Source organism: Vibrio sp. Vb1026, from assembly GCF_033338745.1.
Classification (GTDB): domain Bacteria; phylum Pseudomonadota; class Gammaproteobacteria; order Enterobacterales; family Vibrionaceae; genus Vibrio; species Vibrio alginolyticus.
Genome location: NZ_JAWOTH010000005.1, coordinates 1 through 57671, shown reverse-complemented (window position 1 = coordinate 57671; position 57671 = coordinate 1). Strand labels below are relative to the sequence as shown.

Genomic DNA, 57671 nt, shown 5'->3' with positions numbered 1-57671 from the left:
ATTCGTGTATTCCCACTGTCTAACTGGACTGAGCTTGATATCTGGCAATACATCTATTTAGAAAACATCGAGATCGTGCCGCTTTACCTCGCGGACAAACGCCCAGTTGTTGAACGCGATGGCATGCTGATCATGGTTGATGATGATCGTATGGAGCTTCAACCGGGTGAAGTGATTGAAGAGAAGAGTGTGCGCTTCCGTACCCTTGGTTGTTATCCATTGACCGGGGCCATCGAGTCTGAAGCGAACACTTTAACTGGCATTATTGAAGAAATGCTGGTGGCAACGTCGAGTGAGCGCCAAGGCCGAGCGATCGACCACGATCAGTCAGGATCGATGGAGCTTAAGAAACGTCAAGGTTACTTCTAAAGGATCTAAGGAAAGATAATGAACAGTGCAGTTGAAGCTCAATTAGCCGAGCTTGGTATCGAAGGCTATTTAACACAACACCAGTACAAGTCGTTACTTAGATTCTTGACTTGTGGCTCGGTGGATGACGGTAAAAGTACATTAATCGGTCGCTTACTCCATGACTCAAAACAAATTTATGAAGATCAGCTAGCGGCAGTGCACTCAGACAGCCAACGTGTGGGTACCACGGGTGAAAAGCCTGACCTTGCGTTGTTGGTCGATGGCCTACAAGCTGAGCGCGAGCAGGGGATCACGATTGATGTGGCTTACCGCTATTTCTCGACGCAGAAACGTAAATTCATCATTGCAGATACTCCTGGACACGAGCAGTACACACGTAACATGGCTACAGGCGCATCGACATGTGACTTAGCTGTGATTCTGGTTGATGCACGTAAGGGCATTCTCGATCAAACTCGTCGTCACTCTTTCATTTCCAACCTGTTGGGTTTGAAGCACTTTGTTGTGGCGATCAACAAGATGGACTTAGTGGATTACTCCCAAGAGCGCTTTGAAGAGATCCGCGATGAGTATCTGAAGTTCTCTGAGAATCTGACAGGGGATATTGATATTCAAATCATCCCGATCTCAGCGCTTGAAGGGGACAATGTGGTGGATAAAGGCCAAAACCTGACTTGGTTTAAAGGCCCATCACTGCTTGAGCTTCTTGAAACGGTCGATGTGGATCAAGAAAAAGGCGCGGGTGAATTCCGCTTCCCTGTGCAATACGTTAATCGTCCTAACCTCGATTTCCGTGGTTTTGCGGGGACCATTTCTTCTGGTTCGATCAAAGTCGGTGATGCCATTAAAGCATTGCCATCGGGTAAAACGTCAACTGTGGCACGTATTGTGACCTTTGATGGTGATATCGAAGAAGCTCGTGCCGGATTAGCTGTCACTCTGACGCTAAGCGATGAGATCGATATTAGCCGTGGCGATTTGATTGTTCTAGATAATGCTCAAGTGGAAACCACAAACCATTTGCTTGCCGATGTGGTGTGGATGACAGAGCAACCCCTGCAACCGGGTCGTGACTATGACATCAAAATCGCAGGTAAGAAAACCGTAGGTCATGTTGAAGCGATTCGTCATCAATATGACATTAATAATCTCTCGACTCATAGCTCGGCAGAGCTGCCATTGAATGGTATTGGTTTGTGTGAATGGTCTCTTAATGAGTCAGTCGCGCTGGACAATTATCAAGACTGTGCAGATACCGGTGGCTTTATCATTATCGATCGTCTGACAAACGTGACGGTTGGTGCTGGCATGGTTAAAGAGAGCCTCGCCGTGGTTGAGCGCGATTTGACGGACATCTCTGCGTTTGAAGTTGAGCTTAATGCGCTTGTCCGTAAACACTTCCCGCACTGGGAAGCAAAAGACGTCAGCCAGTTTCTGAAAAAGTAACTGGCTCACCCAAGTACGATAATTTCAGGCACTGTTTGCTGTTGTACTTGGGGTGTCGCTACCTAACTGAATTGCGAAATGTCGTTAGGTATTCTCCTAATACCAGAGTGCTTCGGTGGAGCCCAAGAAACCGAGCATTCTGATGTTCTTTTCGCTTGCGCTGATTTTTGTCTGTTTGCTCGTTTGTCGGTGATTCATGGATAAATGAGTCGTTGTTGTGCCCTTTAGGGCTATTTGGTAAGGAAAGGCTATGTGGGAACAAGGGTTTGTGTTAGCGATTTTGCTTGGCATTATCACTTGCTTGCTTGTCACGAAAATTAAGCCTAGTTATGTCTTTGCGGGTGCCGCTTTTATTGCATTCATGGCTGGGATGATGGATTCAGCCACTATCGCATCCAATTTTACCAACTCTTCATTGTTAACCCTGGTTCTATTGATTCTTGCATCCTGTGCTCTAGAAAAAACACTGCTGATCAGTTGGGTGAGCCGAAGTATCTCTGAGGGCCAGTTAGGCAGCGTGATTGCTAAGCTCGGTGTATCGACAGCCTTGCTCTCTTCATTTACGAATAATACCGCTGTGGTTGTCTCATTGATTGGGGCGATTAAGCGTAATCAGCAGCATGCACCTTCGAAATTACTTATTCCCTTGTCTTATGCCGCCATTTTTGGTGGCACGTTAACTTTGATTGGTACGTCGACTAACTTAATCATCAACAGCTTTGTCGAAGACGCAGGCTTACCGAGCCTGAGCTTTTTTACACCTACGATGATAGGTTTGGCTGTGCTGGTGGGAGGGATGCTGATTCTTATCCCACTGAGCTACTTGCTACCGAATTATGATGATCAAAATCAAGAAGATTTACCTTACTTTCTTGAGTCTCGCGTTGAGCCAGGCTCACCGCTAGTTGGGCGTACGATCAGCGAGAATAATTTACGTGCGCTGCGCAAACTGTTTCTTGCAGAAGTGGTGCGCGATGGTGTTACTGTTTCTTCTGTGGGACCGGATTTTGTGCTCAATGCAAAAGACCGCCTGTTATTTTGTGGCGATGTTGAGAGCGTCGCGACCCTGCAAGAAATTCCGGGCCTCAAGTTGTTTGGTCAGCAGCACTTAAATGGGCAAAACTTTATCGAAGTTGTGGTGAGCTCGTCGGCGACATTTTGCTACAAAACCCTCAAAGAGAGCCGATTCCGCGACCGATTCGATGCCGTTGTTGTGGCGATTCGCCGAGGCCACGAACGCCTAGAAGGTGGCTTGGGTAGTATTGCCTTAGCGCCAGGAGACACGTTAGTTCTGGTTCCAGGAAAGCGTTTTGAGTCTGAACGCCGAGCTCATCGTAAAGAGTTTGTTTTAGTGCATGACTTGGACTCTAGCGCTCGGCTTGATACGAATAAGTCTTCTATTGTATTACTGGGCTTTGCAGCCGTAATTGGATGCGCTCTATTAGAGTTAGTACCGATTATTAAAGGTCTAGCTGCGTACCTTATCGCGCTTATTGCGTTTGGTATTGTGCAGATTTCAGAACTGCGCCGCCGTTTTCCGATCGATATCGTCGTGATTGTCGGTTCCGCTTTGTCTATTGCTCAACTGATGATCTCTTCTGGATTGTCAGAAAGAATGGGAGTGATGTTTATTGAAGCGTTTAATGGCTGGGGAGTATTTGGTGCCTTGGTGGCGACTTATATCATGACATTGGTACTCACTGAATTGGTGACAAACAATGCCGCGGCTGCGCTTTCTTTTCCTATCGGCTATAGCATGGCGGTGGGTTATGGCGTGGATCCGATGCCATTCATCATGGCGGTTTTGTTCGGCGCGAGTGCGAGCTTTATCTCTCCCTACGGTTACCAAACTAACCTGTTGGTGTACAGCGTAGGAAATTACAAATTGACCGACTACGTGAGAATTGGAGTGCCAATTTCGATTGTGTACTCTGTATTAGTACTTACTTTGATCCCGGTCTTTTTCCCGTTTTAATTCCGATATTTACAAGGATACGTTATGACTGCCGAAACGACGGTAAAAGATGAAAACATTGTTTGGCACCAGCATTCGGTTGATAAACAGTTTCGTGCTGAATTAAAGAAGCAAAAACCTGCCGTATTGTGGTTCACTGGTTTATCTGGAGCGGGTAAATCAACCGTAGCAGGGGCGTTGGAAAATCGCCTTGCAGCATTGGGTTACCACACCTATTTATTGGATGGTGACAATGTACGACATGGTTTGTGTAGCGATTTAGGTTTTTCTGAACAGGACCGTCGCGAGAACATTCGTCGCATTGGTGAACTGGCGAAGTTGATGGCAGATGCGGGTTTAATTGTTCTGTCGGCGTTTATTTCACCGCATCGTGCAGAGCGGAAGTTAGTGCGCGATTTATTGCCAGAAGGCGAGTTTATCGAAGTGTATGTCAATGCATCTCTAGAGGTTTGCGAAGGTCGAGATCCTAAGGGTTTATACCGTAAAGCCCGTGCGGGAGAGATTCCTAATTTCACTGGTATTGATTCGGAATATCAAGCGCCAGAGAACCCTGAAATCGATTTGCCCGCGGGAGAAAAGAGTGTCGATGAGCTGGTGGATTTGTGCTTAATCGATCTTAAACAACGCGGTGTGATTCGATAAAAAAGCATTTAGATCATAGGTGACCTAAAGCTCTTTGAGCAGCTTGAGAAGTATTTGGATCATAGGTGAACAAATGCTTCTCAAGCTGGCTAGACGGTATGATGAACCGTACTTTTAGCTTCACTATGGACACTAAACCTATGATTTAACAGTGCAAGCATTTGATCGTAGTATTCGGCATGTGGTTTGTTTCCGAGTAAGGTACAGAGCTCATTACCTGTCGGTGTGAAGCGGTAATATAAAAGGCGGACACCTTTGCTGTTTACGTTCAGTGATAAGTTTTTACCTTGGTAGGTGAGGACCAACGGTGTCTCGATACTAATTTCGCCAGATTCAAGTTCGGCACTGTGCAGCAGCCCTAATTCAATTAAGAGCAACAAGCTTGAATACGGCAGTTGAAAACTTCCCATATTTAGGCTGTTAGCGACGTCTCGCTTGCCGAAGCTAAATATGCCTCCTTGCGCTTTGTAACCAATCAGCAGTTTTCTGCTGTGATCCCCTCCAAAACTGCACGCTAAAGAGGCGGCTCTTTGCAGAGTTTGTGCTTCCTTTGGTGACATATCCTTGAGGGTTTTCAACGCTTTCATGGACGTTGAACCCGGATTGGTCACTTCACGCTTCATCACTTGAGCCCATAGCTTTTGCATCGCGCTGTTATGGATGTCTTGAGCCATCTCAAAAAATCGATGCAACCAATCTTGGTCTGGCTCTCCCGCTGTCTCATCTCGGCATGAACTGTGCGCTAATTTTAAAATCTGTTCTAAGTTTTTTTGTCGCTGTTCTTGGCGTCTTTGCTCTCGCAATTGGGCTCTTTCAAACGCAGATTTGGCTGGCGGTTCGGTTTGCAGTAAGGCGTCAAGACCGTGTATTTGGGCTATGGTTTTTACCTTACTAGCACTGTCTTTTATGTAGCCTTGTTTCTTTTCTTGTTGCGTATTTTTTTTTGTGTCTGACTGATGTTCGATGACAACAGGTTGCTTTGTCGGGTCTGCCATTCGTTTTCCTACCAAGAACTGCGCGGTTCGCACGTTTAAATTTACACCTTATCTGACCAAGCGACCAGACAGGAGTTCTCAGTTTTTGAACGAATAGGGCTATTCAAAATGATAATGAGTTGTTAAAATTGTTATCGTTATTTTGGAGGGGCTATGAAGTTCTCAGAAGCAGGTAAACTCAAAAAGCACCTGTCGATAGCGTTTCTTTTGGTTATTTATGTGGGCGTATTAGCGTATTTATCTCGTTATATCGTGTAGCACAAAGCTAAAAAAGGCGCCAGTGTGACGCCTTAGGTGTAGCGAGGCTTATCGACGACTTAAATTACATATCGTCGTAGGCTTCTATTTCTGATCCCTCAATAACGTAAGCCGTTTCTGCCAGTTCGTGGTTTATCGTCTCGGTTTTCAACGTTCCAACCACATATATAACATCCCACAACTCTTGAACAGGCGCGCCTTTCGGAAACTTCACGTAAATGATCTGGTTTGGAGGCGGTGGTGGCACGTGAATACAAGCTCCAAAATATGGCACCAATAAAAATTCGGTGACGGTATCGGCATCACCTTCAAGTGGGATAACAAACCCTGGAATTTTAACTTGGCTTCCGTTCAGTTCTGGTCGAACGTTACCAATCTTGGACTGCTGGGCTGCGCCACCACTGTGATCAGATGCGGGCATGCCTATACTGTCGAACAATTTACGCTCTTTTTCTGGAACAAGGTCAATCCAGTCAAGCTTTAATGGTTCTTCGCTGGCCATAACAGGCGCTGTGAATGCGACGACCAGCAAGCAACTTGCGAGTATTTTTTTCCACATTTTATTAAATCCTTATTGTCATTCCGTCACTCAGTGACTGTCGGTAGGCGCGGAGTGCGGGAATGAAACCAATCACAATACCAGCGCATTGTACGAAACCTAATAGCATCCACTCATAAGTAGATAAGATGCTTAAGGTGAGATGTATTCCATAGTGCTGTTGGATGATCGGCTGCGCGATAGCCAGAATGGCATACAGCCCAGTAACGCCAGTAATAATACCAGCAGCAGTGAGCAAGCTGGCTTCACTAATTAATAGTGAGAAAACATGACGAGGCCTTGCTCCCATGGCTCGCAAAATCGCCATTTCACGGCGGCGTTCCTGTAGGCTAGTTAATAGACTGCTTAACATACCTAACAACCCTGCGATCACGACAAAACCAGATACTGCCATTAGGGCTTGCTCTGCAACCGACATCATTCCCCATAACTCATGCAACGCAACGCCGGGCATAATGGCGCTGAGCGGCTCTTTGGGGTAGGTGTTAATTTGTCTTTGCAGGGCGAAAGTTTGAATACGAGATTTCAAACCAACGAGCATAGCGGTAATTTGTTTGGGCTGAAAGTCTCTGTTTTTGAGATCTTGTGCCTTGGGTGTCGGGCCCAAACGCGCACCACTTTCCCATCCGACGTGAATGGCTTCGATGGCTTCCAATGATACATGGACAGTTTTGTCGACTGGTGTTCCTGTAGGTGCAAGGATACCGACAACTTTAAATGGCAGATTGTCATGACGGCTAAAGCCAACGTCGCTAATGCCGTGGGCAATGATGATTTCGCTACCGATATCATAACCAAGTTGTTTAGCGACATCAGAACCTAGCACGGTTTCAAATAAACCATTGAATTCTCTGCCCTTGCTAAATGTTAGTGGTTGCTTACTTCCAAACTTGTAATGCTCAAAGTAACTGTGATTGGTTCCCATAACTCGGAAGCCTTTATGCGAGTCGCCAAGCGAGATTGGAATAGCCCAATCGACTGAACGATGATTGACAAACTCTTGGTAGCTTTTCCAATCGATGTTGTTGGTCGCATTACCAATACGAAACACAGAATAGAGCAATAGGTTCACTTGCCCAGAGCGTCCACCAATAATGAGGTCAGTGCCTGAAATTGTATTGGAGAAGCTATCCTTGGCTTGAGTTCGGATACGCTCGACGCCCAAGAGGAGTACCACTGAAATCGCAACGGTCATGATGGTTAGAATTGCCGTCGCTTTGCGGTTCATCAAGCTTTTCCAGGCGAGCTTTACAACAGCACTCATGATATGGCTCCTAGGCTAGATACTTGATTAATGTCGGGTAGATTGAGCGTGCGATCGAATAAGGGTTCGAGTGTTGGGTCGTGGCTAACGAATACCAGTGTGGCATTGGCTTGATTCGCTTGCTCCATAAGGAGCTCAATAAATGCTTTACGATTGTCATAGTCTAAAGCTGAGGTTGGTTCGTCAGCGATCACTAACTCTGGATGTCCTATCAGAGCTCGAGCCGCAGCCACACGTTGTTGTTGACCAATACTCAATTCAGAGACAGGGCGTGTATGAAGCTCGTTTGGCAAGTGCAGTCGTTCTAGTAGGGCCTGAGCCTGTTCATTTAATGTTTGAGATGAGGCACCTAAATGGGCACGGTCACGTCGTATTTTACTGAACTGACATGGCAATAATACGTTTTCAAGTACGTTAAGGTACGGCAATAAATTGAACTGTTGAAAGATGTAGCCAATATGATTGGCGCGAAAGCGGTCTCTCTGACTGGCACTTAAACTAGCAAGGTCAGTATCGAGTACAGATAGAGAGCCTGAAGTTAATGTGTTAATCCCCGTCAACAAAGCGAGCAAGGTCGATTTACCGCAGCCACTTGGACCTTTGATAAACACATGCTCGCCTTGTGTAATGTGTAATTTGGGGATGTGGATGGTTGGGTTGGTTGAACCGGGCCAGAAAAATTGGGCATCCTCTAGCTCGACAACATTTGGTGTGGTTTCAGTCATATTAAATCACCAAAGCTGTGGCGTGTAAGTGGGTACTCACACGCCACTCGTGTTATTTGATTACGATTTGGGTGTTATCTTTGCTTAATTTAATTGCTGATTGCATGGTATCAGTGAATATATTGACGCTGATGGACTCTGTAGTTGGGAATTGGTTAAACCAATCGGTTTGGATTTGGCTAAGCTGATTAACTTGTTCGCAATTGAAGCGATATTGCACCGAAAATTCACCGTGACCGCCATGATCGTGCGCCTCATCATGATCGTCATGGTGGTCATGTTTATCATGATGTTCATTATGATCATGGTGTTCGTGTCCTTCATGATCGTGATGTGCATGGTCATCATGGTCGTGCTCACTATGATCATGTTCCTCATGAGTTTCGCTTAGGTTGTGGCTCACGTAAGCTTCTTCAACATTACAATCAGCTTGTGAGTTAATAGCGAACAATGCGTTGCTGTCTTCGAGTGTAGCGACGGCTTGTTTAAGCGCTTGCTCTTGTTGTGCGTTTTCTGGAGCATGTTCGAAACCCACAACATCAGCTCCAGGAGCTGTGATCTCTACTAACAGATCTTTGCCATCTTGGGCGATATTAAACTCGACGTGACCATGCACATGAGCACCATGCTGGCGGTATTCGTTTGCATTCGCTGCTGTCGATAAAGTGAGGCCAATAGCAAGGGCTAAAACGTGTTTTGATGACATTGTATTTTTCCTAATTTTACTGGCATTAACCAAAGGCGGTATTGCTCAGATTCGAGTTTCACTAAGTTATTGTTCCTGACACACTAGGTGCGGAAATGAACTCAATAATTTTGAGTGTGGAATAGTTTGGAAATTAAGCAAAATAAGGAGGGGCACGAGCAGCGCCAAGAACTTCTTCGCCGTACACGAGATGCAAAAAAACATGATGATGCTGGGCGCGCGTAAAAGTCGGTGTAGAGAGGGTAGGCTGTACCTTTGCTATACCGTGCTGAACACCAGAAAATAATTGGCAATGATGATGGGTATGATGGTCGGGCGTCAGATCGACTTGATGGAGTACAACCGCAAAGTTCCAAGCGATCAGCAACGCAACACTGAAAAATAAAGCAGTGCGATACCAATATCTTAGTGTTTTTTGCTGGTGGTGGTACATCTGAGCTCCTCTTACCGACTGTTATAATATAACACCCATAATGAATAAAAGTTCACTCTTTTGTTGGCTAGCAGAAAAATTTAACTCCACACATACGTGCCGAAAAATATTGGTAATACTCTCTGTGGAAGTGTCGCACTTATAAAGAGCAGAGTTGTCACTGCCCATGCTTCTAATCAAATTCATATAGCTCCTTACAACAAGAACAAGGAGCCATTCAATGAAGCTAGATGTTCTGTCTAATAAGCTCAATGACTTTTGTTATCTCATCTTGCTCAAGTGCGCCCTCTTTGACAAACAGAACTTTGCCCGTTTTGTCTTGAACAATAATGGCCGAACTTTCTTCTTTCAGGTCCCAAGTATTAGCAACTACGCCATTTTCATCAAGAACCATGGATGACCATGGGAACTCTTTTTTGCTGTCTTGAGCTGAAGACTTCACGAAAGAGCCTGTCCCCCAAATTGCATCATCTTGGTTGATGATAGTTGTGGTCTGGTAGCTTTCTTGTGGAAAATTTGCCGCTGTTATTGCCGACATTAAAGGGGCATTCATCTCTTTTGAACTGCTACGGCCTGCAATGGCTTGAATGACACGAACTTTGCCTTGCATATGTTGAGTTGCCCAGGGCTGGTATGCAACGCCTTCGCCTTGTAAAACAATCTCGCCGTAAGCGGCAACATTGACAGGAGGAACGCTTTTTCCCACTGACAAGTTGTGTGCAAAGGTCAAGCTTGGCGTTAAGGCCAGTAATAGAGGTAGGAGAGTCTTAGTTTTCATATTGTTATATTCCGTACGAGGTTTGGAAGCTTCCAGTATATATCCAGAACCTAGAAATTTGTAGGACCGTTGGTAACATTTATTTAACGTATGGAGTGGTGTAATCTTGCGTTATATTTAGAATTTGCTAAAATGAGTTCCGTCGCAAATTGCGCATTAAGATTGCAGAGGAAAAATAAGCAATCCGTGTTTTCTCAAAGGAATTGAGGTGAGTTATGCTACGTGAGTTTGCTGTATATCGACCATTACAAGTGGCCCGTTTTGTTAAAACGTTGTTCAAAGGTCAGTTTTTTATTGTTGGGGTTGGCTGTTTTCAGTTCGACAATGGCAAAGTGTTACTACCTGACGTCAACGATCATAAAAGGCTCACCATCTTTAAAGAAGTCAACCAAGTGATAGCATCATTATCGGCTTAGTTAGCTTGGTACCCACTTAGATTTAGAAAAGAGCGACCATATCGGTCGCTCTTTTTGTTGCTGGTTAGGTTTATCCTTGGAGGCTTGGTGGGAAGCAAACTCCCGTTCCTCCGATGCCACAGTAACCATCAGGGTTTTTCGCCAAATATTGCTGGTGGTAGGTTTCCGCAAAGTAATACGGACCTGCTGGTTGTATTTCGGTGGTGATGTTCGCGCGCTGCTCTTCTTGCAGTGCTTGCTGATACAAGAGTTTCGATTTCTCTGCGCTCTCGAGCTGCTCCGTCGAATAAGTGTAAATTGCAGAACGATATTGAGTACCTAAGTCGTTACCTTGACGCATTCCCTGAGTTGGGTCGTGTTTTTCCCAAAAAACAGCCAGTAGATTTTCTAATGAGATGACGCGTTCATCGAAAACGACTCGTACGACTTCTGTATGACCCGTTTTACCCGTACAGACTTCTTCATAGGTGGGATTGGGTGTGTACCCCCCAGCGTAACCGACCGAAGTAGATACAACGCCGTCGAGTTGCCAAAATACGCGCTCAGCGCCCCAAAAACAGCCCATTCCGAGCAAAATCTGCTGTTGGTGTGACGTCAGAGGCGCCTTTAGGTTAGATTTATTTACAAAATGATGATCGTCAATCTGCATTGGTTGATCTCTACCTGGCAAGGCATCTTCTATACTGATCAATGTTTGTTTGTTGAGCATGGTATTTGTCCTTCAATACGTGTCTTAAATTTGCGAACTTTTTCATTTCGTCTGTATCTGATGCTGTGATGACATAGACCGCGTTAAACCTATTAATATTACAGACTTAGAATCTAATTGGCGTTATCATTATTTACGTTTATTTAACCTCATTCAGCCATAAAAGCATGATAAAAAAAGCTCTCCCCACCATTGTTGGCCTGTTTGCCTTTTCTCATGGTGCCTATGCCGATGTTTCTTTGACTTTGAAAGGCATTGATGGCGCTTTAGAAGAGAATGTCAGTGCGTATCTATCATCTATTCCAGAGAAGGATTACTCCACTTCTCTGCGTTTTCAAGCGAGATTAGATCAAAGTATCACTGAAGCGCTTAACGCGCTTGGGTATTATCATGCAAAAATTTCATACTCTATTCCTGAAGCGAATGATGAGTTAATTGTGCTCATCAAGCCGGGCTTGCCAGTGAAAGTGAAAGTCATGGATGTGGTCATCACTGGAGAGGCCAAGGACGATGAAGAGTTTGCAAAACTTATTGAGCGCTCTCCGCTCAAAGTTGGTCAAGTTTTGAATCAAGGCCAATACGACAGCCTTAAGTCAGGCATTCGTAACTTGGCGCTTCAGCGTGGTTACTTCAATGGTGAGTTTACGCTAAGTCGATTAGAGGTTATCCCTGATCTGAACGAAGCTAATGTCCGTTTGCACTACAGCAGTGGAATACGTTTCAATTTTGGCGACGTTTCTTTTATTGGCAACCACATCTGGGAAGACCGTGTCGCATCACTACAACCTTTTAAAGAAGGGGACCCATACAACGTTTCGAAGCTGGGCGAGTTTAACCAGAAGCTATCAAATACGGAGTGGTTTTCCTCAGTTTTTGTTGAGCCTGAATTGGATAGGCTTGATGATGGCCGAGACTTGCCAATTAAAGTGTCTTTATCTCCTGCTTCGAAGAATCAGATCGAGACGGGTATTGGTTACTCAACGGATGTTGGCGTTCGAGGAACGTTGAAGTGGAAGAAACCTTGGGTGAGCTCCCGAGGACACAGTTTCAACACTGCTTTATCCCTATCTAAGCCAGAGCAAACCGTGACTGCTTCTTACAAAATTCCTTTAGAAGATGTCGCTAACGATTATTATCAAGTTCAATATGGGCTTAAAAACCTAGACAACCGTGACACGCAGAGTATCGAGTCTAACCTTGCAGTGGAGCGTCATTGGTTAGCAGACGGTGGTTGGCATAATACCGTTTATGTTCGTCATTTGTACGAGAGCTTTACGCAAGGTTTACAAGATGATGAATTCAACTTCGTACTTCCAGGTGCGACATTTTCTCGGACTAGGGTTCGAGGGGGCAATATGCCAATGTGGGGAGACAAGCAAAGCATCACTATTGAGTATGGTGATACCGCTATGCTTTCTGAAACTAGAGTGCTCCGCTTAATTGGCTCGACTTCTTGGATTCGTGGTATTGGAGAGAATCATCGTGGTTTGTTCCGCTTAGAAGGTGGTGCGAATATTACCGATGAACTTGAAAAACTATCACCGTCGCTGCGTTTCTTCGCTGGTGGTGACAATAATATTCGTGGTTACGGCTATGAATCTATTTCACCTGTGGATGAGAGTGGTGCTTTGACGGGTGGTAAATACATTGTTAGCAGTACATTAGAATACCAATATCGTGTTTATGGAAACTGGTGGGCTGCAACGTTTTACGATATTGGTGATGCGTTTAATGAAACACCAGATTGGAAATCAGGTGCTGGTGTTGGTATCCGCTGGGCGTCTCCGGTGGGCCCTGTTAGTTTTGATTTTGCATGGGGGTTGGATGCAAAACCAGAACGAGAGTTTCGTATCCACTTCTCATTGGGGCCTGAGCTATGATCAAAATGATGTTTAAGTGGACCAAATGGCTGTCGCTCAGTTTGATTGGTCTATTGCTGTTGCTCATCATTATTGTCGCGACAGTTTTGTTTACCCACCCAGGCCTCAAGTTTGCCTTGTGGGGAGCTGAAAAAGCATTACCACAATTGCAGATTGAAAAAGTGCAGGGTTCATTGTTTCCTCGCTTCGAACTGCATAACGTCAGTTTTGTCGATGAGTCTTTGAATATCGACGCCAAAGTCGAGCGTTTAGCTTTGGCAGTGAACTTCCGCTGTTTCTTTGACCCTAAGGTCTGTGTCGATGAGTTAAGACTGCAGGGGCTTGACTTTAAGATGCCTGAGCTACCGCCAGCAAGCGAGGAGCAAGAGGAAACACCACCACTGCGTTCTATCAGTACGCCAGTGCCAATTTTTGTTAATAAAGTCAGCTTTAATGATATCAATGTCAATGTGCTGGGCAATCAAATTGATTGGCAAACATTCTCGACCGCTTTGTCGATGCAAGGCGATCGTTTGGTGATCGCACCTACCGCGTTGAAAGACATTAATGTGGCTTTAGCACCAAGTGAAGCTGAACCTGAAGCGGTTGTTGAAGAGCCGAAAGAAGCCGATGCTACGCCGCAAGATATTGTGTTACCCGAAGTATGGATTCCGCTGACGGTGGAAGCGCGTCGTCTTGATATTCACAATTTCAAACTGGCGGGTGAAACGCCAGTGATCGTCAATCATCTTGGTTTGGTTGCAAGAGCAGGCGGTGAACGTGTTGATGTCAAAACATTAGAGCTCGACATGCCAGAAGTGGAAGGCAAGTTGAGCACACAAGTGACGCTTTCTTCTGATTACCCTATCAAAGCGCAACTGGACGCGTTAGTGAAGCACGCGGATGCTAAGGGACAAAAACTGTCGCTTTCGGTCTCGGGTTCGGTTGGTGATTTGTCACTAAATGCTACGCTTTCTGAGCTTGTACAAGCGGAGATCAAAGGAGATATTCAACCGCTTAAAACGCAGTTACCGTTTGATGTCGCGATTAAAAATGTACAGGCGCAATGGCCGCTATTTGGACAAAGCGATTACCAGGTTTCTGTACCAAGCTTGGCGGCAAAAGGCTCACTTGATGGCTACGAAGTCGCATTAGAAACCAAAGCTTCGGGCAAAGATATTCCCGCCGTTGATGTCGCACTAAACGGCAAAGGTACGTTAGAGCAAATTGACCTCGAAAGCCTTGTAGTGAAAACCTTAGGGGGCGAACTCTCTGGGAAAGTCATGGCCAATTGGGCCGCGCCAATCAACTGGCAAGCTGACTTAAACCTGAAGAACATTCAACCAGGATTGCAGTGGAAAGAAGCCGAAGGGGATATCAGCGGTAATCTTTCGACTTCGGGGTCGTTAACAGAACAAGGCGGTTGGCAAGTCAGTTTGCCTAAGTTAGACATTGACGGCATTTTGCGAGGTTATCCGCTGAATGTTGAAGGGCAACTTGAAGCGTCTGATAAGAACGGCAAAGGCGAAGACATCCAACTTACCACTCAGGGTTTAGCGCTTTCTCATGGCCCGAACCAACTGAGTGCAAAGGGTAAGATCGATAAGCAAATTCTGATGGATGTTGAGGTTAACTTCCCTGATTTTGCGAAAAGTGTTCCGGATCTTGCAGGTAAAATGCAAGGTAAAGTCGCACTACGTGGTAGCTTGAAAGAACCAGACATCAATCTTGATCTCGCTTTAAATCAGATAAACTGGCAGCAACAGGCGAACGTAGAAACGATCACCTTAAAGGGTGATGTGAAGCCTCTGCCAGCACCAAAAGCGAACATAAGCCTAATTGCGAACAACATTACCTATGACGACATAAAAGTTGATAGTGCTGACCTTGAAGTCTCTGGGGATGAAAAACTGCATCAACTTACGCTCGATGTAGTGTCTGACCTGGTGTCGACCAGTTTAGAAATTGAAGGGACATTCCAGCAGAAACCAGAAATGATTTGGGATGGGGCGCTGCGCCGCTTGACGCTGAGCTCGCAACAAGGCCCGTGGGCGTTGCAAAAATCGACCGCGGTGAAGGTCAATATCGACAAACAGATCGCGAACGTTCAAGCGCATTGTTGGTTGCAAGCGGAGTCGAGCGTATGTCTAACCGAAGACATTAGTGTCGGTAAGAGTGGCCAGGCGAAGTTAGCCATCAATGATTTTGATTTTGACCAAATCAAACAATTCCTGCCGCCAGAAACCAAGCTGCAAGGCTCGGTTAATGCACAGGCTTTTGCTAAATGGGCACCAGAGAAAAAGCCTGAAGTAACCTTAAGTGTCAATATGCCAAAAGGCCAAGTTGAACAAGCGCTTGAACAGCCAATTAAAGTCGGTTGGGAAAGCTTCAACTTTAAAGTAGCATTAGCGAAAGACAAGCTTGATGCCGAGTGGCTATTTGATGTGAAAGATAACGGTGACTTGTCTGGTAAGGTTTCTTTACTGAATGTCTCGTCTGAAAAGCCCACTATTGATGGTAAGGTTTCACTCTCTACGTTCCACTTGGACTTCTTGGCACCGTTGATTGGTGAGTACAGCTTGTTTAAAGCAAACATGAATACTGACCTAGCGATATCAGGTGACGTTATGCATCCGAAGGTGAACGGTCAGTTCTTGATTGACCAAATGAAGCTACAGGGTGAAGTCACACCGATAGATATAAACTCAGGACAGGTCGTCATCAACTTTAAAGGTCATCAAGCGGACTTGGATGCTGGAATTTTAACCCCGGATGGTGAGTTGAACGTTACCGGTGATGCCGACTGGCAGGACTTACAGAACTGGCGCACTAAAGCGCGTGTATTTGCTAAAGAGCTCAATGTTGATTTGCCCCCAATGGTAAAAATCAAAGTTGAGCCTGACATGACAATAGATGTGACTCCTCAGCTTGCGAAAATTGAGGGTGATATTAATTTGCCATGGGGCAGAATTGTCGTCGAAGAGCTTCCACCAAGTGCGGTAGGCGTATCGAGTGATACCGTTATTCTCGATAAAAACTTGCAGCCAGTGGACGATGTGGCTGCGATGCCGTTTGATGTGGAAACGAACATCAACATTAAAATTGGTGATGACTTCCAACTTGCCGCTTTTGGTTTAAAAGGTGGGTTGAAAGGGAACCTAAACGTGACACAAAAAGACAAAGGTCCTTTCATCGTTGGTGAAGTGAATGTTGTCGACGGTTCTTATCGTTCGTTTGGTCAGGACTTATTGATTAAAGAAGGTAAGATTCTGATGAATGGTCCACCAGATCAACCTTACTTGTCTATCAAAGCGATTCGTAATCCAGACAATACCCAAGATGATGTCATTGCGGGGGTACAAGTGTCAGGCCCAGCATCTGATCCGAGTATAGAAATTTTCTCAGAGCCCGCGATGAACCAAGCCAATGCACTTTCTTATCTACTTCGTGGTCAAGATATTGATGGTGAAGCCGGTGGTAATGCAATGACGACTACCTTAATTGGTTTAAGCTTGGCGAAGAGTGGTCGTGTGGTTGGTGAAATCGGTGAAGCCTTTGGCGTACAGGATTTACAGTTGGACACTGCTGGGTCGGGCGATGATTCGCAAGTGACGGTGAGTGGTTATATTCTGCCAGGTTTGCAGGTGAAATATGGTGTCGGCATCTTTAACTCCCTAGGTGAGTTCACTGTGCGTTACCGATTGATGCAAGACTTGTATTTAGAAGCGGTATCTGGTGTAGATAGCGCCGTTGACCTACTCTATCAGTTTGAGTTCGATTAAAGTGCTTTAACCTAAGCATACACAGTCATGACTAAGGAGTGGTTATGCAGCATTTGATTTTTGTCTACGGCACGTTACGCAAGGGAGAGTACAACCATCAGTATTTGCGCTCGGCGCAGTTTCTTGGTTTACATGAAACGGATGCTCAATTTGCAATGTATGACTTAGGCCCTTATCCAGCGTTGTCTGATGGGCAACGCTCGATTCAAGGTGAAGTGTACCTGATTGACAGTGAAACCTTATCTGAGCTAGATAGGTTAGAAGATGTGCCAGTGGAATATCGCCGAGAGAGCATCGTTACGCCTTTTGGCCAAGCTTGGATCTACTTATATCAAGATACTGAGCAGCTAACCGAAGAAATCGCTTCCGGAGATTGGTGTCAAAAGGTGTGAGCTATACTGACATTATCAATAGCAACGAGCTAAACACTAAGGAGTCACGATGAAAGCATTCGTAATTGGAGTAATGGCGTTGCTTCTTGCTGCATGCGCACAAACAACACTACCGACTTCGAATAATGTGACCGATTGGCAAGTGTTTGGTAAGCAGTCAGCTTTAGATGGATTACGGGAGTTATCTGAGGAGCGAATTGCGAAGCTGGATGATGTTAACCATGCGACGCCAGAACTGATAATGGCTTATCAAGCGGGTTACCAGCAAGGCAAACAAGAGTATTGTGAGCAAAGTGCTTATATGCTCGGTGTTATCGGGCGGCCGTATTTTGGCATTTGTGATGATGTTGACCCCTTCTTTCAACATGACTACGACGCTGGACGAATGTCTTCAGCAGGCGCACCTATCTAGTTGACACAGGTAAGATGAAAGCAAAAGAGCTGCCCTAGAGCAGCTCTTTTTAATTTTGTATCAGCAGTGATGCTTATTTTTTCTGAGCTCGTTCGTAAGATTCTAGGATTTCAGCTTTGGCGGCAGCAACATCTGCCCAACCATCCACTTTCACCCATTTGCCTGCTTCAAGCTCTTTGTAACGCTCAAAGAATTGCGTGATCTGCGCTTTCAGTAGTTCTGGGATATCGTCCACATCTTGGATGTGCTCGTACTCTTTCGAGATTTTTGAGTGGGGAACCGCAAACACTTTTGCATCTTCACCCGATTCATCTGTCATCTTCAAAACGCCAACAGGACGGCAGCGAATGACTGAACCTGGCATGAGTGGGTATGGTGTTGGTACCAATACGTCGACTGGGTCGCCATCAAGAGACAGGGTATTGTTCACGTAGCCATAGTTGCATGGGTAGAACATTGGTGCAGACATGAAACGGTCGACAAATACAGCACCAGAGTCTTTATCTACTTCGTACTTGATTGGATCTGCATTTGCAGGAATTTCGATAACGACATAGATATCTTCAGGCAGCGACTTGCCTGCTGGTACATGGTTTAAGCTCATTAGAATATTCCTTTTCATTAACGATGAGTCACACAAAAGCGGCTTCATCTGATGATAAATTCGCGTTTCACTTTAGCGACAAAAACGCGACAGGTAAACACCTGCCGCGTTGGACAAAGGTCTGAAATTATTCTTCGTCGCGGTGCAGTTCAAGGAACTCTTCAACTTTGCGAACCATGTTCTTCGAACCCACAAAGAAAGGTACACGCTGGTGCAACTCAGTAGGCTTGATGTCCATAATGCGATTCACGCCGTCCGATGCAATGCCCCCAGCTTGCTCAATGAGGAATGCCATAGGGTTACATTCGTAAAGCAGGCGTAGCTTGCCTTGTGGGTGGCTTTGTGTGCTTGGGTAAAGGTAGATACCACCTTTCAGTAGGTTGCGGTGGAAATCAGCAACCAGCGAGCCAATGTAGCGAGAAGTGTATGGGCGACCGTCTTCTGGCACGTTTTCTTGGCAGTACTTGATGTACTTCTTCACCCCTTGAGGGAAACGAATGTAATTACCTTCGTTGATGGAGTAGATCTTACCATCATCAGGAATCATCATGTTTTCATGAGAAAGACAGAAGCTGCCGATAGATGGGTCGTAAGTAAAGCCGTTTACGCCGTTACCAGTTGTGTATACCAACATGGTGGAGGAGCCGTAAATCACGTAGCCCGCAGCCACTTGCTTGTGACCAGGTTGTAGGAAGTCTTCTTCAGTTGGTGGAGTACCGATTGGAGAAACACGACGGTAAATCGAGAAGATAGTACCAACAGAGACGTTCACATCGATGTTAGAAGAACCATCAAGTGGGTCCATCAGTACTACATATTTGGCGTTTTGGTTGAGTTCTTTATTGAACGCAACTGCTTCGTCTTCTTCTTCACTGGCAACGCCACACACTTGATCACGAGCTTCAAGCGCGGCTTTGAACTTATCGTTCGCGTAAACATCGAGCTTTTGCTGATCTTCACCTTGGACATTTTCCGTGCCTACAGCACCAGTGATATCACCGAGACCCGCTGCGTTGATTTCGCGGTTAACGATTTTTGCAGCTAAACGAATGGAGGCTAAAAGGGATGATAGATCACCGCTAGCGTGGGGGAAATCCGCTTGTTTTTCGACAATGAACTCGCCTAGGGTGCGCAGTCCTGACATGGTTAATCCTTACATTTTCATTTCATTGGGGGTAGTGCGCAAGTGAGCATCTCTTTATGGATGTTAAACGATTGCGCTGGATGTAAGTTTAAGTCGCAGATCTTTTTAATGGTAATGAAGTAACTGTTTGAGATCTCAATTTATTTGTAGACTTGTTTGAGGGATTCATCAGTAAGCAAGAGGTTGTACAGTCTGTGTTCAACCTTGTCATATTTGTGAAAGGGACTGCAAGAAGAAGGCTAAAGTCACTCGCTTTTCAGGCGGTAATCGCGATAATGAAAGCATTAAAAAACGCATTACAAGGTTTAGTTTATGCACATTCATATCTTGGGTATCTGTGGCACATTTATGGGCGGCGCAGCGATTCTAGCGCGCCAATTAGGACATAAAGTCACTGGTTCTGATGCCAACGTTTATCCGCCAATGAGCACACTGCTTGAGTCTCAAGGTATTGAAATTATTGAAGGCTTTGACCCGTCTCAACTCGACCCTCAACCAGATCTTGTGGTGATTGGTAATGCGATGAGCCGTGGCAACCCTTGTGTCGAGCATGTGCTCAACACTAACATGCGTTACACCTCTGGCCCGCAGTGGCTCAACGAGTTTTTGCTGCATGATCGTTGGGTATTGGCGGTATCGGGTACACATGGGAAAACGACCACGTCGAGCATGCTTGCTTGGATACTTGAAGATTGTGGTTATCAACCGGGTTTCTTAGTCGGTGGGGTACTCGGTAACTTCGGAGTGTCTGCTCGTTTGGGTGAAAGTATGTTTTTTGTCGTTGAAGCGGACGAATATGACAGTGCTTTTTTCGATAAGCGTTCTAAGTTTGTGCATTACCATCCTCGCACTTTAATCATGAACAATCTTGAGTTTGATCATGCCGACATCTTCGATGATCTAGAAGCGATCAAACGCCAATTCCATCATTTAGTGCGAACTGTACCGGGCAATGGATTGATCTTAGCGCCGAGGCAGGATCAAGCGTTAGCGGATGTATTAGAGCGTGGTTGCTGGACAGAAAAGCAGTTTTCAGGTGTTGATGGCGACTGGCAAGCGCACAAATTAGTGCTTGATGGCTCAAAATTTGACGTTGCGTTGCAAGGTGAGAAGGTTGGTACCGTCGAATGGAATTTGGTGGGTGACCACAATGTGGATAATGCGCTGATGGCAATCGCTGCTGCACGACATGTTGGAGTCACTCCGGATCTTGCTTGCCAGGCATTAGGGCGTTTCATCAATACCAAGCGCCGTTTAGAGCTGAAAGGTGAAGAACAAGGTGTGACGGTTTACGATGATTTTGCGCATCACCCAACGGCAATTGAACTTACTGTCGGTGGTTTGCGTAACAAGGTAGGTGAAAAACGCATCCTTGCTGTGTTAGAGCCGCGTTCTGCCACCATGAAGCGTGGTGTACACAAAAATACACTTGCAGAGTCACTACACAGTGCAGATGAAGTCTTCTTGTTCCAGCCAGATAATATCGAGTGGTCTGTGCAAGACATTGCTGATCAATGCAAGCAGCCAGCGTTTGTCGATGCCGATATAGATAACTTTGTAGCCAAGATCGTCGAACGTGCGCGACCAGGTGACCAAATTCTAGTCATGAGCAACGGTGGCTTTGGTGGTATTCACGGAAAACTTCTTGAGCAGTTAAAACAAAAAGCCTGATTGATATGCAAAACAAAACACAACCCTCTCATAAAAAAGCCATCACGTTGGCATTAACGGGTGCTTCTGGTGCTCCCTACGGCCTTCGTCTTTTAGAATGCTTGGTTGCGGCGGATTATCATGTCTACGTTCTGATTTCTTCGGCGGCTCGTGTTGTGATGGCAACCGAGCATAATCTTAAGCTACCAAGTGGCCCAGAAGCGGCGCAGCAAGCATTGGTAGAGCACCTGAACTGCAATCGAAATAACATCACCGTTTGCGGTAAAGATGACTGGTTCTCACCGGTTGCGTCTGGTTCTGCTGCACCAAAGCAAATGGTGGTTTGCCCATGTTCTGCGGGAAGCGTTGCAGCGATTGCGCATGGTATGTCAGATAACTTGATCGAGCGGGCCGCTGATGTGGTAATGAAAGAGCGCGGGCAGCTGTTGCTCGTGGTTCGCGAAACACCATTTTCAACGCTACATCTGGAGAACATGCACAAACTGTCGCAAATGGGCGTCACCATCATGCCAGCAGCTCCAGGCTTCTATCATCAGCCAAAGAGTATTGAAGACTTAGTGGATTTTATGGTGGCGAGAATTCTTGACCACTTAGGTATTGAGCAAGGTTTGGTGCCTCGTTGGGGTTATGACCAGCGCTCGTGAGCTGATTGTGTAACCACTCAAATACCTTTACAATCCATCCAACTCATCGGGGAGCAAACCCATTTAGCATTGAGTCAATCAATGCATTGGGGCGCTGAGACCTAAGTGTTTAACTAGGGACCCGTATTACCTGAACCAGATAATGCTGGCGTAGGAATTGAGTCTGGATATTGGAAGTCCTTAATAGCCGCCTCAAACCCTGTGCCGCTCAACTTATTTCTCTGAAATACTCATGGAGAGCGAGCAGTGAAACCCACTCTAAATCTGATTGCCCTAGCTGCAATCACCTCTACTTCAGCGTTTGCCGCTGAAAACACATTAACCATCTATACCTACGACTCTTTTGCCGCAGACTGGGGGCCGGGTCCTAAAATCGAGCAAGCTTTTGAAGCAAAATGTGGCTGTGACGTTAACTTCGTAGCGTTGGACGATGGTGTGTCGATTCTGAATCGTCTTCGTCTTGAAGGCGGTAATAGCAAAGCGGACATCGTATTAGGTTTGGATAACAATCTGATGGCAGAAGCGAAGAAAACCGATCTGCTTGCCGAGCACAATGTGGATACGGCTAACACAGTGTTACCAAACGGTTGGAGTGACACGACGTTTGTACCGTACGATTACGGCTACTTCGCGTTTGTGTACAACAAAGAGAAACTGGCTAATCCGCCGAAAAGTATGAAAGAGCTGGTGGAAACGCGCGACGATCTGAAAGTGATTTACCAAGATCCGCGGACTTCAACGCCGGGCCAAGGCTTAATGCTATGGATGAAATCTATTTATGGCGACGATGTGACGCAAGCGTGGCAGAAGCTAGCGAGCAAAACCGTAACGGTCACGAAAGGTTGGTCTGAGGCGTATTCTATGTTCCTCAATGGTGAGTCCGATTTAGTGCTTTCTTACACCACTTCACCTGCGTACCACTTAATTGCGGAAAACGATTCGAAGTTTGCTACGGCGAATTTTGCTGAAGGCCACTACATGCAAGTTGAAGTAGCCGCCAAAGTGAAAGGGGCAAAAAATTCAGAACTTGCTGATCAATTTATGAGTTTCATTTTAAGTGATGAGTTCCAATCGGCGATGCCAACGGGTAACTGGATGTACCCAGTCACTGACGTTGAGTTACCTAAAGGTTTTGAAACTTTGAGTGTTCCAAGCAAGTCGTTGAGCTTTAGTGCTGATGAAGTGGCAAAAATGCGTAAGTCTTGGATTCGCGAATGGCAAAGCGCATTGACGTTTTAGCTGACGTTTCCATCCTCATCTGAATGAGATAGGTTTTACCTTTGAATTCTGTTCCAAAAATAGGTTTAGGGGTCGCGATGATCATCGCGACCTTTGTTATTTCTGCCCTAGGTGCTTTGATTGTTCAAGCCCCTTCACTTGATGTGTCTGTGGTATGGGGCGACCCGTACTATCAACATGTCACCAAGTTCAGTTTCTACCAAGCGTTTCTTTCCACATTGCTCAGTGTTGGCTTTGCCATTCCAGTAGCGCACGCACTTTCACGTCGCCAATTTATTGGTAAATCATTACTGCTTAAGCTGTTTGCATCGACACTGGTTTTGCCGGTTTTGGTTGGTGTTTTTGGGCTGTTAGCGATTTATGGCAACAGTGGTTTGTTGGCGCAGTGGTTGCAAAGTTTCGACACTAAACTGCCATTTTCTATTTACGGTTTGAACGGCATTTTACTCGCCCATGTGTTCTTTAATTTACCTTACGCGGCACGATTGCTTCTGCAAGCCTTGGAGTCTATTCCTGCCGAGCAGCATAAGCTTTGCGCGCATCTTGGGATGAGCCATTGGGATAAGTTTCGTTGGGTAGAATGGCCGCGTTTAAGGCAGCAGCTTCCCCACGTTTGTGGGTTGGTGTTTATGTTGTGCTTTACCAGTTTTGCCACTGTAATGGCGTTGGGGGGCGGGCCAAAATCCACCACCATTGAATTGGCCATTTACCAAGCGATTAAGTTTGATTTTGATTTACAAGCTGGGGCGTTATTGGCGCTGTGGCAGATGCTGTTATGTGGACTGCTTGCTATTGGTGTGCAGAAGTTAACAAGGCCTGTTTCTATCAGTGCTGGAAGCACATCGGTACAGCAATATTTAACGAAGGATCATGGGTGGTCAAAAGCTTGGGATAGCTTTTGGATCATAGGTGCCTTTTTACTGGTAATACCGCCGTTATTGATGGTGTTACTGAGTGGCATCAACCAACAAGTTTGGACAGTATTAACCGATGAGCGTTTTTGGTTTGCGCTATTGAACTCCCTCAAAGTCGCCTGTGTCGCTAGCGCGCTTGCGGTCGCTGCAGGGGTGTCCATACTATTGACCAGTCGCCGTTGGCGGTTGCAGTACAAAAACACGCGAGCCGATCAGATAGAGTTAATCGGCACCATTATTTTGGTGACTCCAGGTCTGGTGATTAGCACCGGTTTATTCTTACTACTGCGCGCATTTACCGATGTTTTTAGCTTGGCATTTTTTGTCGTGATTTTGGTGAACGGTTTGATGGCTTTGCCTTACGTGATCAAAACGCTAGCGCAGCCAATGCTGCACATTGAACAACAGTATCAGTATGTATGTGCCAGCTTAGGCATGCGTGGCTGGCAACGGTTTAAAGTGGTGGAGTGGCAGGCGCTACGCAAGCCGTTTGCACATGCGTTTGCGATCAGCTTTATGTTTGCAATAGGGGATTTAAGTGCTATTGCGTTGTTTGGCGGACAAGAGTTCCGCACTTTACCTCTGTATTTGTTCCAGTTGCTTGGCAGTTATCAGATGGACGCAGCTGCGGTGGTATCGGTAACCCTATTGTTGTTGAGTGTGGGCTGTTTTGCCTTGATTGAGAAAGTATTGAAAACGAAGGAGAGAGCGTAATGTTAGTGTTGGATGATGTGCAGTACACCTACCAACGTGAACTGTTTCGTTTTGACTTAACGATTGAGCAAGGACAGATTGTATCGCTGATGGGACCAAGTGGGGCAGGGAAGTCAACCTTGCTGGCGTTGGTGGCAGGATTCATCTATCCTGACCGTGGTGATATTTGTGTTGATGGTGAGTCCATTGTGCGTAAAGAGCCTTATCTGCGTCCGTTCTCTATGTTGTTCCAAGAGCACAATTTGTTTGCTCACTTATCGGTGCGTGACAACATCGGTTTGGGCTTACACCCAGGGCTAAAGCTTACGGTGGACCAAAATCGTCAGATTGAACAAGCCGCGCAGCAAGTTGGTGTTGCAGAGTACCTCGACCGTTTGCCAGAGCATCTTTCTGGTGGCCAACGTCAACGTGTTGCCTTAGCGCGTTGTTTTGTTCAGCCTCATCCCATGTGGCTGTTGGATGAGCCGTTCTCGGCGCTTGATCCGGTGTTGCGTGAAGAGATGCTAGGCTTGGTAAAAAAACTGGCAGCAGAGCGGGGAATAACCGTATTGATGGTCACGCACTATTTAAGCGATGCCAAAGCGATTGCCAGCCACTTTGTGTTTGTGGCGGATGGTAAAGTGGAAGCCGCGGGTGATATGTCTGCATTGAGTGAACAGCATGCTAGTGAGAAGCTTGCGGCATTTATCCGAGCCGCATGCTAGTGCCTGATAGTTGCTAGGTTATGCTTCTCCGCAACACAAACCATGCCTAGGGCCAAATTCAAATTGAGATCTTAAGCTCATGATATGGTCAATCATTGCTTGTACGCGCCGTGGGCGGTTTGCTCCAGGACGATAGACTAGATAAATAGGCATTGGTACCGTGTGCCATTGCGGCAACACTCTGACTAAGGTGCCACTTTCTAGCTCTTGCGTCATGTTTTGCACAGGTAAGTTAGCGATGCCTAGTCCTTTAAGTGCGCCTTTCAATATTGCTTCTACAGTTGTACTTGAGAAGTTACTGGTTATTGAAACATTGACGGTATTATCGTGTGAGATCAGCGTCCAAGGTCCTATTTCTGAAACATATTGATACCTCAAACAGTTATGTTTTGTCAGGTCTTCTGGCGTTTCAGGTACGCCGAACTCAGCTAAATACTCAGGGCTAGCAGCCAGGACTCGAGTGGTATAGCCTAATTTTTTTGCGATCAATCGATCATCAACTATCTGACCGACTCGAATTGCCATATCAAAGCCGTGTGAAAACAGATCAACAAAATCGTTCGATGCTTCTAACGCAATTTGTACTTTTGGCCATTGTTTTAAAAATGGCAAAAAGATGTGTTCCGCCATATACGCATCCAACGCTGGTGGCGCGGAAATACGCAGCCGGCCTTGGATCTGTTGTTCCATCTCCTGTACGTCATGGCCAATTGAGTGGAATTCCTCAACTAAGCTTGCAGCACGCTCTAAAACCATTTGGCCAGCTTCGGTGATCACTAACTTTCGGGTTGTGCGCTCTAGGAGTTTGGCTTCAAAGTGTTGTTCGAGTTTGATTATGGCTTTACTAACAGTAGATTTTGGTAGGTTTAACTCCAGCGCGCACTTGGTTAAGCTCAGTAGTCGACAGCTTGTGACAAAGATAGAAAGCGTTCTAAAGTCAATTGTTTCTAAATTGCGAACAATCACTTTCAATTATCCATATTGTTTCAATATTAATCTGATTATAGTCTGGCACCTCATCCTTAGCCATCAAGTTATTGTCATTTGAGGTAAACAACATGTCCAACTCTGTAGACTTATTTTCTCCTATCGAACTCGGTCAATTAGCATTAGATAACCGTGCCATTATGGCGCCTTTAACGCGAGCTCGTGCTGGCGCAGACCATATTCCTAATGACCTTATGGTTGAATACTACGCTCAACGTGCGAGTGCCGGACTTATCATTGCTGAATGCACCATGGTGATGGAAGGTACGTCTGCTTTCATGGCAGAGCCGGGTATTTACAACGAAGAGCAAATCGCAGCTTGGAAAAAGGTAACGGATGCGGTTCATGAGAGAGGCGGTAAGATTGTACTGCAAATTTGGCATGCGGGACGAGCTTGTCATCCTGATCTGAATGAAGGAAAAACACCTGTAGCGGCGAGCGCATTGGCCATTCGTGATGAATTAGTCCATACCCCTTCGGGTAAGCAAGCATATACGGTACCACGAGCACTCGAAGTGGATGAGATAGCTTCCATTGTTGCGGCGTTTAAACAAGGTGCAGAAAACGCCAAGAAAGCCGGCTTTGATGGGGTCGAGATACATGGCGCCAATGGTTATCTTATTGATAACTTCCTTCGTGACGGTTCAAATTTACGTACCGATGAATACGGTGGTTCGGTTGAAAATCGTGCTCGATTTTTACTTGAGATAGTGAAAGAAGTCGTTGAGGTGTGGGGACCTGGAAGAGTCGGTCTGCGCACATCTCCGCTAAATGGATTTAATGACATGAAAGACAGTGATCCAGTTGGCTTGGTGCGTTACTTAGCAGAGCAACTTAATTCTTTCGATCTTGCTTATTGGCACGTGATGCGTGCGGATCTGAAAGGCGTACAAAAAGCAGATGTTCTCAAGCCAGCACGCGAAAACTATAAAGGTCACTTAATGGCGAACGTGGGCTACAGTGCACAAGAAGCGGCAACAGCAATTGCAGAAAACAAAGTTGATGTGGTCGCATTTGGCGTTCCCTTTATCGCAAACCCAGATTTAGTCGAGCGATTTAAGAAAAATGCACCTCTTAATGAGGCGAAACCAGAACACTTTTATTTGGGTGGAGCAGAAGGTTATACCGATTACCCAGTGATGGCATAACCCTTACTTGTTTAATATAAAAAGGACGCTAATGTTAGCGTCCTTTTTCGTTTTTGTATTTACTTAGCCTTGCGGTTTTACGACCATCACATTGATTGGAGAATATTCCACAACCTTACTCGCGACGGAGCCAAGCATTACTTTATTGATTTTAGAGCGCTTGTGACTTGGCATAATGATGAGATCAGCGCCTAAGCGTTCTGCATAATCTAGAATGGTCGCGTAGGCCTTGCCTTCAGCAACATGCACTTGGTAAACCACATCTTCAGCAATATGCTCATTAGCGAAAGTTTTTAGTTGCTGCTTCACGTCTTGCTTCATTTTGGCCGCAGCATCTTTCGGAAAGTATGTGGCAACCATCGACATGTGAATACCAGGTAGTACCGTCAGAAGATGGATTTGAGCATTTGCTTGCTTTGCCTGCCAAACCGCTAGTTCAACCGCTCGGTCTGAAAAGCCTTGGTCATTTAGATCAACCGGAACAAGAATTTGTTTGTACATTCAATGTCTCTCATTAAGGCCCCTTTATCCTCGGGGCCAAATCGGTTATGCGCTCAATTGTTCCTTACGAGCACGACGTTTTTGGTTCATTGCAAGCACCAGCAAAATCATTAAGCATGGTACAAACACCCACTCTTTCATCGGACGGTCTGCATCCTGGATAACCCACTTGATTTCCCAATCAAAGTCGATACCTGCAGATTCTGCTGGACTACCAAATTCAACCATATCGACAATCATTTTGTTGTCACTTTCGGTCAGCATTAGACCCATAGATGAAATACGTGCGTCTGCTGTTGTCGCACTGTCTTCGAATGGAAGACGAACCGTTTTCTCAATGTAGTCGCCCTCAAGGTTTTCACCGGCAACACGTAACTCCAATGATTCTCCTACATTTAGTGTTTCCGTGATTTGAGCTACCTCAACGCCAGGAGAAAGAACTTTCGCTGGGTACAGCATGTCCCACCAAAAACCTGGACGGAAAAACGAAAACGTCAGTACTAATAATAGGACTGTTTCCCACCACTTGTTACGCGTGAACCACCACCCTTGAGTTGCCGCAGAGAATATCAGCATTGCAATGATCGATGAGATGACCGTGAGTGCCAAATGCCACCAAGAGTCGATCCCCATTAACAATAACTGGGTATTGAACACAAACATGAACGGCAAAATAGCGGTTCGAATATCGTAAGTAAAACCTTGGATACCGGTACGAATTGGATCTGATTTCGCAATTGCGGCTGCTGCAAAAGCCGCAAGACCTACAGGTGGGGTATCGTCGGCCAAAATACCAAAGTAGAAAACGAACAAGTGCACCGCTATCAACGGAATAATCAAGCCATGCGCCGCGCCGAGCGTAACAATAACCGGCGCCATTAGCGTAGAGACCACGATGTAGTTCGCCGTTGTTGGCAGACCCATCCCCAGAACCAAGCTAATGATGGCGGTAAACAGCAGCATAAGAATGATGCTGCCACCAGAGATAAACTCGACGAAGTCGGTCATCACTAGGCCGATACCCGTTAGTGTAACAACACCAACAACGGTGCCCGCTGCCGCGGTTGCAACGCCGATACCAATCATATTGCGCGCACCAGAAACTAAGCTCTCGGCAAGATCGACAAAGCCATCTTTGGTTTGCTGAAGCATGTCACCTTGCTTTGACAGCAGTGCAATCAACGGACGTTGAGTCAGCAAAATGAAAATCATGAACACCGTTGCCCAGAATGCCGAAAGGCCAGGTGAGAAACGTTCGACAGTCAAACACCAAACCAATACGACGATAGGGAGTAGGTAGTGCAAGCCTGACTTAACGGTTGGGCCAGGATCAGGTACTTCTGTTAATTCTGCATCAATCTCAATTGCGCCATCTTGCACGTGATTTGCTGAGACTTTCACCAACCCAACGTACGCGATTAATAGTGCGACGGTAACAATTGGTGTCGCGGCATCACCAAAGACGTCCTTTGTCCAACCCACTCCGTAGTAAACCAATGCGCTGATCACACACAATCCTAAGATTGTGCCAGTAAAGGACAGCAGACTTTGTACTAGTGTTGGGTTGTGGCGACGAGGAAGGCCTGTCATGCCTGCTTTACATGCTTCAAGGTGAACAATGTAAATTAAAGCAATATAAGAGATTAGCGCTGGAAGTAGGGCAGCTTTAATCACCTCAACGTAGGAGATACCGACGTATTCCACCATCAAAAATGCTGCTGCACCCATGATTGGCGGTGTTAACTGACCATTGGTTGAAGCCGCTACCTCTACCGCACCCGCTTTTGTGCCGGGAAAGCCAACACGCTTCATCAGTGGAATGGTAAAGGTGCCAGTTGTTACTACGTTTGCGATTGAAGAACCAGAAACCAGACCAGATAAACCTGATGCAACAACGGCCGCTTTAGCTGGACCACCTTTCATATGGCCAAGCAACGAGAAGGCAACTTTAATGAAGTAAGCACCAGCACCAGCGCGTTCCAGCATTGCTCCAAACAATACAAACAAGAAGACAAAAGAGGTAGAAACACCTAGCGCAACTCCAAATACGCCTTCAGTTGTTAGCCACAAGTGAGACATGGCCTTGTTCAAGCTTGCCCCTTTGTGCGCGATAACGTCAGGCATGTAAGGGCCTGCAAAGGTGTAAGTAAGGAAAACAGCAGCCACGACCATTAATGGTGGACCAAGTGCTCGGCGTGTTGCTTCTAAAAGGAGGAGCATACCGATAACAGCAACAACGATATCAACTGTTGTCGGTGCGCCTGAGCGTCCTGCTAGCTCAGTATAAAAAAGGTATATATAGGCTGCTGAAAAGCTGCCAGCCAACGCGAGTATCCAATCAACAAGAGGGATATGATCGCGAGGAGAATTCTTCATCGCTGGATAAGCAGTGAAAGCCAAAAAGATCGCGAAAGTAAGGTGGATAGATCGCGCTTCCGTGTCGTTCAGTACGCCAAAATTGAAAATAAATGGTAACGGGGATGCGTACCATAATTGAAATAGTGACCAACACAGAGGAACAAACCAAAGGATTCGTCCTTGCATTCCCGAAGGGCTACGTGCACCTGTGTCTGCCTGAGCCACCATTTCTTGCACATCTTGTGACGGAGCTTGATTCGTCGCCATGTACTTTTTCCTTATTATTGATGGTCCTGTCTGATTTTTATCGAGAACCACACTTCGCCTCTATCAGTGTAGTGAATGGAGCGAAGTTTGCTTTCGAGTATTTTGCTGCCTGAACTCAAAGTGTTGATTGTTGGATACTCTGTTAGGCGGCGTTTAAGTTTTCTTGGGTATGAGCTCGCAGTTTTCAGAAGAAAACTGGCGAATGAAGCATACAGTTAGAACGTGCTACAACCTGTATGCTCAAACAGGCAGAAAATATTCTTTCCTGCCTGCCTGTATGTAGAGTCTGAGGAAATTACTTAATTAGACCCATTTCTTTGTAATATTTTTCTGCACCTGGGTGAAGAGGAATAGAAAGACCAGCTTTCACCATGTCTTCTTTCTTCAAGTTTGCGAATGCAGGGTGTAGACGTTTGAAGGTATCAAAGTTTTCAAACACAGCTTTTGCCACGTTGTAAGCGACATCGTCTGAAACATCAGAGGTCGTTACCATTGTTGCTGCAACACCAAAGCTGTTTACGTCTTTGTCTGTACCGCGGTACATACCAGCCGGTACTGAGCTAAAGGCGTAGTATGGGTTGTCGGCAACAATTTTATCGATTTTAGGGCCTGTTGCTGAAACTAGCTTCGCATCACATGATGTGGTTGCTTCTTTGATTGAACCGTTCGGGTGGCCGACCATGTAAATGAAGGCGTCAATTTTGTTATCACAAAGTGCCTGAGAGCGTTCAGAGCCTTTTAGCTCAGACGCCAATTTGAAGCTGTCGTTTGTCCAACCCATCGCTTCCATGACAACGCCCATCGTTGCACGGTCACCAGAGCCTGGGTTACCGATGTTTACTCGCTTACCTTTCAGGTCTTCAACGTTTTCAATACCTGAATCTGCACGCGCAATGATGTTGAAAGGTTCTGTATGAAGAGAGAACATTGCGCGTAGCTTCTTGTACGGGCCTTGTTCTTCAAACTTGCTCGTACCGTTGTAGCCGTGGTACTGCCAATCCGATTGCACGATACCAAAATCTAATTCGCCTGCACGGATAGTGTTAACGTTGTAAATTGAGCCACCAGTCGATTCTACTGAACAACGGATGTTGTGGTCTTTACGACCTTTATTTACCAACTTACAGATAGCACCACCAGTTGGGTAGTAAACACCTGTCACAGAGCCAGTACCGATGGTAATAAACTCTTGAGCGTTAACTGCGCCTGCGCCCATTACGGCTGCAGCGATAGCGCCTACTTTGAGAAGTTTGTTAAATGCCATGAATTTCCCTTCCTTATATTCATTATTTACCCGGAAATAACCATAAATCACTTCTGGAGTTTCCTATTTGGAAACGGCACCTTTTTCAATCCAATCGTTTGAAAAAGCGAGCGAATCATAACAAAAAATTGGCAGAAAATTATCCAATTGTTAAATGTTATAGTTGATAAGTCTGAATTTTGTATCAGGGGATAGGATTCAATTTGTGATTTAATTCTTTTTATAACAATTACTTAATTAACGTTTAGTGACTGAAATGAAAAAGATCAATTGCGTGATGTTAATCACAAAATGGGTGGTTAAATAATGATCGGAGTAAGCAAAAAATTTACATAAATTATGGGCTACAAAATGAGACTTCTTTTATAACCCACAATGAGTTAGCTGATTGAAGCTTTATAGAACTTAACCAGTATATTCGAACAGCTCGCACACTGATTTGAAGAGTTGCTCAGTCGTAATTGCCATGGTTGGCGTAATGAAAATGGTATCGTCACCTGCGACAACACCAAGAATACCTTCGGATTTACCGAGTGAATCAAGCAAGCGAGCAATCAACTGTGCTGCACCTGGGCCGGTGTGAATTACCACTAACGCTGCGTTACGATCGATGTCTAGTACCAGTTCACGCAGAGAGCTGCTGACTGTTGGGACACCTAGCTCAGCAGGAAGACAATAAACCATTTCCATTTTTGCATTGCGCGTACGGACGGCGCCAAATTTAGTCAGCATACGTGAGACTTTAGATTGGTTGATACTCTCAAACCCTTGCTGTTTGAGTGCGTCAACAATCTCGCCCTGTGAGCCAAAGCTTTCTTCTTTTAACAGGGCTTTAAAGGCGCGAACTAAGTTGTCTTGTTTTTCTGAATTGCGCATAGTCATTACAAATCTCTTATTACGGGTCAGCAATTTTGCATATTCTCGCATATATATTCAGGCGGTGCCAAAGAGTCCCAGGATTATGTTAGATGCGTCACTGTAAACTATATACCACATAGAATTCTTTAGCGCGCTGAAGTAGGGCTGTATCTGTTTTCTTGAATTCCTTGTCATTTCAACAGAATAAAAGAATAATCCAAGCCCCATTTGTAGCACGGTAACAGCGAGTTGCGCGAGGTCGCAAAGCTAGCGTTAATTGATTGTAATCAAGTTGTGATTCCGATAGCTTTATTTAAGTTGGTTACAAACTACCCTACGAATACGTTTATAAGAGAAATACTCTCAAGGAGAACTACATGAAAGTAGCCGTTATTGGTGCCGCTGGTGGCATCGGTCAAGCCCTGGCCCTTCTACTTAAGAACCGTCTTCCTGCTGGTTCTGATCTAGCCCTATATGATATTGCTCCAGTAACTCCTGGTGTGGCCGCTGATCTTAGCCACATCCCTACGCCAGTTTCTATCAAAGGTTACGCTGGTGAAGATCCTACTCCAGCACTAGAAGGCGCGGATGTTGTGCTAATTTCTGCTGGTGTTGCGCGTAAGCCAGGTATGGATCGTGCGGATCTATTTAATGTAAACGCTGGTATCGTTAAATCGCTAGCGGAGAAGATTGCGGTTGTTTGTCCGAAAGCTTGTGTTGGTATCATCACAAACCCTGTAAATACAACAGTGCCAATTGCTGCTGAAGTTCTTAAAAAAGCGGGTGTTTATGATAAGCGTCGTCTATTTGGTGTAACAACGTTGGATGTTATCCGTTCAGAAACGTTTGTTGCTGAGCTAAAAGACAAAGATCCAGGTGACGTTCGCGTGCCAGTAATTGGTGGTCACTCTGGCGTAACGATCTTACCTCTACTGTCTCAAGTAGAAGGTGTTGAGTTTACAGCTGAAGAAGTAGAAGCATTAACGAAACGTATTCAAAATGCAGGTACTGAAGTTGTAGAAGCTAAAGCGGGTGGTGGTAGTGCAACACTATCAATGGGCCAAGCTGCATGTCGCTTTGGTCTGTCTCTGGTTCGTGCTCTTCAAGGTGAAGAAGGCGTAGTTGAGTGCGCTTACGTTGAAGGCGACGGCGAACACGCGACTTACTTCGCGCAACCTGTGAAACTGGGTAAAGAAGGCGTTGAAGAAGTACTAAGCTACGGCAAACTCAGCGATTACGAAAAGTCTGCATTAGACGGTATGCTAGAAACACTAAATGGCGACATCAACATTGGTGTTGAATTCGCAAAGTAATCTAGAAAGCCTATATAAGAAGAAAGCCGATCATTTTGATCGGCTTTTTTGATCCTTGATTTATCAACTTCGTAAAAATGGTCGAATAAAACCACGTAGTGAAGGAGAAGATGATGGAAGCGAGTCGAATCCGTAAAGGCATGGTTGTTGAGTGCCAACAAGGCGTCGGTACGATATTAGTGGTCGACCATGAAGCAGAGACGGTATTGTTGTCCAAACAAGGGACTGAACAGCAGCTCGCCGTTAGCTTTGATGAAATAGAAGATGATCCACAACTGCATGGCGGTAGTGACAGATATTACTAGCGCCTCCGGCGTCGTCATTAGGTATCAAACGTAAAAAAGGAAGAGCATGCTCTTCCTTTTTGCTATAAGTCTTGCGTTATGGGTAGCTATTGATTACTTCGTGCGTTGTACTGCGACATGAGCCAGAGTAACAAGCGCTTGTTTGTATTCAGACTCTGGCAACACTGATAGTTCTGCGATTGCTTTGTCTGCTTCTTCTAGAGCTTTTTGCGTTGTGTATTCCAGAGAGCCCGCTTCTTTCATGACCGCAAGAATTTCTTCTAAGCGATCCATGCCATTCGCTTTCTCAATTGCTTCACGAATCATGATGGCGTTTTCTGGTGTGGTATTACGCATAGCATGGAGTAGAGGCAAAGTTGGCTTGCCTTCGGCCAAGTCATCACCCACATTTTTACCCATGTCTTCGCCATCAGAAGTGTAATCCATGACGTCATCAATGAGCTGAAACGCAGTGCCTAGATACTTACCGTAATTTTGCATTGCGATTTCCACATGCTCAGGAGCATCATTTAAGATTGCACCGATTTGAGTTGCGGATTCAAATAAGCGCGCAGTCTTAGAGTAGATGACTTGCATGTAGCTTTCTTCTGTCGTGTCAGGGTCGTTACAGTTCATCAACTGCTGTACTTCACCTTCGGCGATCACGTTTACGGCATTGCTCATTAGTTTAAGGATCTTCATGGATCCTAGTTCCGTCATCATCTGAAATGAGCGTGTATAGATAAAGTCCCCAACTAATACGCTAGCCGCATTGCCAAATGCTGCATTCGCAGTGGCTTTACCACGGCGCATGTCTGATTCATCTACCACGTCATCATGCAGCAAAGTCGCTGTATGGATGAACTCAATAAACGCAGCTGCCATTGTATGACCATTGCCTTGGTAACCAAGTGCACGGGCTGACAGTATCGCTAAAAGCGGTCTTAGACGTTTGCCTCCACCACTCACGATATAAAAACCGAGCTGGTTGATTAAAGAGACATCAGAATTAAGTTGGGCTTGAATTGTTTCATTCACTTTTGCCATGTCATCGGCAGTAAGCGCTTGGATAGTTTTAAAATCCATCGTATATCCGGCTGAAGTTAGACCCTGCAAGGCTTATTCGATTTATATAATTGTCGAATAATACACTAAAAAACGTTGATTAATACATTACTAAAGGGCATGATTGCCGCACTTTTCTTTGGCGATTAGCTTTTCGCCAATTTTTTCAAAATATGGCTTGTCATAGGAGCATCTATTCTGTAGAATCTGCGCCCTATTGATGATTAGTTTAGCGCACACCCTCAAGAAAGGCTGTGCGGAAAAAGCGGAGTAAAATATGTACGCTGTTTTCCAATCTGGTGGTAAACAACACCGTGTAAGCGAAGGTCAAACTCTTCGTTTAGAGAAATTAGACGTTGAAACTGGTGCAACTGTAGAATTTGATAAAGTTCTTCTTGTTGCTAACGGCGAAGACATCAAAGTTGGTGCTCCTCTTGTAGAGGGCGGCAAAATTGTTGCTGAAGTTGTACAACACGGTCGTGGCGATAAAGTTAAAATCGTTAAGTTCCGTCGTCGTAAGCACTCTCGTAAGCAACAGGGTCACCGTCAGTGGTTCACTGAAGTGAAGATCACTGGTATCAACGCTTAATCTATTAGGAGAGTTTAACAATGGCACACAAAAAAGCTGGTGGTTCTACTCGTAACGGCCGCGATTCAGAAAGCAAACGTCTAGGTGTTAAGCGTTTCGGTGGTGAATCTGTACTTGCAGGTAACATCATCGTTCGTCAACGTGGTACTAAGTTCCACGCTGGTAACAACGTAGGTATCGGTAAAGACCACACTCTATTCGCTCTTACTGAAGGTAAAGTGAAGTTCGAAGTGAAAGGTCCTAAGAACCGTAAGTTTGTAAGCATCGAAGCTGAGTAATTAGGTTTTTAACCAAATTATTTAATAGCTTTAAGCTGAATTCAAAAGCCCTGCCGAATCGGCGGGGTTTTTTATTTGTGGCAGTCGACATATCGAAGTTTCTCGCTAAGATCCTAAACGATTTGAATCTGGGAGCTTAGATCTGTCATCTGCTAAAATTGTCGGATGACATAGTAAGATTTAATCCACGCACGAAGTAGTCGGAGTAAAAGATGAAGTTCGTAGATGAAGCGGTAGTAAAAGTTCAGGCTGGTGATGGCGGTAGTGGCGTTGTCAGTTTCTGGCGTGAAAAATTCATCACTAAAGGTGGCCCTGATGGCGGTGATGGCGGTGACGGTGGTGATGTTTATATCCAAGCCGATGAAAACCTAAATACCCTGATTGATTACCGTTTCCAGCGCTTCTACGAAGCTGAGCGTGGTGAAAACGGTCGCGGTGGTAACTGTACAGGTAAGCGTGGTAAAGACATCGTTCTTCGTGTACCTGTGGGTACGCGCGCTGTGGATATCCACACAAATGAAATCGTGGCGGAAGTTGCTGAACACGGTAAGAAAGTGATGATCGCAAAAGGCGGTTGGCACGGTCTAGGTAACACGCGTTTCAAATCTTCAGTAAACCGCGCGCCTCGTCAGAGAACATTGGGTACAAAAGGTGAAGTACGCGAAATTCGCCTTGAGCTCTTGCTTCTTGCTGATGTGGGTATGCTTGGTCTACCTAATGCTGGTAAATCAACCTTTATCCGCGCAGTATCAGCAGCAAAACCGAAAGTCGCTGATTACCCATTCACGACTTTGATCCCAAGCTTGGGTGTCGTAAGTGTCGTACCAGAGAAAAGTTTTGTTGTTGCAGACATCCCTGGTTTGATCGAGGGTGCAGCAGATGGCGCTGGCCTTGGTATTCGATTCTTGAAGCACTTAGAGCGTTGTCGAGTGTTGCTGCACATGATCGATATTATGCCAATTGATCAGTCCGATCCGGTGCAAAATGCATTGACGATCATTGATGAATTAGAACAATACAGCGAAAAACTGGCAAGTAAGCCGCGCTGGTTAGTGTTCAACAAAGTTGATCTAATGCCTGAAGAAGAAGCGAATGAGAAGATCCAAGAAATCTTAGACGCACTAGGCTGGGAAGACGAGTACTTTAAGATCTCGGCGATCAATCGTAACGGTACTAAAGAGCTTTGTTACAAACTGGCTGACTTTATGGATAACCTACCTAGCGAAGAGGAAGAAGTGGCTGAAGAAGATAAAGTTAACTTCATGTGGGATGATTACCATAAAGATGCGATGGCGGGTAAAGACGTTATCACTGAAGATGACGACGACGATTGGGATGACTGGGACGATGAAGAAGATGACGGTCACGTTGTCTACGTTCGTGACTAATCAGAACGGTCAAACAATGCCTGTTTGCCTATAATTCATTAAGCCGCAATTATTTATTGCGGCTTTTTTTGTATCTAAATCATATTTAGGTGATGTGATTTACGGCACAATAACTGATACGTCGTGTTTTTTTGAGGGTTAGTTTGGCCCTCGCGCGTATGAATGAGTAACACCCTAAAAGGAATTAGACTTATTTATGACTCTAGAAACCATACCGCCTAGAGAGTTGGCGGTATCTACTCAACGATCGATTTCTCGTCTTGTCGCCCAAGCCGGACAAATGCTACTTGCTCATGGTGCTGAAAGTACTCTTGTGAGCGATATTATGCGTCGTATTGGCCTTGCTTGTGGGGTGAATGAAGTTGCGGTAGCACTATCAGCTAATGCATTGGTTGTGACGACGGTAATGGATGGGCATTGCATCACCACCACCCGAAGCTGCGCTGATCGTGGCATCAATATGCGCGTTATTACGCAAATTCAACGAATCTGTATCATGATGGAACGTGGTTTGCTCGATGCAACCATGGCGCAGAAAAAGCTGAACGCTATCAGTCCAGAGCGTTATAACCGCTGGTTGGTGGTGTTTATGATTGGCTTGTCTTGTGCGGCATTCAGTCATCTAGCTGGTGGTGATTGGGGAGTCTTCATCATGACCTTTTTAGCTTCAGCTGGTGGCATGATCGTTCGCCAAGAAATTGGTCATCGTCATTTCAACCCTCTATTGAACTTTGCTGCGACCGCTTTTGTGACTACCTTAATTTCAGCACAGGCGGAAATTTACCAAGTCGGTAATCTACCTACCGTAGCAATGGCATCGTCAGTATTAATGCTTGTACCTGGTTTCCCACTCATTAACTCTGTCGCAGATATGTTGAAAGGCCACATTAATATGGGGATTGCTCGATTTGTGATGGCTAGTTTACTAACGTTGGCGACATGTTTGGGGATCGTTGCTGCGATGAGTGTAACTGGAATTTGGGGGTGGGCTATCTAATGAGTTTATTTGATTTGATGTTTGGCCTGTTGAATGACATGTTTTTTGCGGCGATTCCCGCCGTAGGATTTGCATTGGTTTTTAACGTGCCACAAAGAGCTTTAGTGTATTGCGCTGTTGGTGGTGCGATTGGTCATGGTAGCCGCTACTTGATGATGCAGTTTGGCATTCCTATTGAGTGGGCAACCTTTTTTGCCGCGACGTTAGTTGGGATGATTGGTGTGTACTGGTCTCACCGTTTTCTCGCGCATCCAAAAGTGTTTACTGTGGCTGCTTTGATCCCGATGGTGCCGGGTATGTTTGCGTACAAAGCAATGATCGCTATGGTAGAAATCAATCATGTTGGCTACTCACCCGAGCTTGTCGCAACCTGTATGGAAAACTTTCTTAAGGCCATGTTTATTATTGCAGGTTTAGCAGTTGGTCTTGCGGTTCCGGGGCTGTTATTCTATCGCCGCAGACCAATTGTATAAGGACCTAACATGATCATTAGTATGATTGCCGCGATGGCCGACAATCGCATCATTGGCAAAGACAATCAAATGCCTTGGCATCTTCCCGCCGATTTCGCTTGGTTTAAGCGTTGTACCATGGGAAAACCGGTTGTGATGGGACGCAAAACCTATGAGTCTATTGGTCGCCCTTTACCTGGTCGCTTGAATATTGTTATTAGCCGTGATGAGACACTAAAGATCGAAGGTGTCACTACCGTAACATCGATTGAGCAGGCTCTGGAAGTCGCAGGTGATGTGGAAGAAGTGATGATCATTGGTGGTGGTGCGATTTACACCACTTGTCTGCCTATGGCCAATAAACTGTATGTAACACACATTGAAGCGGCCATTGATGGTGATACTCAGTTCCCAGATTGGGGAGACGAGTTTAAGGAAACTTACTCAGAAATGTATCAAGCCGATGAGAAGAACGCCTACAACATGCGCTTTACTGTGTTAGAAAAGTAATTCGAGATTAACACCGCGTAGTTAATACGGTAATGCCGTTCGTATAACAGCGAGCGGCCATCCCAACCTACCGTCATCCTGAAAAGCGACGAAAGAGCGAGATTCAGGAGCCTCTATACGAGTACTTTGTTGTCAAAGGTATTTCTATCTATTCGCAGCGCGAGGATATTAGATTTCTAGTCTCGTTAAGGCTCGTTGGAATGACCCTACAGGAGGTGTTAAGTGACAGGTATTCCTCCTACTATGGATTATCGACTGTTATTCAGTGTTTAACTTAACGCATCCTGAGTAAAAATTTTCTTATCTTCCCAACGGATCATGGTTAGGCTTCCGCCCCAAACACAGCCAGTATCTAGCCCGATGACTTCGCTGTTCATATAACCTTGCAGTGCAGCCCAGTGCCCAAAGAGCACCGCTTTGTTTAAGTGGATACGTTTAGGCACATCAAACCATGGAATAAGTTCGTTACCGGAAACTTGTTGCGGTGGCAATTTACAATCCATATCCAAACGACCATCAGGGAAACAAAAGCGCATCCGCGTAAAAGCATTGATAATATAACGGTATCGCTCCAAACCCTGTAGAGAGTCATCCCAAGAATCAGGTTGATTGCTGTACATGTTTTTTAATAGCCAAGGGAGCTTTCCACTTTGGATGATGCGCTCAACTTCACGGGCACACTTTCTCGCTGTTTTTAGATTCCACTGCGGTGATATGCCAGCATGACACATCACGAACTCGTGATGCTCGGCCAATAGAGGTTGCTGAGCTAGCCATGTCAGTAATTCCTCTTTGTCAGGGGCCGTGAAAATAGGTGCGGTTCTATCTTTGTCTTTGACCTTTTTTATCCCGTGAGCCACTGCGAGAAGGTGAAGGTCGTGATTACCAAGCACCACGATTGCGCTTGCGCCAAGTGACTTCACAAAGCGTAACGTTTCTAGTGATTTAGGCCCTCTGGCGACCAAATCACCAGCAAGCCAAAGTTGGTCTTTTTTCGCAGAGAAAGATACTTTTTCTAGTAGTCGCTGCAATTCATCAAAACAGCCTTGGATGTCACCAACAATATAAGTAGCCACTGAATCTCCAATTTACTAATTTAAAACATTTGGAACAGCCAAGCGAAATGGTTCGATTTCGGTGATGAACTCTTGCCCTTTCTCATCCAGCATTTTGTAGTGTCCTTGCATAACGCCGACAGGGGTTTCTAACGCGGTTCCGCTACTGTACGTGTATTCATCATTGCTTGGAATAAAGGGCTGCTGGCCTACCACTCCGTCACCTTCAACCGTCATTTGCTTGCCATTCGAGTCTGTGATTAGCCAGCGGCGGCTCACTAACTGTACGGTTTGCTGGCTAAGGTTTTTGATGGTGATGATATAAGCGAAAACGTAGCGTTGTAGCTCTGGGTTGGACTGTTCTTCGATGTATTTGGTGTGAACTTGAATTTTGATGCAAGGTTGAATGACGTCCATGTGCACTCCTCAGAAACGTAATATCCCAATAATAATAAGCCAAACCTACAAGGGTTTGGCTCATTGTTTGAGTTCTTAGTGCTGCGGGTTATCCGCAAGCCAGTTCGCCATTGCGACGAATTGTTCTAGCGTCAGGTTCTCTGGACGCATGCTTGGATTAACACCTAGCTCTTCTAGTACTTCTGTGCTTAACAACGATTTGTAGCAGTTACGAACTGTTTTACGACGTTGGTTAAAGCCTTCACGACAAACGCGATCGAGCAAACGCAGATCTTTCGCCGGGCATGGCAGCTCTTCGTAAGGCACTAAACGAACAACGGCAGAATCCACTTTCGGTGGTGGAACGAATGCCGTTGGCGGTACTTCCAGTACCGGTACCACTTTACAGTAGTACTGAGCCATTACCGTTAAACGGCCGTAAGCTTTGCTGCCAGGGCCGGCGGCTAAGCGGTTTACCACTTCTTTTTGCAACATAAAGTGCATGTCTTGAATGTCTTTATGGAACTCGAAAAGGTGGAACATCAATGGTGTAGAGATGTTGTACGGCAAGTTACCAAAAATGCGCAGCTTGTTGTTTGGCTTCACTAGTTGAGTGAAGTCAAAACGCATAGCGTCACCCTCATGGATGGTCAACTTATCTGCCAGTTCAGGGTGAGTACGTAGGCGTTCCGCCAGATCGCGGTCTAATTCGATAACTGTGAACTTATCTACTTCACGACCTACTGGCTCAGTGATTGCACCAAGACCAGGACCGATTTCAACCAGGTTTTGACCTGGTTTTGGGTTAATCGCTGATACGATTCCATCAATAATGTATGGATCGTTCAGGAAGTTTTGACCAAAACGTTTACGCGCTTTGTGTCCTAAATGGACATCATTTCTCATTGTTTCTTCTCTACCAAATCTATCGCATGCGTGAGCGCTGTTCGGAAACTCCCTGTATCCGCTTGACCTGTCCCTGCCAGATCTAATGCAGTACCGTGGTCCACCGATGTTCTAATAAAAGGTAGACCAAGAGTAATATTTACTGAACGACCAAAGCCTTTGTATTTTAATACTGGCAATACTTGATCATGGTACATGCCTAAAACAGCATCAGCATCATTTAAATATTTTTCATTGAAAATGGTATCAGCGGGCAGAGGGCCGATCAGGTTGATACCTTTTTCTTGTCGAATTTTTTCCAGTGTCGGAGTGATGGTCTCGATCTCTTCACGACCTAAGCAGCCATCTTCGCCAGCATGAGGGTTAAGCCCGCAAACGTAGATGTTTGGTTGTGCGATAGCAAACTTTTCTACAAGGTCTTTATGAAGAATATCGATGATTTTTTCTAATCGCTCTTCGGTGACAGCTTTGGACACATAAGCTAAAGGAATATGTGTTGTAACCAGCGCCACGCGTAGTCCTTCCGTTGCTAGCATCATTACGACTAGCGGCGTTTGTGACTTCTCGGCGAAAAATTCAGTATGACCACTGAATGCAACACCTGCGCGATTAATCACCCCCTTATGAACAGGGCCGGTGACAATAGCATCAAATTCATCATTCATACAGCCTAAAGCCGCTCTTTCTAGCGTTTTTAGTACATAGTGGCCATTCGCTTCATTGAGCTCGCCTGCGACCGCAGGTTCCGATATTTGGATATGGTCAACGATAAGCGTGCCCGCTTTTTGTGCTTTAGGTGCTTCTTCTGGACTATAATCAGACAGTTGGACTTCGATGCCAAGCTGCTTGGCTCGCTCCGTCAGCATATTCTTATCGGCACAGACGACAATTTGGTGCGCCCAATCTTCTTTCGATAGGGCAAGCACTAAGTCTGGGCCGATACCCGCAGGTTCCCCTGCGGTTACGACAATTCTACGAATTGTATTAGTTGTCATTGTTGTCATCCACGATTTCAACAAACGCACTTGCGCGTAGCTCTTGCATCCATGCGCCCGCTTCTTCATTAAATTTACGGTTAAATAGAATACGGTAAGCTTTGTTCTTCATCGCTGAGTCAGTACGGTCCACTTGGCGACGATCCAACACTTCAACGATATGCCAGCCGTGAACGGTTTTGAACGGTTCGCTGATTGAGCCAACTGGCAGAGTTTCTACTTGGTGCTTGAATTCTGGCACGTAAAGATCTGGCGTTTGATAACCTAGTTCACCGTCTTGTGCTGCCGAGCCAGGATCTTGACTGTATTGTGTTGCCAATTGAGCGAACGTTGCCTCACCGGCTTTGATGCGGCGTACAAATTCATTCAGTTGCTTCTTCGCCCCTTCGTCGCTCAGAATCACGGTTGGTTTAATCAAAATATGACGCGCATTTACTTCCGTTACCGCAACCGTTTCTAGGCCTTTTACATCCTCTATTTTTAGGATGTGGAAACCAACGCCACTACGGAATGGACCAATAATGCTGCCTTTGTTTTGCATCTTGATCTGATCAGCAAAGATGGTTGGCATCTCTTCTTTACGCATCCAGCCCCAATCACCACCTTGTAAAGCTTTAGGACCTTTAGAGTAGGTGTAGGCCATCTCCGTAAAATCTGCACCTTCGTTTAGCTTTTTCGCGAGCGCTTTAGCTTCTGCTTCTACAGCAGATTTTTCTTTATCGTCAGAGAAGCGCAGTTGAATGTGTCCAATTTTGTATTGAACAGTCGCATTGGTTTCTTGTGATAGTTGTTCCGTAAGGCTATCGACCTCTGCTGGAAGGATATTAATACGGCGACGAACCAGTGCATTGCGGGCTTCTGATGCGGCGATTTCCTTACGAATTTGTTCGCGGAATTCTGGGTAACTTAAACCTTCACTTTCTACAGAAGCAGCGAGTTGTTCTACCGATTGCTCATTATTACGTGCGATCTCTGCAATCGCTTGGTTTAAACGGTTGTCGTCAATACGCACACCAATACGGTCTGCTTCTTGGCCTTGCAACGTATCAATGATAAGTTTTTCAACGACTTGTTCTTTTAACACGCTGGTAGAAGGTAAGCTCTTTCCACTTTGACGTGCGTTGGCTTGCAGCGTTTTCATCGCTGTTTCGATGTCGCTTTGTAGAACTACACCGTCGTTCACGATGACCGCAACCTTATCGATCTCTACTGGTGCTGCAACCGCTCCGCAAGAGAGTAGGGTCGTGAATAAGATTGATTTCCAAATTTTCATTTAAAATTCCGTCAGTATTTTTGAATAGGCGTCTTATTCATTTAAGACGCCTATTTTGATTAATTGTTCAGATAGAATGGGCGGCCGTACTTAATCGCGTTGTCAGAACCATCCAGTTCTTTGACTGCAGTGTCTTCACGCTGATTGGTCGCAAAGCCTTGAATACCGAAGTTAACGCTAAAGTTATTTTCGTATTCAGGTGATGCCCCAGTGCTGCCGATAGTTTGGTTTTTCCAACCAAGCAATTGGTTGGCGTAAGTCACACCAATGTACCAACAGTCAGACTGGTAACGCAGGCTCGCTAGCCATTCTAGGTCCGCATTTTCATTGAGGTCGTAGTAGTATTGACCACTTGCAGACCAGTTCGGGTTGAACTCGTAGGCCGCTACAATACCTGCTTGTGAAATGCCTTTACGAGTAATTGTGTCTAGGTTTTCGAGAATGATCGTATCTTCGATGTATTCACGCGTGACGTAACGATAGTTACCCTGAATAAAGCCACCGTTAAATTGGTACTCTAAGGTACTGTTCGCCAACTGCATGGAGCTCAAATCGATATCGTATTGAATTCCACCGTGATAGAACAAGTAATCGTTGTAGTTGAAATCGGCTTCAATCGCCCATGATGAATAGTTGGTGGTCTCATCCGGAAGATTTGGGCTGTTGCTCAGTTTGGTCTTTTTATCGAAGTAGTAAATCTGACCAAATGAAACGTTAAGACGCTCTTTATAGTCATCATCAAAGAAGCGAGTACTCGCACCGTAGCTTAACTGGTTCGCAGAGGCGATTTTATCAATGCCACTGTACTTACGACTGCGGAATAGCCCGTAGTAGTCGGTTTGTAGCAAGGTGGTATCGTAATTGTAGATGTTGGTTTGATCTTCTTCAGGTACGTACAAGTACTGCAGCTGAGGCTCCAGTGTTTGGGTGTAGCCCTTGATCCAGCTTGTATCTCGTTCTAAGTAAAGTTGCGCATGCGTACGGAACTCAGGAATAACACGAGAAACTTCATCATCCAACTGGTTTTGCAAGTTTACATCTGTCAAACCCGTTAAGTCTTGAGAGTAATACGTAGAGAGCACGCGCGCTTCTGTTGTCCACGTTGCCCATGAGTTTGAGAGCGGTAATGTAAGCCCTGGTTCAATGTGAACACGGGTCGCATTTGGTCGCGCAGCATCGCTCGTATCGAAGCGGCTGACTTGGCTCTTCACGTCAAAGTTAAGGTAATCTCCCCACAACGGCGTGTAGTAGTTCAAGTCTAACTGAGGAAGCAGGCGATAAGGGCGGTTCTCTTCTTTCAATAAGATTTGGAAGTCACGAACGGTTAACGAGGCATCCCAGAAGTCAGAACGATATTGTACTTGTCCTTCTTGAACCAGTTGACCATCTTCACGGTTACCAATGTTGGAGTCGAGATCGAGGAAGTAATCAATATCACTCACTTTTGAGTAATCGACTTTGACTATCCACTGTTTATTGATGATACCGTCGTGTTTAACTTGGTAGCCCCAACGAGACTCGTCCTGATATTTGCGATCACTATTGAGGTATTCGCCTTTGATTTCCCCATTTCCCCAACCATCTGTTAGGTAGCGGAAATCAGTATCGAGTTTTGTACCACGTTGCTGCATATAGAGCGTGGTGAGTGTCATGTCATATTGAGGCGCGATGTTCCAATAGAATGGCACCTCGACTTCCATACCATCACTAGAACCATACGATAAAGAAGGGAAGAGGAAACCCGTTTTACGCGTATCTCCAATTGGCATGGTTAGATACGGCACATAGAAAACAGGCACATCTAACACTTCAAATCGAGGGTGGTGCAGCGTCGCTGTCTCTTCATCTTGGTCAACATCGATGCCTGACGCAACCAATCGCCATGAATTATCGCCTTGAGGGCACGATGTGATAGAGCCGTCTTCGAGTTCATAAACCGACTGACCTGTGCGAGCGATATAGGCTGCAGTGCCTCGACCTTGTTGGCAAAGGAACTGATAATCAGTGTTCTCAAGTGAAAACGTATCTTGATTAATGTCGTTAGTAACACGATCAGATCGAGCTTTGACTTGGCCGTCATTGAAAGTCACGTTGCCTTCGGCAACCACGACGTTGTCTTGTTGGTGCAGCGTTACGCTATCTGCGGTAATTTTCTTCTGGCCTTGGGTGACTTGTACATTACCTGAGTACTGAGCTTTGTCACCATTGATGGCTTGCAGGGTGTCAGCTTCTACCACTACTGGGGTATTAAGAGCGTCCTCCTCGCCACTTGTATCGACCAAACATTGATCTGTGGCGGGCATTTCCTGCACACTATCATGGATATTCGCTTCAGCTTGAGTGGTGGGTACAAACAAGGCGGTGCTGATAGAGGCCGCTAAAAATGTGCGGGAGAAATGTTGCATTGAATTGAACTTTCCTGTGTCACTACTACTCGATGGCTATAGGGCTTGTTGTACCCTAGCGTAATAGCCAAATGAATCAACTATAGTCGCATTTATCCCAGCGTATTGATTCACTGTGGCATAATGACGACAAAATAGCTGCAAAGATAAGCAGGCGAAATGGCCTAGCCGAAATAAAACTAATTCCATTATCATAAAGGAAATCGTTGCATCCGGCACTATAAGACCGCCGTCGTCGATAAAAATTCATTGATAGAGAACACATAATGCATATTTTTGGCAAAATTCTGGGTGCCTTTTTTGGCTTGTTACTTGGCGGGCCGCTAGGTTTACTCTTTGGCTTATTTATTGGCCATCAATTCGATAAAGCACGTCGCTTGAGTCAAGCCGGGTTCTCTACTGGCTGCTTTGGAAAAGGGCCAAGTCAAGCTCAGCGCCAAGAAGAGTTTTTTAAAGCGGCGTTTGCGGTAATGGGACATGTGGCAAAAGCGAAAGGCCAAGTCACCAAAGAGGAAATCCAACTGGCTTCAGCCATGATGGACCGCATGAATTTGCATGGCGAACAGCGTCGCGCAGCGCAAGACGCGTTTCGTGAAGGTAAAGACAGCGACTTTCCGTTAGAAGATGTTCTTGTTCGTGTGAAAATTTCGACAGCTGGTCGCTTTGACTTGTTGCAATTTTTCTTAGAGCTGCAAATCTCGGCGGCCTTTGCAGATGGCTCGATCCACCCGAGTGAACGAAATGTACTACACAAGATTGCACGTGGTTTGGGTTTCTCTTCTGAGCAATTAGAGCGTCGTTTGCAAATGCAAGAAGCCGCATTTCGTTTCCAAAGCCAGGGCGGTTTTCATGGTCAGCATCAAGGCCAATCTTCAGGTGGTAGCTGGCAACAAGCTTCACAAGCGGATCAGTTGGCCGACGCGTACAAAATTCTGGATGTGTGTTCAGATGCAGACAGTAAAACCGTTAAGCGTGCTTATCGTAAACTGATGAACGAGCATCACCCGGACAAATTGATGGCTAAAGGTTTACCACCAGAGATGATGAACGTCGCGAAAGAGAAATCTCAAGAGATTCAAAACGCTTACGATCTTATTAAGAAGGTTAAAGGCTTTAAGTAGTCGGACGTTTTCTATCAAACATTTGGATGTAAAAAAGGGCACTCAGTGCCCTTTTTTTTTTCATGTCTTAGTCTTTGAGTTGCCGGTGTCTTTAGCTTTTGGCCTATTATGTCCCTAATGCTAATTGACCTCACATCCCCCAGTTTAGTTGGCTTGATTCAAGTCCCAATCGTATTCGTATTTCACTTTGCCAGAGAAGTTTTTGTATTGCGGTGCGTACTTTGCGATGTGTTTGAAGATTTGTTTTTCTCCACCAAAGTCCGTTGCAAACCAATCATAAATAGAAGACAGCTGTGCCGTGTTACCTTGGATAGATACGCCTTTGCTGCTGTTGATAAATGTTTTGGCGGCACTATCCAGTAGAGCTTGCGTGTTGTCAGCAGTGAATGCTTGAGATTGCAGATTAGGGCATCCTAGGCTGGCACAGTTAACCGCGTAATGCGTTCTTGGGTCATTCCAAATTGGACGCAAAATTCGATGTTCAATATCGTTTAAAGTTAGATCCTTCCCATTGACCACGACCACATCGTCTCCCCAAGGACCAAAGCTAAATAAACCACCTAGCTTGGTGATTGATTCGACTGGATAGTTATCCAAAATAAGATCTACCGTGATGGCGTTGTAAAGGTTTACCCAATAGGCATATTGCTCTGCTTGGTTGTATTGTAGAGGGTCTAGTTTTGCCAAACGCTGGATGTATTGTTTCAGCTTAGTTTTATCGACAGAGGAGACTTGGCTATAACGAAACAAGGTATTCTCGCCTTGTTCAACTAAATAAGTATCGAGCAGTTGTTGCCATTCTTGATGAGAAATTTGGGTTTGGTTGGCTTGATTCGATTGTTTCCAATATGGCCATAAGTCGGATTTAGGCGCGGACAATGTCGAGAAAGAAACCAGAGCACACAACAGCAATAACAGACGCTTCATAGAGATACCTTTGAATGAGATATTGTTGATAGTGTAGACCAGTTTAGTGCTTGTTTTCTTTCAGTAATCAGTGGCCTTTATTCGCTGTCATTCCGAGGAGCATAAGCGATATCAGGAATCTAATACCCACAAACTCTTGAGTAAAGACAGTATGAATCTGCACAGTGCGCTCTGGCAGTAGATCCTGAATTACACTCCTTCGTCGCTGTTCAGGATGACGAATTTCAACAGAGGCGTTCGGTATTCTGTAAGCAAAGCGATATGAGAACAGTTACCCAAAACATTAAAAGGGCCGACAATTGCCAGCCCTTGATTTGTGTATTTACTAACGCGTCTTAACACAAGAAGCTTGGAATATTCGCTTCGTACTCGGCAATCTTATCTTCGTGCTGAAGGGTTAGACCAATGTTGTCCAAACCGTTTAGCAAGCAATGACGACGGAACGAATCGATTTCAAAGCTGTACTCTTTGCCGTTGGCACGAACCACATTCGCTTCTAGGTCGACCTCGACTTCTGCACCTTCATTCGCCTCAACAAAATGGAAGATTTCATCCACTTCTTGCTCAGTCAAGCGAACTGGTACCATTTGGTTGTTGATTGAGTTGCCGTAAAAAATATCGGCAAAGCTTGGAGCGATCATCGCTTTGATGCCGTAATCCGCTAGTGCCCACGGTGCGTGCTCACGAGATGAGCCACAGCCGAAGTTCTCACGAGCCAGCAAGATAGACGCGCCTTGGTAGCGAGGTGCGTTCATCACGAACTCTGGATTTGGCTGTTCGCCAGCATCGTCTAGGAAGCGCCAGTCATGGAATAGGTGCTTACCAAACCCTAGGCGGGAGACCTTTTGTAGGAACTGCTTTGGAATGATGGCATCAGTATCAACGTTCGCTGCATCTAGAGGAACAACTAAGCCTGTGTGTTGTTTAAAGCCTGACATTGGTTTGCTCCTTAGTCTAGTTCACGAATATCTACAAAGTGACCAGCAATTGCTGCCGCCGCTGCCATCGCAGGGCTCACTAGGTGGGTACGGCCATCACGACCTTGGCGGCCTTCAAAGTTACGGTTTGAAGTAGACGCACAACGTTCATGTGGGCCCAAACGGTCATTGTTCATTGCTAGACACATCGAGCAACCTGGTAGGCGCCACTCAAAGCCCGCTTCTTTAAAGATAACGTCCAAGCCTTCCGCTTCTGCTTGCGCTTTTACTTGCTCAGAGCCAGGAACGATTAGCGCTTGAACGTGAGGCGCGACTTTGCGACCTTTCGCTACTTCAGCGGCTGCGCGCATGTCTTCGATACGTGAGTTAGTACAAGAACCAACGAAGACTTTATCAACGTTGTAATCAGACAATGACTTGCCTGCCTCTAGGCCCATGTAAGCCAATGCTTTTTCTGCCGATGCTTTTTCTACTGGGTCGGCAAAGCTTTCTGGTGCTGGGATCGGTTGATCTACTGCGATCACTTGGCCTGGGTTAGTACCCCAAGTGACTTGTGGTCTGATATCCGCTGCGTTTAGTGTCACGACTGCATCAAACTGAGCATCATCGTCCGTTTTTAATGTTTTCCAGTATTCTACTGCTGCATCAAAGTCGGCACCTTGAGGTGAGAATTTACGGCCTTTGATGTATTCGAACGTGGTTTCATCTGGCGCAATCAAACCGGCTTTCGCACCTAGCTCAATTGCCATGTTACATACGGTCATTCGGCCTTCCATTGAAAGGTCTGTGATCGCTTCACCACAGAATTCAACCACGTAGCCTGTACCGCCAGCTGCTGTCGTTTCTCCGATGATTGCTAGCACAATGTCTTTCGCAGTAATGCCCGGAGCCACTTTGCCTTTCACTTCGATCTTCATCGTTTTAGCGCGCGCTTGTTTTAGCGTTTGAGTCGCTAATACGTGCTCAACTTCAGATGTACCAATACCAAAAGCTAGCGAGCCGAATGCACCGTGTGTAGCAGTGTGCGAGTCACCACAAACAATGGTCATGCCTGGTAGGGTAATACCAAGCTCTGGGCCCATAACGTGCACAATACCTTGGTATTTATGGTTGATGTCGTAAAGCGTAACGCCAAATTCTTCACAGTTTTTCGATAGCGTTTCCATCTGGATACGTGCCATCTCACCGGATGCGTTGATGTCTTTGGTGGTTGTTGAAACGTTGTGGTCCATGGTGGCAAAAGTTTTGCTGACCTGACGCACTTTGCGACCTTTTTCACGCAAGCCGTCAAATGCTTGCGGAGACGTCACTTCATGTACCAAGTGACGGTCGATGTACAAGATTGGGTTTTCCCCTTCTGCTGCGACGGCAACGTGTGCGTCGTAGACTTTTTCGTATAATGTTTTGCCCATTGTTTGCTTCCTTTCCTCGTCGCCTTTGCCGCAATAACTGCGTTAGCGACACCCATTTATCCAGTTATTTAGCGAACTAAACGCCTTAATATAAATGGGCTTGCTGCCTTGCTATTGCACCAATGACTTAGAGGAAAGCCATTGGTTGACCGAGGATTTAGTATTTATTATGAATCTGTTTTGTATTAAGAGTTTAAGATGTACTCAGCGATCTTATCGCCCATCTCAGACGTCGAAAGTGCTGGGTTGTCACCAGCAAGGTCACCCGTAAGCTCACCCGCTGATAGTGCTTTTGAAACTGCCGCTTCAATGTCTTGTGCCGCCGTTTCCTCACCTAGGCTATAACGTAGCATCAGTGCCGCAGACAGGATTTGTGCCACAGGGTTAGCGATGTTCTTACCTGCGATATCTGGTGCACTGCCACCTGCTGGCTCGTACAGACCGAATTTGCTTTCGTTTAGACTTGCTGATGGCAACATACCCATAGAGCCTGTGATCATCGCGCATTCATCAGAAATGATGTCGCCGAAGATGTTTGAACACAGCATTACGTCGAACTGAGCAGGGTCTTTGATAAGCTGCATAGTCGCGTTATCAATGTACATATGTGACAACTCGACATCTGGGTAGTCTTTTGCGATTTCTTCGACTACTTCACGCCATAAGATAGAGCTTTGTAGAACGTTCGCTTTGTCGATAGAGCACACTTTCTTGCGACGTAGACGAGCAGATTCAAAAGCGATTTTTGCAATACGTTCGATCTCAAAGCGGTGGTACACCTCAGTATCAAATGCTTTTTCTGTTGCGCCTTCACCTTCACGACCTTTCGGTTGGCCGAAGTAGATACCACCCGTCAGTTCACGGACTACCACGATGTCAAAGCCGCGACCCGAGATGTCTGCACGTAGCGGTGAGAAAGCTTCAAGACCTGAGTGAATTTGCGCTGGACGTAAGTTACAGAACAGTTGGAAGTGTTTGCGTAGTGGCAGTAGGGCACCGCGTTCAGGTTGGTCATTTGGTGGTAAGTGCTCCCACTTAGGGCCGCCAACCGAGCCGAATAGGACTGCATCAGACTCTTCACATGCTTTTATTGTGCTCTCTGGAAGTGGGCAACCGTGATTGTCGATCGCGATACCACCTACATCATGCTCGTCACGCTCAAACGCAATACCATGTTTCTTTTCGATTGCATCCAATACTTTATGTGCCTGCGCCATTACTTCCGGGCCAATGCCGTCACCGGGTAGGACGGCAATTTTGTACGATTTGTCTGTCATGTTAATCCTTTAAGTTTTCTAATTTTGAGCTTAATTATTTCAACGAGCGTGTTCTTTCCTGAGCCGTGTAGCCCGGTTGTTATTACACAGTCGCAATCTTTTTCTGCTTCATTTCTTCGATTTTATCTGCACGATGAATGCTGTTAATAACGTGCAATAATGCTTGGCCGGAAGCCTCAACGATGTCGGTGGAAACACCCGTACCGTGGTATTTGCGACCTTTGTAGTTGGCAATGATGTCTGCTTGACCCAAACCATCTTCACCTTCACCTTTCGCGGTTAGGTCGAATTTATCCAGAACGATGTCGTAGCCTGTCACGCGGTAGATACATTGGTATAGCGCATCAACTGGGCCATTACCGACCGCTGCTTCACACATTTCTTCATCACCGCATTGCATTTTGATGCTGGTGGTAGCCATTACGCTGCCAGACTGCACGCTTAGGTAGCTCAATTTGTAGAAGTCATCTTCTTCACGCAAGTTCGAGAAGTGCATTAGGGCTTCTAGGTCGTAATCGAACACTTGGCCTTTGCGATCAGCAAGTTTCAAGAAATCCGCATACAGCGCGTCTAGGTTGTACTCGTCTTCGTTGTAACCCATGGTATCCATATGGCTCTTCACGGCAGCGCGACCGCTGCGGCTGGTTAGGTTCAGAGCTTGGTTTTTTAGGCCAATAGACTCAGGGGTCATGATTTCGTAGGTATTCTTATTCTTCAACATGCCATCTTGGTGGATGCCTGAAGAGTGGCTAAACGCATTTGCACCCACAATTGCTTTGTTGCTTTGAATAGGCATATTGCATAGCTGGCTAACCAACTTACTGGTGCGGTGAATTTCATCATGCTTAATGCCAGTGTGAACGCCCAAAAACTCTTGACGAGTCTTGATGATCATTGCGATCTCTTCAAGTGAACAGTTACCCGCTCGCTCTCCAATGCCATTGATCGTGCCTTCTATCTGACGTGCGCCAGCTTGAACGGCGGCAATAGAGTTGGCAACTGACATCCCCAAATCGTCGTGACAGTGAACGGAGATGATCGCTTTATCAATGTTCGGAACGCGGTTAAATAGGGTTTCAATAATCCCACCAAACTCACTTGGTACGGTGTAGCCAACGGTATCTGGAATGTTGATTGTACTCGCACCTGCATTGATGGCGGCTTCTACCATGCGACATAGGTTGTCGATTGGAGTACGACCAGCATCTTCACAAGAAAACTCGACATCATCAGTGTAGTTACGTGCATGTTTAACGGCGTTGACTGCCATTTCTAGTACATCGTCGTAGCTGCGGCGTAGTTTGTCTTCTACGTGAATGGTGGAAGTGGCTAAAAACGTGTGAATACGGAATTGGTCAGCCACTTTTAATGCTTCAGCGGCAGCATCAATGTCTTTCGCAACGGCACGCGAAAGGGCACAAACTCGACTGTTTTTTATGTTTTTTGCGATGGTTTGTACAGACTCGAAATCACCTGGTGAAGAGATTGGGAAGCCAGCTTCGATAACATCAACGCCGAGTCTTTCCAGCGCATAGGCAATCTGCAGTTTTTCTTTAACCGTCAAGCTTGCTGACAACGCTTGCTCGCCATCACGCAATGTGGTGTCGAATATAATGACCTGATCGTTCATGTTTGCTTCCTTCCTGATTTCTGCACTTTTGCGCAAGTGAATCGTTTACTTCCAGTATTTAGATATAAAAAAACCCGCATTCTCATGCGGGTTCTTAGAAATTGGTGTGGTTATTTTTCTTCCACAGCCTACCCGCGCGAACTGGTCACGATCAGGAGGAGGCTAAGCAGGATAGAAAAATGCGCTGACATAGTTGTTAAGCTTTCCACATAATTAAGTTAACAAATTAGTACCGCACTCCATGAAGCGCGTCAACCCTAAAGTCGATTTTTTATTCATATCGGATGAGTCTTTTCGTTTGCTTGAAAAAAATGATGCACTAAGTGAAACGACATGATGCGATAGAAACGTGCTAGAAGAAGTAAGTTCTCATCAAGTTTGCGACGTTTCATTACCAAAACAAGCATCGGGATTGCGACTTGTCACACAAAGGTCCGAATTGTTTGGCAAAAGTTTTGAATGACCATTTATAGTAGTGCAGTTGCACTAGGTAAAAGAAATAAGGGTTAGGGAAAGAATGAGGTTAACAAAACAATTTGGACGTTCAGCCATAGTATTTACTCTGGTCAGCTTGTCGGGTTGTCAGCTGTTTCAATCGCAGACCTATGTGGAAGTGGCTTCCCCCGTTGTTATGAATGATCACTCGCAGAGCGTCATGGTTATCAATGATCAAATGGATCGATTTTTGAGTTATGAGGGACGCGAATCGTTCTTGAATCAGATGCTTGTTGCCCTTGAGTCTGACAGCCGAAATAAGTTTAAAGGTAAAGATCCGGAAACGTATTCTTGGTGGAAGATCCGCGTTCAACCTAGTGAGAAACAGCAAGCGGAAGTTTTCCGACCAACCACTGAAGGTGTCGATACTTCAAACCCAGTAGAGTTTATGGATGTTTCTTACCGCTCTAAGACCACATTAAACCTACGCTCTAAACCGAGTCTTGAAGGGGCAAAGCTTGGCGTATTATCGAAAGGGGAAGTCTTTAATGTGCTAGCAAAAGTGGTTGATCAACCTTGGTTTCTCGTTGAACAGAAAGGAGTGATAAAAGGTTATGTCCATAAGGATTATGCGCGCAGCAATGTGATAAATCGTGACATTTTATCTACTCAGCCTAACCCTCTACTAGAGCCTAAATCGAGTAAAACGGAGCAAACGAGTATAGAGCATGAACTGTCGGGAAACTATACTTGCCGCTCACTGAGCTATGAGCTTACAAAAGATGGCGACATGACGACGGGCTCTTTGCGCGCCTGCCGCAAGAAGAGAAAAGTCTGGTATATAGACACCCCTCAACCGCAACCAGCAAACCCTTCTTAATGTTCTATTTTTATGGTTATGCCCAATAGATAAATTGTTGGGCACACCTTAATTTGGCCTTTGTCATTAATTGTCCAAATTCCCGTCATGCTGTTGTCACCTAAACCTCCTACTTTTCACACAAAGGCGTTGTCAAAGTAAGGAAAGGTCACATGCGAACCATAGAGACAATTACACAGCCAATTGCAACCATTGCTAAGTTTGATTTAGCGCTCTCTAGTGTTTGTCTTAAGCACCGTTTTAATCAACAAGTCGCCAATATCAGCAAAGGAGTCTCCCACAGTGGTGACGGGCATCTTTACTTGGTGTTGGGTTTATTAGCTTGGTATTTAGATAAGGAGCAAGGAGTCTGGTTTTTACTGGCGGGTTTACTTGCTTTTGCTATCGAGCTACCAATTTATTGGACGCTGAAAAATAGTTTTAAGCGTCGTCGCCCTGAAGAGCTTAGTGCACTCCTTCCTGCTTTTATTACTCCCTCCGATCGCTACAGTCTTCCTTCAGGACACACTGCCGCTGCGTTTGTCATGGCGACGCTGATTGACCATTTCTATCCGAGCCTAGGCGTTGCTGCATTCTTTTGGGCAAGTTTAATCGGAACCGCGCGAATCTTATTGGGTGTGCACTTTTTTACCGATGTCATCATTGGTGCACTGCTTGGCAGTCTTTGTGGTGGATTAGCGATTGCGATGTTAGGAGGCTAATTGATGAAAATCTTGTACGGTGTTCAAGGGACAGGAAACGGACATATTGCACGCGCAAGGGCGATGAGTCATGCGTTTAAAGAGCACAATGTTGAGGTCAACTTTTTGTTTTCTGGGCGAGCGCCGGAAAAATACTTTTCAATGGAAGCATTTGGCGATTACCAGACTCGCCGAGGCTTCACCTTTATTACCGAAAAAGGCTCTGTAAACTACGCGAAAACAGCATTGAATAACAATTTGGTGCAGTTTTTCAAAGAAGTTAAGCAACTCGATCTGTCGTCCTACGATCTTATCATTAATGATTTCGAACCTGTGACTGCGTGGGCAGCGAGACAACAAAATAAGCCTTCTATTGGTATTAGCCACCAAAATGCTTTCCGTTATCCGGTGCCACTAAAGGGAGCAAGTTGGTTAGATAAATCCGTCATTGAATACTTTGCGCCTTCTCAACATCACCTTGGTTTGCATTGGCATCATTTTGATCAACCTTTGTTACCACCAATAGTGCATACCGTCGATAGCCAAGCAGAAAACGACGACTTCGTGTTGGTGTATCTGCCGTTCGAATCGATAGAAGATATCTCGGACTTATTGTTCCACTTTAATCAACAAGCGTTTATCTGTTATCACCCGGATGTGATCGAATGTGAGCAGGTAGAAAACATAGAACTGCGCCCTTTATGCCACAGCAACTTCCAGCATCATTTGCATCGCTGTAGTGGTGTCATTGCTAATGGTGGGTTTGAGCTTCCTTCAGAAGCCTTGTCTTTGGGGAAAAAATTGTTACTAAAGCCACTCGCGGGTCAATTCGAGCAGCAGAGCAATGTTGCGACCTTAGAAGATTTAGGGCTTGCGATGTCGATGGAGAGCTTAGACATTTCCGCAGTACGCCAGTGGCTAAAGGAGCAACAAGCCGAAAGTGTGAAATACCCAGATGTTGCTCAGGCTATTGTTCATTGGGTACTGCAAGGTGCATGGGATTCAAAAGCAGAGTTATCCAGACAACTGTGGGAGCAGGTTGATTTTCCAAGTTACGTGTCGAACATTTAAGTACGTTGTTCAGTACACTGTTCCTTCCATTTTTGACACGATTTTGTTGCAGCCTTTCTGTTTAGAAGGCTGCATTTTTATTCTTCCTCTCTCATTTCTATTCAGTGTGTATTTGCTGATAATTTGACTGATAAGTGCAAAATTCAATCAGAGATATAGCTGTCATCTGTTGTTCTTATTCCAACTAATAACTGAGCTAAATGCATGCTTGTGTTGACCGCCTGTCCTATCAATTTGCTAAATACGTCCTCAAAGAATGCATTTTTACGTGTTTTATAGTTTTTTATGTTTTTATCAAGTCTTTGTTATTTAATAAATAAATACCTAATTGGCTAAAATTTACTGATTAAATATCAATCTAGTTGCGAAACCGCAATCGATTAGTTGATAGTACAGTTCGAGCCGGAAGTATCCGGACGATAAATATAATAAAAAGTTAGGTTATCTATTCGTAAAATGATTCGAATCCAGCCGCCGTCTTTTGTGCGAGATGGGATTCTATTCGTTATGAATTTAATGAACAAAGTTGACGATTACAAAAGAGGCGCACTCAATGTTAGAGAAGAAAGACGCGATGAGCGCAATTGCTAGCTACCGTATGGAAAGCACTTTGCGTGGTGTAGATTTAAACCTACTGACTGTATTTGATGCTGT

General features: G+C 45.5%; 54 protein-coding genes, 1 pseudogene and 1 riboswitch (1 of these 56 running past the window's edge). Of the genes and pseudogenes, 28 read left to right on the top strand and 27 right to left on the bottom strand.

Annotation, left to right across the window (positions count from 1 at the left end; translation table 11 throughout):
* The 4 genes from cysD to cysC form a co-directional block, all read left to right on the top strand.
* Positions 1-369 carry the 3' portion of a sulfate adenylyltransferase subunit CysD gene (gene cysD / locus R7E47_RS10110; protein WP_005379592.1) on the top strand. Its footprint begins 540 nt before the window's first position, so 369 of the gene's 909 nt are visible here — the last part of the coding sequence; its start codon lies beyond the left edge, outside the window; its stop codon occupies positions 367-369.
* Positions 370-387: 18 nt separating this feature from the next.
* Positions 388-1818 carry a sulfate adenylyltransferase subunit CysN gene (gene cysN, locus R7E47_RS10105; protein WP_017633444.1) on the top strand — a complete coding sequence of 477 codons (1431 nt, stop codon included), beginning with the start codon at positions 388-390 and terminating at the stop codon, positions 1816-1818.
* 250 nt (positions 1819-2068) lie between these two features.
* On the top strand, positions 2069-3793 hold the full coding sequence (locus R7E47_RS10100) for an SLC13 family permease (RefSeq protein ID WP_054574242.1): 1725 nt from the start codon (positions 2069-2071) through the stop codon (positions 3791-3793).
* Positions 3794-3817: 24 nt separating this feature from the next.
* Positions 3818-4435, top strand: coding sequence for an adenylyl-sulfate kinase (cysC, locus tag R7E47_RS10095; protein WP_005379598.1), 618 nt, complete (start codon positions 3818-3820; stop codon positions 4433-4435).
* Positions 4436-4524: 89 nt separating this feature from the next.
* Here the strand turns inward: cysC and R7E47_RS10090 are convergent, their stop codons facing one another.
* From R7E47_RS10090 to R7E47_RS10060, 7 genes are all read right to left on the bottom strand, one after another.
* Complete coding sequence (locus R7E47_RS10090; RefSeq protein WP_005379599.1) at positions 4525-5430, bottom strand: TIGR03899 family protein; 906 nt, start codon at positions 5428-5430, stop codon at positions 4525-4527.
* 322 nt (positions 5431-5752) lie between these two features.
* Positions 5753-6247: a DUF3299 domain-containing protein gene (locus R7E47_RS10085; RefSeq protein ID WP_005379600.1), complete on the bottom strand. Its 495-nt coding sequence runs from the start codon at positions 6245-6247 to the stop codon at positions 5753-5755.
* Between the two features lie 4 nt (positions 6248-6251).
* A complete protein-coding gene (locus R7E47_RS10080; protein WP_213891728.1) occupies positions 6252-7511 on the bottom strand; it encodes an ABC transporter permease in 1260 nt (419 codons plus the stop codon).
* A complete protein-coding gene (locus R7E47_RS10075; RefSeq protein WP_005379603.1) occupies positions 7508-8236 on the bottom strand; it encodes an ABC transporter ATP-binding protein in 729 nt (242 codons plus the stop codon). The genes R7E47_RS10080 and R7E47_RS10075 overlap by 4 nt, the downstream gene beginning before the upstream one ends.
* Before the next feature lie 52 nt (positions 8237-8288).
* Entirely contained in the window at positions 8289-8942 is a 654-nt protein-coding gene (zrgA, locus tag R7E47_RS10070) for a zinc uptake protein ZrgA (protein ID WP_025768357.1), read from the bottom strand.
* A gap of 133 nt (positions 8943-9075) precedes the next feature.
* Entirely contained in the window at positions 9076-9375 is a 300-nt protein-coding gene (locus R7E47_RS10065; RefSeq protein ID WP_005379608.1) for a DUF2607 family protein, read from the bottom strand.
* A gap of 226 nt (positions 9376-9601) precedes the next feature.
* Complete coding sequence (locus R7E47_RS10060; protein WP_213869768.1) at positions 9602-10153, bottom strand: YtfJ family protein; 552 nt, start codon at positions 10151-10153, stop codon at positions 9602-9604.
* Between the two features lie 215 nt (positions 10154-10368).
* On the opposite strand from R7E47_RS10060, the gene R7E47_RS10055 reads away from it, so the two are divergent.
* Positions 10369-10569: a DUF1107 domain-containing protein gene (locus tag R7E47_RS10055; RefSeq protein ID WP_005379612.1), complete on the top strand. Its 201-nt coding sequence runs from the start codon at positions 10369-10371 to the stop codon at positions 10567-10569.
* Positions 10570-10639: 70 nt separating this feature from the next.
* Here the strand turns inward: R7E47_RS10055 and msrA are convergent, their stop codons facing one another.
* On the bottom strand, positions 10640-11278 hold the full coding sequence (gene msrA, locus R7E47_RS10050) for a peptide-methionine (S)-S-oxide reductase MsrA (RefSeq protein ID WP_182015965.1): 639 nt from the start codon (positions 11276-11278) through the stop codon (positions 10640-10642).
* Positions 11279-11445: 167 nt separating this feature from the next.
* Here msrA and R7E47_RS10045 point away from each other — a divergent pair, with 167 nt between their 5' ends.
* The 4 genes from R7E47_RS10045 to R7E47_RS10030 are packed head-to-tail and all read left to right on the top strand — an operon-like array spanning position 11446 to position 17723.
* Positions 11446-13158, top strand: coding sequence for an autotransporter assembly complex protein TamA (locus tag R7E47_RS10045; protein ID WP_005383121.1), 1713 nt, complete (start codon positions 11446-11448; stop codon positions 13156-13158).
* Positions 13155-16919, top strand: coding sequence for a translocation/assembly module TamB domain-containing protein (locus R7E47_RS10040; RefSeq protein ID WP_171345711.1), 3765 nt, complete (start codon positions 13155-13157; stop codon positions 16917-16919). Before R7E47_RS10045 ends, R7E47_RS10040 begins: the two co-directional genes overlap by 4 nt.
* 44 nt (positions 16920-16963) lie before the next feature.
* The gene (locus R7E47_RS10035) at positions 16964-17311 is read left to right on the top strand and encodes a gamma-glutamylcyclotransferase (protein WP_005379626.1); all 348 of its coding nucleotides are present in this window, start codon (positions 16964-16966) and stop codon (positions 17309-17311) included.
* 49 nt (positions 17312-17360) lie between these two features.
* Positions 17361-17723, top strand: a complete 363-nt coding sequence (locus tag R7E47_RS10030; protein WP_017633454.1) for a DUF2799 domain-containing protein — start codon at positions 17361-17363, stop codon at positions 17721-17723.
* A 73-nt stretch (positions 17724-17796) separates the two neighbouring features.
* Here R7E47_RS10030 and ppa read toward each other — a convergent pair whose 3' ends face one another.
* Together ppa and fbp are read right to left on the bottom strand one after the other, a co-directional pair.
* The gene (ppa, locus tag R7E47_RS10025) at positions 17797-18327 is read right to left on the bottom strand and encodes an inorganic diphosphatase (protein ID WP_005379635.1); all 531 of its coding nucleotides are present in this window, start codon (positions 18325-18327) and stop codon (positions 17797-17799) included.
* Positions 18328-18454: 127 nt separating this feature from the next.
* Positions 18455-19471 carry a class 1 fructose-bisphosphatase gene (gene fbp / locus R7E47_RS10020; RefSeq protein ID WP_005383114.1) on the bottom strand — a complete coding sequence of 339 codons (1017 nt, stop codon included), beginning with the start codon at positions 19469-19471 and terminating at the stop codon, positions 18455-18457.
* A gap of 312 nt (positions 19472-19783) precedes the next feature.
* Between fbp and mpl the strand changes: the two genes are divergently transcribed.
* The 5 genes from mpl to thiQ all read left to right on the top strand — a co-directional run bounded on the left by mpl (position 19784) and on the right by thiQ (position 25357).
* Positions 19784-21142, top strand: coding sequence for a UDP-N-acetylmuramate:L-alanyl-gamma-D-glutamyl-meso-diaminopimelate ligase (gene mpl / locus R7E47_RS10015; RefSeq protein WP_171345712.1), 1359 nt, complete (start codon positions 19784-19786; stop codon positions 21140-21142).
* 5 nt (positions 21143-21147) lie between these two features.
* On the top strand, positions 21148-21786 hold the full coding sequence (locus tag R7E47_RS10010) for a flavin prenyltransferase UbiX (protein ID WP_005379640.1): 639 nt from the start codon (positions 21148-21150) through the stop codon (positions 21784-21786).
* 37 nt (positions 21787-21823) lie between these two features.
* Positions 21824-21960: riboswitch (TPP riboswitch) on the top strand.
* A 72-nt stretch (positions 21961-22032) separates the two neighbouring features.
* Entirely contained in the window at positions 22033-23025 is a 993-nt protein-coding gene (gene thiB / locus R7E47_RS10005) for a thiamine ABC transporter substrate binding subunit (protein ID WP_005379642.1), read from the top strand.
* Between the two features lie 41 nt (positions 23026-23066).
* Positions 23067-24653: a thiamine/thiamine pyrophosphate ABC transporter permease ThiP gene (gene thiP, locus R7E47_RS10000; RefSeq protein WP_140367199.1), complete on the top strand. Its 1587-nt coding sequence runs from the start codon at positions 23067-23069 to the stop codon at positions 24651-24653.
* Positions 24653-25357, top strand: coding sequence for a thiamine ABC transporter ATP-binding protein (gene thiQ / locus R7E47_RS09995; RefSeq protein WP_213891729.1), 705 nt, complete (start codon positions 24653-24655; stop codon positions 25355-25357). The genes thiP and thiQ overlap by 1 nt, the downstream gene beginning before the upstream one ends.
* 18 nt (positions 25358-25375) lie before the next feature.
* Here thiQ and R7E47_RS09990 read toward each other — a convergent pair whose 3' ends face one another.
* Positions 25376-26323, bottom strand: a complete 948-nt coding sequence (locus tag R7E47_RS09990) for a LysR family transcriptional regulator (protein WP_213891730.1) — start codon at positions 26321-26323, stop codon at positions 25376-25378.
* A gap of 92 nt (positions 26324-26415) precedes the next feature.
* On the opposite strand from R7E47_RS09990, the gene R7E47_RS09985 reads away from it, so the two are divergent.
* Positions 26416-27492 (top strand): alkene reductase, encoded by a 1077-nt coding sequence (locus R7E47_RS09985; protein ID WP_053349696.1) that lies wholly within the window; start codon positions 26416-26418, stop codon positions 27490-27492.
* A gap of 63 nt (positions 27493-27555) precedes the next feature.
* Here R7E47_RS09985 and R7E47_RS09980 read toward each other — a convergent pair whose 3' ends face one another.
* From R7E47_RS09980 to argR, 4 genes are all read right to left on the bottom strand, one after another.
* A complete protein-coding gene (locus tag R7E47_RS09980) occupies positions 27556-27993 on the bottom strand; it encodes a universal stress protein (protein ID WP_005379654.1) in 438 nt (145 codons plus the stop codon).
* A gap of 45 nt (positions 27994-28038) precedes the next feature.
* Positions 28039-30618 carry a TRAP transporter permease gene (locus R7E47_RS09975; RefSeq protein WP_017820274.1) on the bottom strand — a complete coding sequence of 860 codons (2580 nt, stop codon included), beginning with the start codon at positions 30616-30618 and terminating at the stop codon, positions 28039-28041.
* A 295-nt stretch (positions 30619-30913) separates the two neighbouring features.
* Entirely contained in the window at positions 30914-31882 is a 969-nt protein-coding gene (locus R7E47_RS09970; protein WP_005379657.1) for a TAXI family TRAP transporter solute-binding subunit, read from the bottom strand.
* A 405-nt stretch (positions 31883-32287) separates the two neighbouring features.
* Positions 32288-32758, bottom strand: a complete 471-nt coding sequence (gene argR / locus R7E47_RS09965; protein WP_005379659.1) for a transcriptional regulator ArgR — start codon at positions 32756-32758, stop codon at positions 32288-32290.
* 359 nt (positions 32759-33117) lie between these two features.
* On the opposite strand from argR, the gene mdh reads away from it, so the two are divergent.
* Both mdh and R7E47_RS09955 read left to right on the top strand, forming a co-directional pair.
* The gene (gene mdh / locus R7E47_RS09960; RefSeq protein WP_005379660.1) at positions 33118-34053 is read left to right on the top strand and encodes a malate dehydrogenase; all 936 of its coding nucleotides are present in this window, start codon (positions 33118-33120) and stop codon (positions 34051-34053) included.
* Positions 34054-34166: 113 nt separating this feature from the next.
* Positions 34167-34358 (top strand): hypothetical protein, encoded by a 192-nt coding sequence (locus R7E47_RS09955; protein WP_005379661.1) that lies wholly within the window; start codon positions 34167-34169, stop codon positions 34356-34358.
* A gap of 93 nt (positions 34359-34451) precedes the next feature.
* Here the strand turns inward: R7E47_RS09955 and ispB are convergent, their stop codons facing one another.
* Positions 34452-35423, bottom strand: coding sequence for an octaprenyl diphosphate synthase (gene ispB, locus R7E47_RS09950; RefSeq protein WP_005383097.1), 972 nt, complete (start codon positions 35421-35423; stop codon positions 34452-34454).
* 256 nt (positions 35424-35679) lie between these two features.
* On the opposite strand from ispB, the gene rplU reads away from it, so the two are divergent.
* The 6 genes from rplU (at position 35680) to folA (ending at position 39616) form a co-directional block, all read left to right on the top strand.
* Positions 35680-35991 carry a 50S ribosomal protein L21 gene (rplU, locus tag R7E47_RS09945; protein ID WP_005383096.1) on the top strand — a complete coding sequence of 104 codons (312 nt, stop codon included), beginning with the start codon at positions 35680-35682 and terminating at the stop codon, positions 35989-35991.
* 20 nt (positions 35992-36011) lie between these two features.
* Positions 36012-36269 (top strand): 50S ribosomal protein L27, encoded by a 258-nt coding sequence (gene rpmA, locus R7E47_RS09940; RefSeq protein ID WP_005383095.1) that lies wholly within the window; start codon positions 36012-36014, stop codon positions 36267-36269.
* Between the two features lie 212 nt (positions 36270-36481).
* Complete coding sequence (gene cgtA / locus R7E47_RS09935; RefSeq protein WP_318084202.1) at positions 36482-37657, top strand: Obg family GTPase CgtA; 1176 nt, start codon at positions 36482-36484, stop codon at positions 37655-37657.
* Positions 37658-37853: 196 nt separating this feature from the next.
* Complete coding sequence (locus R7E47_RS09930; protein ID WP_132936735.1) at positions 37854-38654, top strand: threonine/serine exporter family protein; 801 nt, start codon at positions 37854-37856, stop codon at positions 38652-38654.
* Positions 38654-39127, top strand: coding sequence for a threonine/serine exporter family protein (locus R7E47_RS09925; protein ID WP_213891731.1), 474 nt, complete (start codon positions 38654-38656; stop codon positions 39125-39127). The genes R7E47_RS09930 and R7E47_RS09925 overlap by 1 nt, the downstream gene beginning before the upstream one ends.
* A gap of 9 nt (positions 39128-39136) precedes the next feature.
* On the top strand, positions 39137-39616 hold the full coding sequence (gene folA / locus R7E47_RS09920) for a type 3 dihydrofolate reductase (RefSeq protein WP_005379666.1): 480 nt from the start codon (positions 39137-39139) through the stop codon (positions 39614-39616).
* A gap of 269 nt (positions 39617-39885) precedes the next feature.
* Here folA and apaH read toward each other — a convergent pair whose 3' ends face one another.
* The 6 genes from apaH to lptD form a co-directional block, all read right to left on the bottom strand.
* Complete coding sequence (apaH, locus tag R7E47_RS09915; protein ID WP_213891732.1) at positions 39886-40692, bottom strand: bis(5'-nucleosyl)-tetraphosphatase (symmetrical) ApaH; 807 nt, start codon at positions 40690-40692, stop codon at positions 39886-39888.
* A 15-nt stretch (positions 40693-40707) separates the two neighbouring features.
* Positions 40708-41088, bottom strand: coding sequence for a Co2+/Mg2+ efflux protein ApaG (gene apaG, locus R7E47_RS09910; protein WP_005379668.1), 381 nt, complete (start codon positions 41086-41088; stop codon positions 40708-40710).
* 75 nt (positions 41089-41163) lie between these two features.
* Positions 41164-41973 carry a 16S rRNA (adenine(1518)-N(6)/adenine(1519)-N(6))-dimethyltransferase RsmA gene (rsmA, locus tag R7E47_RS09905; RefSeq protein WP_005379669.1) on the bottom strand — a complete coding sequence of 270 codons (810 nt, stop codon included), beginning with the start codon at positions 41971-41973 and terminating at the stop codon, positions 41164-41166.
* On the bottom strand, positions 41970-42968 hold the full coding sequence (pdxA, locus tag R7E47_RS09900) for a 4-hydroxythreonine-4-phosphate dehydrogenase PdxA (protein WP_318084199.1): 999 nt from the start codon (positions 42966-42968) through the stop codon (positions 41970-41972). The genes rsmA and pdxA overlap by 4 nt, the downstream gene beginning before the upstream one ends.
* A complete protein-coding gene (gene surA, locus R7E47_RS09895) occupies positions 42958-44241 on the bottom strand; it encodes a peptidylprolyl isomerase SurA (RefSeq protein WP_171345719.1) in 1284 nt (427 codons plus the stop codon). Before surA ends, pdxA begins: the two co-directional genes overlap by 11 nt.
* Before the next feature lie 59 nt (positions 44242-44300).
* Positions 44301-46646: an LPS assembly protein LptD gene (lptD, locus tag R7E47_RS09890; RefSeq protein ID WP_033906028.1), complete on the bottom strand. Its 2346-nt coding sequence runs from the start codon at positions 46644-46646 to the stop codon at positions 44301-44303.
* Positions 46647-46912: 266 nt separating this feature from the next.
* Here lptD and djlA point away from each other — a divergent pair, with 266 nt between their 5' ends.
* Positions 46913-47767, top strand: a complete 855-nt coding sequence (gene djlA / locus R7E47_RS09885) for a co-chaperone DjlA (protein ID WP_258483285.1) — start codon at positions 46913-46915, stop codon at positions 47765-47767.
* A gap of 144 nt (positions 47768-47911) precedes the next feature.
* Here the strand turns inward: djlA and R7E47_RS09880 are convergent, their stop codons facing one another.
* From R7E47_RS09880 to leuA, 5 genes are all read right to left on the bottom strand, one after another.
* Entirely contained in the window at positions 47912-48694 is a 783-nt protein-coding gene (locus R7E47_RS09880) for a DUF547 domain-containing protein (protein WP_005383074.1), read from the bottom strand.
* A gap of 335 nt (positions 48695-49029) precedes the next feature.
* Complete coding sequence (gene leuD / locus R7E47_RS09875) at positions 49030-49632, bottom strand: 3-isopropylmalate dehydratase small subunit (protein WP_258483283.1); 603 nt, start codon at positions 49630-49632, stop codon at positions 49030-49032.
* Between the two features lie 11 nt (positions 49633-49643).
* Positions 49644-51044, bottom strand: a complete 1401-nt coding sequence (leuC, locus tag R7E47_RS09870; protein WP_005383069.1) for a 3-isopropylmalate dehydratase large subunit — start codon at positions 51042-51044, stop codon at positions 49644-49646.
* Positions 51045-51229: 185 nt separating this feature from the next.
* On the bottom strand, positions 51230-52321 hold the full coding sequence (gene leuB / locus R7E47_RS09865) for a 3-isopropylmalate dehydrogenase (RefSeq protein ID WP_005379683.1): 1092 nt from the start codon (positions 52319-52321) through the stop codon (positions 51230-51232).
* 82 nt (positions 52322-52403) lie between these two features.
* The gene (gene leuA, locus R7E47_RS09860; RefSeq protein WP_005379685.1) at positions 52404-53951 is read right to left on the bottom strand and encodes a 2-isopropylmalate synthase; all 1548 of its coding nucleotides are present in this window, start codon (positions 53949-53951) and stop codon (positions 52404-52406) included.
* Positions 53952-54468: 517 nt separating this feature from the next.
* Between leuA and R7E47_RS09855 the strand changes: the two genes are divergently transcribed.
* The 4 genes and pseudogenes from R7E47_RS09855 to leuO all read left to right on the top strand — a co-directional run.
* Entirely contained in the window at positions 54469-55266 is a 798-nt protein-coding gene (locus tag R7E47_RS09855) for an SH3 domain-containing protein (RefSeq protein WP_047101941.1), read from the top strand.
* A gap of 152 nt (positions 55267-55418) precedes the next feature.
* Complete coding sequence (locus R7E47_RS09850) at positions 55419-55967, top strand: phosphatase PAP2 family protein (RefSeq protein ID WP_005379690.1); 549 nt, start codon at positions 55419-55421, stop codon at positions 55965-55967.
* 3 nt (positions 55968-55970) lie between these two features.
* Positions 55971-57017: an MJ1255/VC2487 family glycosyltransferase gene (locus R7E47_RS09845; RefSeq protein ID WP_054576647.1), complete on the top strand. Its 1047-nt coding sequence runs from the start codon at positions 55971-55973 to the stop codon at positions 57015-57017.
* Positions 57018-57570: 553 nt separating this feature from the next.
* Positions 57571-57671 (top strand): annotated as a pseudogene (leuO, locus tag R7E47_RS09840) (transcriptional regulator LeuO); the annotation flags it as partial.

Coding starts and splice junctions, on each gene's coding strand:
- cysN (WP_017633444.1), top strand. CDS start 388: ATGAACAGTGCAGTTGAAGCTCAATTAGCCGAGCTTGGTATCGAAGGC.
- R7E47_RS10100 (WP_054574242.1), top strand. CDS start 2,069: ATGTGGGAACAAGGGTTTGTGTTAGCGATTTTGCTTGGCATTATCACT.
- cysC (WP_005379598.1), top strand. CDS start 3,818: ATGACTGCCGAAACGACGGTAAAAGATGAAAACATTGTTTGGCACCAG.
- R7E47_RS10090 (WP_005379599.1), bottom strand. CDS start 5,430: ATGGCAGACCCGACAAAGCAACCTGTTGTCATCGAACATCAGTCAGAC.
- R7E47_RS10085 (WP_005379600.1), bottom strand. CDS start 6,247: ATGTGGAAAAAAATACTCGCAAGTTGCTTGCTGGTCGTCGCATTCACA.
- R7E47_RS10080 (WP_213891728.1), bottom strand. CDS start 7,511: ATGAGTGCTGTTGTAAAGCTCGCCTGGAAAAGCTTGATGAACCGCAAA.
- R7E47_RS10075 (WP_005379603.1), bottom strand. CDS start 8,236: ATGACTGAAACCACACCAAATGTTGTCGAGCTAGAGGATGCCCAATTT.
- zrgA (WP_025768357.1), bottom strand. CDS start 8,942: ATGTCATCAAAACACGTTTTAGCCCTTGCTATTGGCCTCACTTTATCG.
- R7E47_RS10065 (WP_005379608.1), bottom strand. CDS start 9,375: ATGTACCACCACCAGCAAAAAACACTAAGATATTGGTATCGCACTGCT.
- R7E47_RS10060 (WP_213869768.1), bottom strand. CDS start 10,153: ATGAAAACTAAGACTCTCCTACCTCTATTACTGGCCTTAACGCCAAGC.
- R7E47_RS10055 (WP_005379612.1), top strand. CDS start 10,369: ATGCTACGTGAGTTTGCTGTATATCGACCATTACAAGTGGCCCGTTTT.
- msrA (WP_182015965.1), bottom strand. CDS start 11,278: ATGCTCAACAAACAAACATTGATCAGTATAGAAGATGCCTTGCCAGGT.
- R7E47_RS10045 (WP_005383121.1), top strand. CDS start 11,446: ATGATAAAAAAAGCTCTCCCCACCATTGTTGGCCTGTTTGCCTTTTCT.
- R7E47_RS10040 (WP_171345711.1), top strand. CDS start 13,155: ATGATCAAAATGATGTTTAAGTGGACCAAATGGCTGTCGCTCAGTTTG.
- R7E47_RS10035 (WP_005379626.1), top strand. CDS start 16,964: ATGCAGCATTTGATTTTTGTCTACGGCACGTTACGCAAGGGAGAGTAC.
- R7E47_RS10030 (WP_017633454.1), top strand. CDS start 17,361: ATGAAAGCATTCGTAATTGGAGTAATGGCGTTGCTTCTTGCTGCATGC.
- ppa (WP_005379635.1), bottom strand. CDS start 18,327: ATGAGCTTAAACCATGTACCAGCAGGCAAGTCGCTGCCTGAAGATATC.
- fbp (WP_005383114.1), bottom strand. CDS start 19,471: ATGTCAGGACTGCGCACCCTAGGCGAGTTCATTGTCGAAAAACAAGCG.
- mpl (WP_171345712.1), top strand. CDS start 19,784: ATGCACATTCATATCTTGGGTATCTGTGGCACATTTATGGGCGGCGCA.
- R7E47_RS10010 (WP_005379640.1), top strand. CDS start 21,148: ATGCAAAACAAAACACAACCCTCTCATAAAAAAGCCATCACGTTGGCA.
- thiQ (WP_213891729.1), top strand. CDS start 24,653: ATGTTAGTGTTGGATGATGTGCAGTACACCTACCAACGTGAACTGTTT.
- R7E47_RS09985 (WP_053349696.1), top strand. CDS start 26,416: ATGTCCAACTCTGTAGACTTATTTTCTCCTATCGAACTCGGTCAATTA.
- R7E47_RS09980 (WP_005379654.1), bottom strand. CDS start 27,993: ATGTACAAACAAATTCTTGTTCCGGTTGATCTAAATGACCAAGGCTTT.
- R7E47_RS09975 (WP_017820274.1), bottom strand. CDS start 30,618: ATGGCGACGAATCAAGCTCCGTCACAAGATGTGCAAGAAATGGTGGCT.
- R7E47_RS09970 (WP_005379657.1), bottom strand. CDS start 31,882: ATGGCATTTAACAAACTTCTCAAAGTAGGCGCTATCGCTGCAGCCGTA.
- argR (WP_005379659.1), bottom strand. CDS start 32,758: ATGCGCAATTCAGAAAAACAAGACAACTTAGTTCGCGCCTTTAAAGCC.
- mdh (WP_005379660.1), top strand. CDS start 33,118: ATGAAAGTAGCCGTTATTGGTGCCGCTGGTGGCATCGGTCAAGCCCTG.
- R7E47_RS09955 (WP_005379661.1), top strand. CDS start 34,167: ATGGAAGCGAGTCGAATCCGTAAAGGCATGGTTGTTGAGTGCCAACAA.
- ispB (WP_005383097.1), bottom strand. CDS start 35,423: ATGGATTTTAAAACTATCCAAGCGCTTACTGCCGATGACATGGCAAAA.
- rplU (WP_005383096.1), top strand. CDS start 35,680: ATGTACGCTGTTTTCCAATCTGGTGGTAAACAACACCGTGTAAGCGAA.
- rpmA (WP_005383095.1), top strand. CDS start 36,012: ATGGCACACAAAAAAGCTGGTGGTTCTACTCGTAACGGCCGCGATTCA.
- cgtA (WP_318084202.1), top strand. CDS start 36,482: ATGAAGTTCGTAGATGAAGCGGTAGTAAAAGTTCAGGCTGGTGATGGC.
- R7E47_RS09930 (WP_132936735.1), top strand. CDS start 37,854: ATGACTCTAGAAACCATACCGCCTAGAGAGTTGGCGGTATCTACTCAA.
- R7E47_RS09925 (WP_213891731.1), top strand. CDS start 38,654: ATGAGTTTATTTGATTTGATGTTTGGCCTGTTGAATGACATGTTTTTT.
- folA (WP_005379666.1), top strand. CDS start 39,137: ATGATCATTAGTATGATTGCCGCGATGGCCGACAATCGCATCATTGGC.
- apaG (WP_005379668.1), bottom strand. CDS start 41,088: ATGGACGTCATTCAACCTTGCATCAAAATTCAAGTTCACACCAAATAC.
- rsmA (WP_005379669.1), bottom strand. CDS start 41,973: ATGAGAAATGATGTCCATTTAGGACACAAAGCGCGTAAACGTTTTGGT.
- pdxA (WP_318084199.1), bottom strand. CDS start 42,968: ATGACAACTAATACAATTCGTAGAATTGTCGTAACCGCAGGGGAACCT.
- surA (WP_171345719.1), bottom strand. CDS start 44,241: ATGAAAATTTGGAAATCAATCTTATTCACGACCCTACTCTCTTGCGGA.
- lptD (WP_033906028.1), bottom strand. CDS start 46,646: ATGCAACATTTCTCCCGCACATTTTTAGCGGCCTCTATCAGCACCGCC.
- djlA (WP_258483285.1), top strand. CDS start 46,913: ATGCATATTTTTGGCAAAATTCTGGGTGCCTTTTTTGGCTTGTTACTT.
- R7E47_RS09880 (WP_005383074.1), bottom strand. CDS start 48,694: ATGAAGCGTCTGTTATTGCTGTTGTGTGCTCTGGTTTCTTTCTCGACA.
- leuD (WP_258483283.1), bottom strand. CDS start 49,632: ATGTCAGGCTTTAAACAACACACAGGCTTAGTTGTTCCTCTAGATGCA.
- leuC (WP_005383069.1), bottom strand. CDS start 51,044: ATGGGCAAAACATTATACGAAAAAGTCTACGACGCACACGTTGCCGTC.
- leuB (WP_005379683.1), bottom strand. CDS start 52,321: ATGACAGACAAATCGTACAAAATTGCCGTCCTACCCGGTGACGGCATT.
- leuA (WP_005379685.1), bottom strand. CDS start 53,951: ATGAACGATCAGGTCATTATATTCGACACCACATTGCGTGATGGCGAG.
- R7E47_RS09855 (WP_047101941.1), top strand. CDS start 54,469: ATGAGGTTAACAAAACAATTTGGACGTTCAGCCATAGTATTTACTCTG.
- R7E47_RS09850 (WP_005379690.1), top strand. CDS start 55,419: ATGCGAACCATAGAGACAATTACACAGCCAATTGCAACCATTGCTAAG.
- R7E47_RS09845 (WP_054576647.1), top strand. CDS start 55,971: ATGAAAATCTTGTACGGTGTTCAAGGGACAGGAAACGGACATATTGCA.